Raw genomic sequence first — 54,576 nt, 5'->3', positions numbered from 1 at the left:
AGCACCGAGGTCGCGAAAGCCCCCGTGTCGACATTGATGCGATTGGGCTGAATATCCGGCTCGGAGACCGGCGTGTGGCCGTGGACGATCATTTTTTCCCAGCGGCCTTCGAAGCTCAAAAACGCCTCGCGGATCCAGAGCAGATCCTCCGCCTTCTGCTGGGCGAGCGGGACCCCGGGCTTCACGCCCGCATGGCAGAAGAAATAATCGCCGAAGCTCGCCGTCAGCCTCGTCTCCTGCAGGAATTGCAGATGGTGATCCGGCAGCCGGGACGTCAGCGCGCGGCGCGCCTCCTCGTAATTGCGGCCGCGCATGACGGCGGAGACGTCCACCCCATAGGAATGCAGCGTCTCCACGCCGCCGAACTTGCGCCAGTTCTCGAGCACGGACTCGTCCTCGAGGAAGCGCATGAAAATCTCCTCGTGATTGCCGCGCAGCGCGATGAAGGGCGTCGGAAAATCGCGCCGGCTCAGCCATTCGACCACGGTCGAGGATTGCAGCCCGCGGTCGATGTAATCGCCGAGGAAGATGGTCAGCGTCTCCGTCGGCGCGGCGTCGAGCTCCGCCTCGATCCGCCGCGCGAGCGTGTCGAGAAGATCGGCGCGTCCGTGAATGTCGCCGACGGCGTAAATGCGCAGATTGGGAGGAAGGACAGTCGGAAGCCCGGTCTCCAAAGCCAAAAATTGCGTCAATCTCGAAATCGTCATCTCACCGGCCCGGTCCTCGCCGCGCTGGGAATCCCGCCGCGACGGGCCGCAAGTCTAGAGCATATCGTCCGTCGACGAAATCGCGACGGGCCGCGTTTCGTCGCGCTTTTCTGCATGCGCTGACGCAGGCGTGGAAGCGCCGCCGCCCCATTGTTGACATATTATCTCGGCTATGCTCAAGATCGAGCGCCCACTTTTGGCCGCAACTATCTGTTTGCGCTGGGAATATTTTCAATATGAGGGTAGCGTCGCCGGCATCGAGGGATGGGACTGCCTTTCGCCTCCGGCTGGCCGACATCGGCTGGGCTACGGCGGCGCCTTTCATCGCCCTCGCCCTGCGCGACCCTCAGCTGCTCGAGGCGGGCGATCTCACGCGCGACATTCCCGCGCCTTTTCGCTACGCCTTTCTCTCCATCGCCTGCACGCTGCTGGTCATGTGGGGCTTCCGTCTCGGCGACCGCATGGGGCAGTTTTTCTCGCTGCGCGACGCTATCGACATTTGCGTCGCCTCCGCCTGCGCCGTCGCCGCGAGCAGCGTGGTTCTCTTCACGCTCACGCGCCTCGAGGGCGTGCCGCGCTCCACGCCGCTGATCTATGTCCTCGTGCTCGCCGCCGGCCTCGTCGCGATCCGGGGGGTGAGCCGGCTGCATCACCGGGAGGTCTGGCGCAGGGAGCTCGAGACCAGCGTCGCCGATCCGTCCACGGCCTTGCGTCGTGTGATCCTGATCGGCGTCGATCGCTTCGCCTCGGCGGCGATCGAGCTCATCGACTATCAGCTGCCGCGGACGACGCAGATCGTCGCCGCTCTGGACGCGCGGTCTTCCTTCGTGGGGCGCAAGGTCGGCGGCGTCTCGATCGTCGCCCTGCCGCAGGACATCGGCGCGGTGCTGGACGAATATGCCGAGCATGGCGTCGAGATCGACGAGGTGTGGCTCGCCGACGACAAGGAGGCCTTGCCGGCCGAGCTGCTGAAGGACGTCGCCGCGCAATGCGACGCGCGCGGCCGCGATTGCATCCCTATTGCGGAGGCGCTCAATCTCGCCCCGCGGCAGGCGCGGCCGGAGACGCGGCTCGGAGGGCCGCCGGACGGGCGTTTCGACATGCCGGGTTATTTCGGCTCCAAGCGCGTGATCGATCTTCTGGCGACGAGCCTGCTGCTCGTCTTCGCCGCGCCGATGGCGCTGATCGTCGCTTGCGCCATCCTCATCGACGTCGGCGCGCCCATCGTCTTCTGGCAGCAGCGGGTGGGGCGCAATGGCGAGCGCTTCTTCGTCTATAAGTTCCGCACTTTTCGGCCGCCCTTCGACCGCCGTGGCCGCCGCGTGCCCAAGGAGCGGCGCCTGTCGAGGATCGGCCGCGCCATCCGCGCCGCTCGGCTGGACGAGATTCCGCAGCTCTACAATGTGATTATCGGCCATATGTCGCTGATCGGCCCGCGCCCTCTGCTGCCTGTCGATCAGCCGGCCGATCCGCGGCGGCGGCTCAGCGTGCGGCCGGGCGTCACCGGCTGGGCGCAGATCAAGGGCGGAACGCTGGTCACGCCCGAGGAGAAAAACGCGCTCGACGTCTGGTATATTCGCCACGCCTCCTGGCGGCTCGATCTGGCCATCGCCTTCGGCACGCTCGCCATCGCCTTCACCGGGGAAAGGCTGAATCGCGCCGCGGTCGAGCACGCGACCGGCTGGTATCGGCGGGAGTTCGAAGGCGCGCGCGGCAGGGCCGAGACGGTCGGCCTGCGTGCGCAGGGACGCGCGAAATCGCCCGCGCTCGCGCCGGGACGATCGATCTGAGGGGCGGCTAGCGGACTTGCTCGCGCTCGGCGGCCTGTTGCGGCGCCGGCGCGGTCTTGGTCGGCGGGGTCATCCGCTTCTCCAGCGCCATCAAGGCGAGGATCGACTCCGCGACGAGCCGCTGCAGCGCGTAATAGAGGCCGGCGCGGCCGTCGAGAAACAGGCCCTTGGCGAAATAGGCGTAGAGGAAGACGACGATCGGCGCCAGCGGCGGAACGCTGCGCAGACGGCGGATCAGCGCGGGCGGCTCGTCCGCGTCCAGCCGCTCGACCTCGCGCGCCATATAGCGAATTTGCGAGGCGACGAAGCGCGCCGTGGATTTGCGATCGTCATGGGTGATCTTGCCCGCGAGCGTCTCGACCGGGCCGTCGACGCGCCAGCCCTCGGCATGGCCGCGATCATAGACGGAAAAGCGTCCTCGGCGCAGCAGCACGGCTTTCGGCGGATAGAGCGAGCCGCTCAGCGGTCGGCCGAAAATCTCATAATCGAAGCCGATCTCATAGGCCGCGACATCCGGCCCCGGCCGCAGCGCGCGCAATTCTTCGATGAGCGCGTCGCCGAGCCGATAATCGGCGTCGAGGCGCAAGATCCATTCGGTGGCGACGCCGGTCTGCGTCATGGCGAAGCGCCATTGGCTCGCGTGATTGTCGAAAGGCCGCGAGAAGACGCGCACCCGTGGATCGGCGCGCAGGATCGCCAGCGTTCGATCGGCGCTGCCGCTGTCGACGACGACGATGGACCTCGCCCAGCGCAGCCGCGACAAAATGCGGGCGATGTTCGGCTCCTCGTCATAGGTGAGGAGAACCGGGGTGATCCGATCCAGCAGGGAAGGGCGGGTCATTACGGGACGCCTCGCAGGGAAGATTGCTTTAGCACATCTTCGTACTGCGCGACCATTTCCGCGGCGACGGCGGTCCAGCTCCATCGTAACTCGACAGCGGCGCGTCCGCGCGCGCCCATCTCCTCCGCGGCGCGGGCGTCTGCTGCGATGATCGCGAGCCCGCGCGCGATAGAGCCGGCGTCCGGCGCGACGACGACGCCCGCGCGCGCGGACGCGACCGCCTCGGCGGCGCCGGTCGTGCGGGAAACGACGACCGGCCGGCCATGCGACATGGCCTCGAGCGCGACATTGCCGAAATTCTCATTGAGCGAGACGAGCGCGAGACAGGCGCAGGCGCGATAGAGCGCCGAGCGGTCCGGCTCGCCGATTTGCCGCGCGACGATGGTCATGCGCCCGCTGACGCCGATCCGCGCCGCGATCCGCGCCAGCTCCCCCGCCTGGCCATGCTCCTCATTGCCGGCGATGACACAGCGCAGATCGGGCGTCAGAGCGACGGCCTCGATCAGAGCGGCGAGATTTTTCTTCCAGTCGATGCGTCCGAAGGCGAGGACGAAAGGGCCGCCGGCGATGGCCGCGGCGATATCGCCGCCGATCGTCTGCTCTGTGCGCAATTCGGCGGCGTCGACGCCGTGGCCGATGACGGCCAGAGGCGGCAGATCGAAGCGAAAGGCGCGCAAATCCTCGGCCTCGCGCCGTGAGGCGAGATGGAGCGCCGCCGCCTCGCGAATGGTGCGGCGCTCGAACAGAGCGATCCAGGCGGATTTGATGAGCGCGCTCTTGGCGCGCACCAGCGAGGCGACCAGCATTCCATGCGGCGAGAGCACATAGGGCGCGCCGCGGCGCGTCGCGATGCGCGCCGCCGCCAATGTCGGCCACAGAAAGACGGAATGGAGATGCAGAATATCGAAATCCACCGCATGGCGCCGCAGCGCCTCGCCCATTGCGGGGGATCGGTAGAGGCGCCGTCCCGGCCCGGTCGCGAAATAGGTGACGCCGACGCCGTCGAGATCGACGCGCGCGCCGAGCGGCGTCGGCGAGACGCCGGGACCATCGACATTTGTCGTATAGACCTCGACCGCATGACCGAGCGCCGCTTGCGCCTTGGCGAGCCCATGCAGGGCATGGATCGTGCCGCCATAGCGGACCGCCGGCAGATAGGTGGGCGTGACATGGAGGATGCGCAATTTCGTGCCTCCCTCAGAGCGCCTCGGCGAGGCAGCCGAGCATCGCCTCGACCAGCCGCTCGCAGCCGACCTCGACGCGATAGTCCAGGCTCTGCGCGCGGCCATTCGCGCCCATGGCGCGCAGCCGCGCGATCGGCGTGCGCGCGATCTCACGCAGCGTCCACTCGAGCGCGGCGCCGTCGCCGGCCGGAATCAGCCATCCATTTTCCGCGGTGACGCGCTCGACCGCGGCGCCGGTCCGATCGCTTCCCAGCACGGGCATGCCGGCGGCCATGCCCTCGATGACGACGAGCCCCCAGCCGTCGTGCCGCGAGGGCGCGATCAGCGCATCGGCGCGGGCGTAGATCTGCGGCAACGCCTCCATTTGAGCGAAGCCGACGCGCTCGATGTGATCTGGAAAGCGATGCGCCAGCCGCTCCACATCCGCGCGCAGCGGTCCGTCGCCGACGAAGATCGCCTCGAGCGCGACGCCATCGGCGAGCATTCGCTCGAGAGCGGCGAGAAGGAGATCGACGCCTTTGCGCGCGATCAGCGCGCCGGAGAATAGGAGGCGCGGCGCGCGCGGCGCGGCGTCGCCGCGCTCGATCGCCAGAAAGCCCGAGAGATCGGATGTATAGGGCAAGTTTCGATAGCGCCGGCGCGGGCCGAACTCGCGCCGATAGGAGGCGACGGCCATCTCGCCCATGCCCCACATTTCGGCGGCGCTCGCGTGAAAGGCGCGCATGGCCCAGCGCCGATAGAGCGCGCCGAGAAGGGGCGGCGCCTGATAGCCGAAGCGCTCCCCCCAGAATGCGAAAGGACGGCCGGAGGAAACGCGCAGCTTCAGCAGCCGCCGCGTGAAAGGATTGCGATAGGCGCCGAAAACGCAGAGATCGCTGTCGCGCATCCATTGCGCGAGGCGCTCGAAAGGCGTCTCGCCGCAGCAGGCGTGCTCATGCGCCAGCGTCGGCGCGCGCCATTCGCGGTCCGGCGCGCGCATGCGCTCATAGATAACCCGCAGCGCGATCCGCCCATCCGCGGCGAGGAGATCGAACAGGCGCGCCTGATAGGGCGAGGGCATGTTGGTCACGATGACGATGGTTCGCATTTCTGGTCGCTATCGTCTCGTTCAGACGGCGCCGTTGCGCCGGATCGGGCGCTGGATCTCTTGGAGGTGACGAGGCTGACGACCGTCCATGCGAGCACGGCGTAGGTCATCAGAATGATTTCCTGCATCGAGCGCATGCCGACGAAGAACACCATCAGGCCGAGGCAGTAGAGAACGCGGGCGTTCTCGCTGCGCTCGCGCAGCAGCGCCGTCCAGGAGGCCGCCGCCCAGCCGAGCAGCAGCGCGCCGAGCACGACGGCGGCGATTCCATAGGAGGCGTAGAGCTCGCCGATGATCGAGCTGGAGAGAGAGACGTCGGATTTGCCGACCAGCCCCGGCAGGCTGAAGCCGGCGTCGATCGGCTTGTCGGGCCAGAGCGCGCGCGGAATGGGGCGCACCAGCACGTAATAAATCTGCTTCCAGCCGACATATTCGACGACATCGGGAAAGTAATGGATGATCTGCGCGAGCCGCAGGAAATTGTCGTCGACATGAAACTGGCCGGCGAACTCGAAATCCTCGAGGCCGACGTCGCCGCTCAGAAAGCCGTCGAGCCCGACATTGCGGATGAGCAGAATGAATTGCAGCAGGCTCAGCACGCCGACCGCGCCGCCGGCGACGACCGCGGCCCGCACGATGGAAAAGCGCTCCTTCAATATCATCCACAGCAGCAGGCCGGAGCCCAGCATCATGCCGATGATCCGGCGGCCGCCGCTCTGCGCGATGAAGGCGCAGACGATGGCGGTGAGCATTACGGAAATCCAGACGCGCGGATCGGCCCAGCGCGCCTTGGCGCGCGTCGCCACCAGCACCGTCGCCGCCGGCAGCACATAGCCGAAATAGGCGAGATGATCGATGAAGGCGTCCCAGCCGCCGAGATCGCCGCGCGACCAGGGCGCAGCGAAGCGCGGCTGAAACAGCCCGTCGATCATCCGCGCCGGATCGAATCTCGCCGGTATTCCATAGGAGGAGATGCACAGGGCGAAGCAGAGGCAGACCGCGATGAAGGCGTTTTGCACGGGCAGATCGGCTCGCGCGGCGCGCGCGATCGGCCTCGGCGCGCCGATCGCTGGGATGAGCCGTCCGAGCGGGATGAAGAGGGCGAAGACGGCGATCGTCTCCAGCGCGGCGATCACATCGTCGCGGCCGAGCTCGTCCAGCGGATAGGCGCCCTGCAGCAGATCGAGCAGGATCCAGTAGATGATCGCGACGAGGAGAAGATTCTCCGCATGCAGCAGGCCGTGCAGCCCCTCGACCAGAGCGCGCATGAGCGGGATGGCGAGAAGGCTCGTCGCCAGAACCGCCGCCGGCAGGAACATGGCGCCCTGCGGCGCGTAGTCGATTGGCGTCAGCGCGACGGCGAGGACGCCCCCGGCGCCGATGATGGCCGAGCCGGCGAGCGCGACGCCGGCGTCGCCGGGAAGCGGCCGCATGTCCGCTAGGCTCCCGCGGCCGCGTCGCGCCGGCGCAGCGCTTCCCGCCCGATCTCGCGCAGCTGCGCGATCACCGCCTCGGGCGTAAAATCGGCGGCGCGGGAGATCGCGCGGGCCGACATTGCGGCGAGGCGCTGCGGATGACGTAACGCCCAGAGCAGGGCGTCGCGGAGCGATGCGGCGCTCTGATCCGGCAGCAGCAGGCCGCTCGCGCCGTCGAGCACGACGTCGCCGCAGCGCCGCGAGACGATCGCCGGCAGCCCATGCGCTTGCGCCTCGAGCTGGGTGAGCGCGAAGCCGTCGGAATGCGTCGGCAGGACGAACACATGCGCCTTTCGATAGAAGCCCGAGGTCTCGTCGCGCGGAACCTCGCCGAGGAAGCGAATATCGGCATAATCCTTTTGCGCGGCGGCGCCCAGCTCATCGCGTCCGACGACGAGAAAGCGGATCGGCTCGCCGCGCAGCATGGCGGCCGCCTCCAGCAGCGTCCGCGCGCCTTTGCGCAGCGAGAAGGCCCCCAGAAAAAGCACGATCAGCGGTTGATCCGCATCGAAACGCTCCGGGTATCGCAGCGCCGCGCTCGGCGTCTCGGCGCGATACATCAGCGGCGCGACGGCGAGCTTCTCGCGCGGGACGCCCTCGGCGGCGAGACAATCGCGCGCCCAGGCGGAATTGACGAGGATCATATCCGCCGTCTCGCATTCCTCGCGCCAGCGGCGCCAATAGGCCTCCGGCGGCGCATCCGCTCGCGCGCCATCACTTCGCGCCAGCGCCGAGATCAGCGCCGCCTCCTGTGGGCCGCCGTCGATCTGATTCAGTATGGCGGCGAAGCCGCGGCTCCGCGCTGCGCGCAAGCTCTGCGCGGCGGCGTAGCTGTAGCAGAGCGCGACGCCGCCCGTTGGCGCGCGCATGCTCTGCAGCCGCGCCGCGGCGAAACGATCGAAACGCAGATTATCGGCGTGGAGGCCGGACCAGTTCGCGCCCGGCGTCAGCCGCGCGACGCCCCGCGAGGAGATGGAGGGGAGCGTGTCGGCGAGGACGCGCGCGCTTTCGAGCCGCGCCGAATAGCGCGCGGCGAGACGGGGGCTCGCGGCGCGCAGCGCGCGGCTCCATGGACGATCGGGCGGCAGCCATATATCGGTGAGGAACGCGCGCAGCAGGCCGCGCTCGTGCAGAGCGGCGGGCAGGGCGTAATGCTCGCGCGCGCCGATCTGGCAGACGATCCAATCCGTGGGGTCATGCGCGTCAGAAATCGCTCCAGCCTCCTTTGCGCAAGGCGAGCTTGGCGGCGACCGCGGCCTTCGACACGAGGCGCCTGTGCGCGCGCATTCGCCAAAGATGATGCGGGATCATCGCCAGCCCGGCGAGAACGCCGCGCCTGCGTCCCATCCGCAGGCAGAAGAAGACACGATTGGCGATCTGCAGCGCCGCCAGCGGATAGAAGCGCGGCGGATAGCGCAGAAAGGCGAGCAGCGCGATATTGGCGATGCTCGCCGCATTGACGCCCGGCTCGGCGTGATGCGCGAGATCGGAATTGTGAAACACGCGCAGATAGGGCGTGAAGACGAGCCGGCGCCCGCGCTCGATGAGGCGCAGCGCCATATCTTCCTCCTCGACGCCATAGGCGAGCGGCAATGGCAGATAGCCGCCCGCCTCGAGAAGATGGCTGCGCCGAAACACAACGCCGCCGCCATTGAAGCCGCAGGTCTCGCGCAGCGCGCGCCGATCCGGCGCCGGCGCCTCGCCGGGATGGACGATCTGCGACGTCGCCAGAGAGAGGTCGGGGAAGCGCGCGAAAATCTCGCCGGCGCGGGCGAAGAAATCCGCGTCCATAGGATAGGAATCATCGTCGAAAGCGGCGACGAACTCGTGGCGCGCGGCCGCTGTCATCCGGCTGCGTCCGCCGCCCGGTCCGACGCGCGTCTCGCTGACCATGACGCGCGCCGCCGGAAAAGCCGCGCGCACCGCACCGGCGCAATCATGCCGCGCGGCGTCGACGTGAACGATGATCTCGGCCGGCGGCGGACGGCAGGCCTCGAGCCGCCGCAGCGTGTCGAGCGTCTGCGCGACGCGCGCGAAGGCCGCTACGGTCGCGGTGATCTGCGGCGGCTCGCTCATCGTTCCGCCCATCCGGCGACGATGCGGGCGAGGCCTTTCGTGCGCCCGCGCAAAATCTCGCGCGAGAGCGGCCCCGCGGCGCCGAGCAGCCGCATCGTCGAGCCGAGAGATTCGAGAAATGCGTAAGCGACGATGAGCGAGAGCGCATGCGCGCGTGAGCGCCCGAGCGTGCGACGCAGGATCATATAGCGATTGAATATGTCGTCCTCGGCGGCGATCCGCGGCGAGACGCGCCCGCCCGGCGCGTGAAAATGCGCCATGCGCGCGCGCGGCGCGAAATAGAGCGCGCCGAAGCGGCGCAGCTTCAAGGAGAGATCGACATCCTCGCTCATCGTGCAGCGATGCAGGAAGAAATCGGAAAAGCCGCCGGCGGCCACATAGGCCGAACGTCGGATCATCGCCGCGGCGCCGCCGATCCATTCGATCTCGGCGATATCCGGCGGAGCCGGCGAGAAGCCGTAGCGCAGCAGCGGGCCGATGACGCGCCCCTGCCATTCGCCTTCGCGAAAGCCGAGCAGGCGGCGCAGCACGAAGCGCCAGACGCGCGTCGGCGGCGGCCAGCCGTCATTGCTCATATTCGCCATCACGCCGACGCTGTCGGCCCGCGATGCGAGCGCCTGGGCCAGCTCTTCGACGCAATCTTTCTCGAGCGCGACATCATCGTCGAGCAGCAGCAGCAGCGCTCCCCGCGACGCCTCGATCGCGGCGCGGCGTTGCCGCACGGCATTGGGCGGCGAGACGGCGAGGAGGCGGATGGCGAGGCCGCGCGCGCGCCAGATCGGGTCCTCGGCGACGGCGCGTGTCTCCGCATCGCCGCCGCCATCGGCGATGACGATCTCGCAAACGCCGAGCGTCTGCGTCGCGAGGGTTTCGAGAAGCCGTCGCAGCGATTGTGCGCGGCCATAGGTCGGCACGATCGCGCTGATCGTCGGCGCGGCGTCGCTGGCCTCTAGCATCGCGCCTCTCCGAGGCCGAGCGCCGCAGCGAATTTCGCCTGCGCGCTTCGATAGGAGAAATCGCGGTCGCCCGCATCGCCGGCCGTCTCGCCGAGGCGTCGGCGCAGCGGAGGATCGCGCGCCAATTCGGCGAGCGCCGCGGCGAGCGTCGTCACGTCCGGCGTCTCGACATGCAGCAGCGCGTCGCCATTGGCGCGCGACCATTCCGCCGCCGTGCAGTCGGGCGGGCCATAGAGAAGGATCGGCAGGCGCGTGAGCGTGTAATCGACGAGCTTGCTCGGAAAGGAGAGGCGCATGGCGCGCCGCTCGTTTTCGAAAAAGGAGACGGGAAGAAACAGAGCGTCGGCGCGCGCCGTCAGCTCGGCGAGAAAATCTTGCCCCGCGACCATGCCGCCGATGATGGTCGAGGCGTCGCAAAGACCGATGGATCGCGCCGCCGCTGCGCTGAGCGGTCCGAAGATCAGCAGGCGCCCGCCGATGGCGGCCATGGCCGCGGCGGCATCGCGCAGCGCCGCCGCGAGGCCCGGCCAATGAACGCTGCCCGCGAAAACGAGCGTGAAGGGACGCTCCGGCCGCGCCTGCGGCGCAGGCGGCGTCGCCTCGCGCGCGCGGAACGGCGGCAGCACATCGCCCGGCGCGCCATAGCGGACGGCGTAGTCCTCCGCCATTCGCGCGGAGATGCAGAGCCGTGACGCAGCGTTGCGATAGGCCTCGCCGAAATAGCGATCGCGCGCGCGCTCATGCGCCGCGTCGCGCAGAGCGGTGCGCGGCCAATCGTCATGCATGATGACATGCAGCGGCAGGCCGCGCCGCGCCGCAAAGGCCGCCGCCGCACGCCAGGAATGATGCTGTCCCACAGTGACGACGGCGTCCACGCGCCAATCGCCGACGCGCCGCTGCACGCGCGGCGCGTCATAGGGGGCGAAGCGCTCGACCGCCGCCTCGAAATAGGGCGCGAAGCGTGTGAATTGCAGGCGCGGCGGCTTGCGCGTCAAGCCCGCATAGCGCACGCCCGGCAGGCGGCGAGCCGGGTCGGAGGGACCGAGATAGCCCTCGACGATCTGCAGATTTTCGGCCGGCCACGACTCGAGCAGCCGATACAGAAACAGCGAGCCGTGACAGGAGCGCTCGACCGGCGCGCAGCCGCAATAGAGGAGATTCATGCGCGCCTCTCGCCGAGCCGCGCGAGCTTGGGCGGCGTCGTCGAGGGCAGGGCGACGAAGCCGAAGCCGAAGGATTGCCTGAAGTCCCAGCTGCCGCCGCCGACATTGGAGAAGGGCGTCTCGAAGGCGATCGCCTCATGGACCTGGTGGTCCCAATTCACCATCGTCACCGCCGTGGCGACATCGATGTAATATTGTCCCGAGGCGAGGTGGATCGGCGCCGCCTCTATCGTCAGCTCATAGCAGCCGGGCTCTGCGGGCAGCGACATGGCGTCGAAGTGGCTCAACGACCAGAGCGCGATGCGCGCGCGCTGCGCATTGGCGAGAAACACATCGACGGAGAGGCCCGGGGTTCCGTCCGTGTCGAGAATGATGCGCAGCCGCAGCGGCGTCCCCGGCAGATAGACGCGCGTCGGGCCGTCGTCGCCGATCAGCTCGACCGAGCGTATGCGCGTATGCGCGCCGGCGCCCCAGTCGCGCTCGGCCTCGTCGACGCCGCCGTCCTGCTGCAGCCTGCCATAGGCGGCGATGGCCTCGTCCACGCCGCCCTGCAGCACGAGCCGTCCGCGGTCGAAGACGAGGCCGCTCGTCGCGAGACTCTTCACCGCCGCGAGATTATGGCTGACGAGCAGAACCGTGCGGCCGCCTTTGCGCGAGACCTCGTCGATCTTGCCGAGGCATTTTTGCTGAAAGCGCGCGTCGCCGACGGCGAGCACCTCGTCGACGACGAGAATGTCCGGCTCGAGATGCGCGGCCACGGCGAAGGCGAGGCGCACATACATTCCGCTCGAATAATGCTTCACCGGCGTGTCGATGAAGCGTTCGATCTCGGCGAAATCGACGATGGCGTCGAAGCGCTTCGCAATGTCGGCGCGGCGCATTCCGAGAATGGCGCCGTTGAGAAAAATGTTTTCGCGGCCGGTCAGCTCGGGATGAAATCCCGTGCCGATCTCCAGCAGGCTGGCGACGCGGCCTGCGAGGGTCACGCGGCCTTGCGTCGGATCGGTGATGCGCGAGAGTATCTTCAGCAGAGTGGATTTGCCGGCGCCATTGCGACCGACGACGCCGACGATCTCGCCCTCGGCGATCTCGAAGGAGACGTCGCGCAACGCCCAGAAGCGCGTGTCGGCCTCGCTAGCGCGCGCGCGGCCGCGCAGCCGCGCGAATGGCGCGGCGGCGGCCTCCATCAGCGCCTCGCGCAGCGTGCGATAGGCGCGCGCCGGCGCGCCGATGCGATAGAGCTTGGACACGCCCTCGGCGCGGATCGCAATTCCGCCGCGCATCACACGATATCCGCGAAGCTGCGCTCGACGCGCGCGAAATAGGCGATGCCGAGGCAGAAGATCACGAGCGCCGAGGCTCCTGAAACGACGACGCCGAAGGCGTCCGGTGGCGATCCGATGAGCGCGTGGCGAAAGCCGTCGATCATGCCGGCCATGGGATTGAGGAAATAGAGCCAGCGCCATTCCGCCGGAACGAGGGAGACGGGATAGGCGACTGGCGAGGCGAACATCCAGAATTGGATGAGAAAGGGCACGATATGGCGAAAATCGCGATAGGCGACGGTGAGCGCCGACAGCAGCACGCCGACGCCGAGCGCCGCGATGACGACGCCGAGCACGAAGAAGGGCGCCGCGAGCTGGCTCCAGAACAGGCCGACTCCGTTCCATGCCATGACGGCGAAGAGCAGCAGCGAGGAGATGGCGAGATCGACGAGCGGCGCGCCCGCCGTGGACAGCGGGATCAGCAGGCGCGGGAAATAGACCTTGGTGACGATGTTGGACGAGGCGATGAGCGAGGCGCCCGCCGTCGGCGCGACATTGGCGAAGAAGGTCCAGGGCAATAGGCCGGCCAGCGCGAAGACGGGGTAGGGCGCGCCATCGGACGGAAGCCCGGCGAGACGTCCGAAGACGATGGAGAGCACGATCATCATCGTCAGCGGCTGCAGCAGCGCCCAGGCGGCGCCGAGCGCGGTCTGCTTGTAGCGCAATTTGAGATCGCGCATGGCCAGCACATAGAGCAGCTCGCGATAGGCGAAAGCCTCACGAAAATCATAGAGGCGCCAGCCGGGGCGCGCCTCTATGATGGCGATGGGCCTGCGCGCATCGTCGCGCATCGAGGCCGTCGCGCGCTCGTCCATCGGGCTCATCTTTCCCTCGCCGCGGGCGTGAGGCCGATTTCGGCGATGATCGTCTCGCCCGCGGCGCCGGCGCGCAGCAGCGCCTCGCGTATCTCGGTCTTCGTCTGGTCCGGCGAGAGATAGACGATGGCGACGAGCGCCTCGCGATCGGCGCCGGTCGCCCCCGCCCATCCGCCGAGCAGATCGTCGACGATGCTGTGGTGCGCGGCGGCGGAGAGCTGCGGCCAGAGCGGAATGCCGAAAGCGGCGCGCCGCGCCATCAGCCAGCCCTCATTGCGGCCGACGAGGGCGGACATGAGAAGCGCGCGCTCGACCTTCGCCATCGGCTCGTCGGTGTCGAATCCGGCCTGCGCATAAGTGAGCCAGGCGCCGCCGGAGAGCGGGGCGCGCATCAGCAGATTGCGCGCGCGCTCGCGCCGCTCTTCGTCGCTCGCGCCGGCGTCGAGCTCGAGCAGCCGCGCGCGCGCCAATGTTCCGACCATCGGATCCTCGAGGAAAGGCGCGAGAGTCTTTCGCGCTGTTCTCGCCTCGGCGGAAAGATCGGCGAGGCCGAAGGAGAGGACTCGCGCGGCCGCCGCCATGGCGGCCATGCAGAGCGCGATGACGACGACGGCGGTCGCGATGCGGCTCATTCGGCGTAGTATTTCTTGTAGTAGCGGCCGCCATAATAATAGGAATAGGCGTGCTTGCCGTATTTCTGCGCCTTGGAATCGATCACCTGATTGAACACCACTCCGGCGACCTTCTTGTGGCCGGAGAGCCGCTCGACCGAATGCGCCACCATCTCGCGCGCCGTCGACGACCAGCGCACGATGAAGATCACCTTGTCGACGAGATTGGAGATGATGAGCGGATCGACGACCGGACCCATGGGCGGCGTGTCGATCACGACGAGATCGAATTGCTCGCGCAGGCTCGCGACCAGCGTCCGCAGCCGCTCGGACAAGAGCAGATCGGGCGGGTTCTGCGTCTTGCCGCCGGCGGGCAGAAACCAGAGTTTCAATGTCTCATTGTAGACCAGCGCCGAATGCAGCTCCGCCGCGCCGGTGAGGCAATCGACGAGGCCGAGCTTCTTATCGGCGCCGAAATAGCGCGAGGCCGAGGGACGGCGCAGATCGCCGTCGATGACGAGCACTTTTTGTCCCGATTGCGCCGCCGAGCCGGCGAGCGCTATGGCCAGCGTGGATTTGCCCTCTCCGGGAATGGTCGAGGTGAATTGCAAGATCTTCGGCGGATTGTCCACGTCGCTCATCTGAATGGCGCTGCGCAATGAGCGCAGCGCCTCGCTGAGGCGCGACAGCGGCTTGGCCAGCGGATATTCGGGAATGGAGACGACGGCGCCGTTCACCGACAGCTCGCGGTGGTCCATGCGCGAGATGGAGGCGAGCAGCGGCAGAGCGAGAAAATCCTCGATCTCGCGCGGCGTCGCGAAGCCGGCGTTGAGCATCTCCAGCGCATAGGCGCCGAGCGTGCCCGCCATAAGGCCGAGGACGAGAGCGACGAGCAGGGATTGAAGCGGCTTGGGCGAGGTCGGCGTCACCGGCGCCAGAGCCGGCGTGATGATGCGGGCGTCGCGCGCCTCGAAGGTCGATTGCTCCTGCGTCACGCGCTCGCGCTGCAGAAAATCCTCGAACAGGCTCTTGTTGACGGCGGCGGTGCGCTCCAGCTCGCGCAGCGTTATGGCCTTCGTATTGTCGAGATCATTGGCGCCGGTCACTTCCCGCAGCGTTTTCTCGATCGCCTCCTGCCGCGCCTTCGCCAGCTCGTGCTCATTGCGAATACTGGCGGCGAGGCGCTGCGACTCGGCGGCGATGGCGCGGTGAACGTCGGCGATCTGCGCGCGCAGATTGACGACGGAGGGATGGCTCGGATTATAGCGCGCGAGCAGCTCCGCCTCCTGGCGCGAGAGATCGCTCGCCTGTCGGCGCAGCTCCGCGCTGGCGCCGCTGGAGACGTCCGGCAGCTGCCCTATGCCGCCGCCGCGCGCCTCGAGCTTTTGCAGCATGTCGAGCCGCGCCTTCTTCTCGGCGGTCTCCGCCCGCGCCTGCACGAGACGGCCGTTGAGCTGGGCGAGCTGATCCTGATTGAGCGTCGCGCCGGGCGTCGCGCCGGTGAGATTGTTCTCCGCGCGAAAGCGCGCCACGGCCTCCTCGGATTCGCGCAGCTGCTGGCGCAGCTCGACGAGGCGATCGGACAGCCAGGCGGAGGCGCGCCGCGCCGCCTCGAAACGCGCGTCCAGCTTGTCGACCACATAGGCGTCGGCGATCGCATTGGCGAGATTGGCGGCCTTCTCTCTGTCCGCGGAGGTGAAGGAGACGTTGATCACATAGGCCTGGCCGGCGCGCGCCACGGCCACCGCCTGCTTGACGTTCTCGACGGTGGCGACCGTCTCGGGAGAGCCGCCGAGCGCGGAGGCGATCGTTTTGGCGGGCGCCTGCTGCGGCGAATTGCGGGAGAGCAGCTCGCGCAGGCGGTCGAGGAGGCCGCCGCCGCCGTCGCGGGTCCGCGCGCCGAATTCCGCGTCCTCGACGAGCCGCTCCTTCTCCACGACGCGGCGGAGCAGCGCGCTGGATTTGATGATGGCGATCTGGCTCTCGATCGTCGGCAGATCGAGAGCGGCGTCGGTCATGATCGCGTCCTGACCGCCGGCTTTTTCCTTATGCGGATCGAGCAGCAGCTGCGCCGAGGCGGTGTAGAGCGGCGTCGTGCGCGCCGTCTCGACGGCGGCGACGAGCAGGAAAAGCGCGGTCACGCCGGCGATCAGCTTCCACTGACGCCAGACGAAATTGACATAGCCATGGATGTCGAAGCCGGCTTCCGCTTCGGCCGGCGCGGGCGCCTCCCTTTGTGTCTCGAGACGTTTCAGCATCGAATGCGTGTTCCAGCGGGCTAGTCGGAGAGGGAGATGCGCGAGCTCTCGGCCTGCGCGACGCCGGCGCCGAGAATGGCCATGTAGGTGAGCGCCACGGCCTCTATCTGAACGCCGAAATCGACGAGAGAATGGACGCCGACGAGCAGCGAGCAGGCGGCGGCGGCCGCCGCCGGAGCCGAGGCCCGTCGCCGCGTCGCCGCGCCGATGACGCATTTCGCCGCGAGCCAGAAAAGCGCGCCGACGAGCGCCGCGCCGAAGACGAGACCGAGCCCCAAGAATGCCTCCAAATAGGCGTTATGCGCCTTGTCCCATATATCGGCGGTCGGAATCGAGCGGTCGCGATAGAGCGGAAACAGCGTGGCGAAGGCGCCGTATCCATAGCCCAGCAGCGGCGTGTCGAGAATGGCGCGAAGCGTGATGGAGAAGACGGCCAGGCGCCCACCATCGTCGAGACCGGCGTCGAGCGCGCGGCGGATGATGAGATCGCCGGAATAGAAAATCGTCGCGGCCAGCCCTGCGGCGACGAGGGCGACGGCTCCGGCGCTTTCTCCGCCGCGCCGGCCGCGCGAATAGGCGAGGGCGAGCAGGGCGCCGGCGGCGAGCATCGTCGCCAGAATGCCGCCGCGCGACACTGTGCCGAGCAGAGCGACGAAGATCACGAAAGCCGCCGCCAGCAGGAGCCAGCCGGCGAGGCCCGCCGCTTGCAGGCGCCGCGCCAGCCGAGCGGCGAGCGCGCCCGTTTCGCGTGGGGCGTCGCGATCGGCGAGCGGAATGAGGAGCGCGAGCGTCGTCGCCAGCCCTATGCCCGCATAGGTAGCGAAGTTGTTGCGGTTGACGAAGGTGGAGCGCACGAAAAGGCCTTGCGCAGGCGCGTCGAAGAAAGGAATGGCGGCCGAGAAGAAGGCCGACAGAAAGAGCCCATAGGCGGAATAGGCCGCCACGATGACGGTGATCGCCTGCAGCAGAAAATGCGCGCGATGCGAGCGGCGCGACAATTGGAGCGCCAGCCAGAAGACGCTGGCCGCCGTCACGAGGCGGAGCAGAAAGACGAGCGTCTGGCCGCGATCGACCGAGATCGCGCCGTCGATCGGACGCTCCAGCGCTTCGCTCGCCACGGCCCAGATCGGATGCGCGAGCGCTCCCGCGGCGAGCGGGAGGGCCTGAATGCAAATCCACAGCAGCGCCGCGCCAAAGAGCGCCGCCGGACCGGCGATGGCTGTAATCGATACGGCATGGCGGCGGCCGGCGAGGAGGACGCCGAGCTCGGAGAGAATGGCCAGCGCCGGAAAATACAGCCCGTTCACGCCCCAGGCCGGCAGGCGATTGCCGCCGAGCCAAAAGGGCGCGAAGGCCAATCCGAGCACGAGGCCGAGGAGAAGAAGCGCCTCGAAGCCGCCCTCCGCCCTGAGAGCGGCGAAAGCTCCGCGCCCCGGCTCATGGGCGTTTTCGGTCGGGAGCGAGGACTCCCGCGAAAAGGGCGCGTGCTTTTGCAAAAGGCGCTTGTCCATGCTGCCGCCGAGGGGTGAATGCGGCGTTTTCACCCCAAAGGCGCGGTTGCGGAGGGGAGATCATATCGCCACGAATGAGGGCGGGTCGAGGGCGGCGCATGCGCGGCCGGCTGCCGGGCGCGGCGCGCTCAATAGCGATAGGTCACGCCGGCCGACACGACATTCTGCGCAAATCCCCAGCTCGCCGTGGAATAGCCGATGGCGCCGAAGACGCCGCTGACGTTGGAGCTGGTCTTCTGGAGCTGATAGTCCAGCGAGATCGCGATATTGCGCCAGAATGTGTAGCTGACCCCGACGCCCGCCGCCCAGATCGTGTCGGCGCGCGGCGAGTTGGTCCAGCGCGTCTCGCCATAGCCGCCGCGCGCATAGGCGGTCCAGAAGGGGGAGATGGCGTAGTCGATCTGCAGCTTGGATTGCGTGTTGAGCGTCGCCGGCGACCATTGGCCGAGACGGCCCGCGAGCGCAGTCGGCGCGGCGGCGGCGGCGAGCATCTGGTCGACCGTCGCGGTCAATGTCAGATAGGGCGTCGGATAATAATGCAGCCTTGCGCCGAAGGCGGGCTTGGCGACCTCGCCGCCGGGAAAATTCTGCACGCTGGACTGGCTCTGATAGCCGCCATAGACCTCGCCGCGGAACAGGCTGATGAGTTCCGAGCCGAAACCGCCGACGATGCGATAGCCATTGGTGTCGGAGATCGAGCTCTCATAGCGGCGCAGATCGAGCGTCGGCTCGACGAAGCCGTAGAACATCGGCGAGAGCCACAGGCCGCCGCGCAGCGAGGCTCGATAGCTCAATCCGTTCTGCGCATCGCCGCTCGCGGCGAGCGAGGCGATGGGACGGCTGTCGTAGGACACATATTGCACGCCGGTCGTCGCGCGCACGAACCAATCGGCAATCTTCTTCTCGACGGCGATGGAGCCGGTGATCTGATTGGAGAATTGCTGCGAGGCCGACACTGTATAGCCGGTCGGAACAGTGACATTGGGCGCCGTGGCTCCGAAATTGGAGCCGAAGAGACCGCTCTGCCGCGTGTAATCGGCGGAAAGATACACGTTGAGGTCGCTGAAAGGCGACCAAATGTGATTGATCCCGGCGCGGCCGGCCACATTGGTGGGGTCGACATCGGTCGTCGGCGTCGGCGACAGCCGAAATTGTGAGCCGAGCCCCGGATAGAATTGCGCATCGGCGCTCACATAGGCGGTGGTCTTGTGCAGGCCATTGTCGAGGCCCGCCTGGACCGACGGCCGCACGCGCACGCCGACGGCCGAGCGCCGATCCGTGGCGGTGGAGTAGATATTGTCGTTGAAGACGGAGCCGATGAAGAGGGACGGATAGACGATCCAGCCGTCGATCGCGAGGCCTTCCTCGGGACTTGGACCCATGGCGGTGACGCCGGCCGGAATTTCCTCGCCGCGGGCGACGGAACCGCCGGAAATTATGAGCGCGATCCCCGCCGCGACGCCATTCGGCAGCAAATTGCTCTTCATAACGCCCTCTCGAAGGCGTTCAGCTTGTAAGTGAAACGCGCCCGCAGTCAAGCCTGCGCCCCTTAGTCTCTTGGGGCGCGGCGCGGGGCGGCGCCGTCAAAAATAGCGCTCCGGCACGCGCACGAGATCGCCCGGCAGCACGGGAATTGTGGGCGCCAGCGGATATTCCTTGAACCCCTGCTCGCCCACATGCTGGATGAGAATGGTCGATCGGCTGGCCCGATAGGTCGAGCCGCCGGCGAGCGCGATCGCGCTCATCACATTGAGTCCGCTCTTGAATGAATATTCGCCGGGCTTGCCGACCTCGCCCATGATGTAGAAGGGGCGAAAGCTCGCGACATCGACTGTCACCTTGGGATTGCGCAGATATTCGCCACGGAATTTTTTGGCCAATTCCTGCTCGAGCTGCGGCTTGCTGAAGCCGGCCGCCTTCACCGTGCCGGCCAGAGGCAGCGAAATAAAGCCTGCGGGGTCGATCTCATATTCGCCGGAGAGGCGGTCCTCGCCGAAGACGGTGACGCGGATTTTCTCGCCGGGCTGCAGATTCGGCGCAGTGGTCGCCGCATTGCGAATCAGCGCCTCGCGCTCCTCCGCCGAGACAGGACCGAGGTTGGAGCCGCCGTCGCACCCCATGAGCAGGAGAGAGAGCGAGAGGCAGAGGCCGGCGGAACGGAAAAACGACATCGATCTCGAATGTCCTCGTCCTGAGAGGGCGCGAAGCCGCAGTAGATAAGTGCCCCGTGCGCGGCGCGTCAATACGAAGGCTCATGGCGCTCGCTCTTCGGGTGCGAGCGCCGAGCGCGCGCCCGCCGCAGGCGCCGTAATAGCCGAGCTCTGGTAACTCTTTGTTTGTCGGCTCCGGTCATGCTGCGGCAGGGAGCGAGAATCGGCATGCGCAGCGAGGACATAGACGAAGGAGCGGCGAAGCCGCGCGCCCGTGGCGCGGGGCTGCTCGCCTGTCGTCGCGGCGCCGCGATCGTCGAATTCGCCTTCATCGCGGCTCCGCTGTTTGCGATTCTGATCGCGATCTGCCAGGTCGGCGTGGTGTTTCTCGCGCAGCAGGAACTCGAATCCGCCGTCGAGACATCGGCGCGCACGCTGCTCACGGGCGCGGTGCAGAAGGGCAAGCTCGACCAGACGCAATTCAAGAACACGGTCTGCGGCGGCCTCACCGCGCTCTTCACCTGCACACAGGTGATGGTCGATCTTCAATCCGCCGGCGCCTTCTCCTCCGTCGACACATCGGCGCCGACGCTCACTTACGATTCCAGCGGCAATGTCACCAATAGCTGGAAATTCCAGACCGGCGGCGTCGGCAGCATTCTCGTGCTGCGCGTCATCTATCAGTTCCCCGTCGTCGGCGGGCCGCTCGGATTCAATCTCGCCAATCTGCCCAATGGCAAGCGCTTGCTGATGGCGACAGCCGTCTTCCAGGTGGAGCCCTACTCGTAAGCATCGGAGTCGGCTTCTTGAGCATGCGTCGCCTTTGTCGCCCCCTCTCGATCTTCTTTCGTCCGGCGCGCGCGCTTCGGCGCGATGAGCGCGGCATGATCGCGGTCGAATTCGCATTGATGATTCCGATCGCCGTGCTGATCCTCGTCAGCGAGTTCACCCTCGGCGAGGCGATCACCATCAGCCGCAAGGTGGCGATCACCGGCCGCACGCTGACCGATCTCGTCGCGCGGCGCGCGAGCGTGTCCACGGCCGATCTCACGACGATCTTGAACGCGTCGACGCAGGTCATCGCGCCTTTTTCGACCGCCAATCTGACGATCATCCTCGCCGAGCTCACGACCGATGGAGATAGCAATACGACTGTCACGTGGAGCGAGCCCCTCAACACGACAGGTCTCGTCAAGGGCTCGACCTTCGTGCTTCCGACCGGCATGACGCAGGCGAACACGTCGCTGATCTACGCCTATGTGCGCTATGATTACACGCCGCCCTTCGGCGCCAAAATGATCCCGGTGGTGCCGATCCGCTACACATTCTACATCAACCCCCGCATCACCTCATCCGTGCCACGGGTGAATTGAACCAAAAGGCCGCGCGACGCATGACGATCTTTCGGGCCCTCGGCAGATTTTTCGCTCATCGCCGAGGCAATGTCGCGATCATATTCGCGCTGACGGCGATCCCGCTGATGATCGCCGCCGGCGGCGCGATCGATTATGCGACCGCCGGGCGCATCAAGACGCAGCTCTACGCCGCCGCCGACGCCGCCGCGCTCGCCGCGACGACGCCGCCGATGATGCTGAAGTCTTGGACCGTCGCCCAGGCGGCGGCGAGGACGATGTTCGCCGCTCAGATGACGCAGATCACGCGAGTGACCTATGACGCCGCTAGCCTCGAGGTCAACGGCGGCGACGATCCTGCGCCCGGCTCCATGACGCGCAGCGTGTCGGTCACCTATACGACGAAGGTGCAGAATTCCTTCGGCGCCTTCTACGGCTTGCGGACATCGAACATAACAGTGACCGCCTCGGCGAGCGCGACGACGGCGCGCAATATCGACTTCTATCTGCTGCTCGACAATTCGCCGTCTATGGAGCTGCCCGCCACGCTGGCGGGCGTGACGGCGATGAACGCCTTCGGATGCGCCTTCGCCTGCCATGAGAAGAATGTCAGCGACAATGAATATTCGACGCATTATCCCGGCTGGGGAACGGTCGACAGCTATTCCTACGCCGAGAACAACGGAATAAAGCTGCGCATCGACAATGTTCGGGACGCGGCGAAGAGCCTCGCCACGACCGCGCAATCGACGATGGCCTCCAATGGCGCGACCTATCGCTTGGCGGCCTATAGCTTCAATTACGGCGTGACGATGATGCAGAATCTCGTCCCGACGACGAGCGGCAATGTGAGCCTCATCCAGTCCAATATCGGAACGATGACGCCGCCGCTGATGGATTCGAACAATGTGCTCGCGGCCAATATGCCCTACACCTATCCGACCAGCGACTCGACATACGACACGGTCACGACGGGCGGCGCGTTGAACACCAATGATGCGATGACCGATCTCAATCAGGCGCTCACCAGATTGAACGCGATCATGCCTGCGCCCGGCAATGGCGCCCGCGTCGCCGGCGACAAGCCGCAGGAAGTGCTGATGCTGGTGACGGACGGCGTCATCGATGCGAGCTATTATTCCAGCGGAACCTGCACGACTTCGCTGAATTGGAATTATTCGAACGCCTATGGCTCGTTTTATCGTTGCTTGCAGCCGGTGGACACATCCTTCTGCACGACGATCAAGAACCGCGGAATTCGGATCGCGGTTCTCTATACGACCTATTATCCCGTGCCGAGCAATGGCTTCTATCAGGGAACCGTCGCCACCTTCGCCTCGCAGATCGCCGACAATATGAAGAGCTGCGCCTCTTCCCCCGATCTCTTCTTCGAGGTCAACACGGGCGGCGACATCAGCTCGGCGCTCTCGACCCTTTTCATGAACGCCGTTTCCTCCGCTTCTCATCTTACTAAGTAACGGCCGCGCTCGCGTTGATTTCCCGCGTCGCGGCCTTTACGTTGCGGCGCGGGGAATAGGCGAAGGACGAGAATGCGGGCGCTTCGGATCATCATCGGCCTCGGCGCGACATGCGCGGCGCTGGTCTTCGCGGAGGCCGCTGCGGCGCGCGGCGGCGATCATCATGATCCGACGCCGCAGAGCGACAATCCGCCGACCGTCGCGACGAGCCTTCCCGACACTCTGGCGCAGCCCGCGGCGGCGCGCGACGCGCTCGCGGCGCGCGGCTTCGAGTTCGGCCTCAAATATATCGGCGAGACTTTCTCGGACGTCTCCGGCGGCTTGCGGCGCGGAACGATCTATGACGGCAAGCTGCGCATCGCCTTGGACGCCGATCTCGACAAGGCTTTCGGCTTCACGGGCCTCGTCTTCCACGCCAACGCCTCGCAGCTGCATGGGCGCGGCATAGATCAGTTCTACACGGGCGCGCTGATGCCGGTCAGCAACATAGAGGCGACGCCGACGACCCGTCTCTTCGAGGCCTGGCTCGAGCAGAGCGTCGCCGAGGGCGGCTCCATTCGCCTCGGCCAGATGGGCGCGGATCAGGAATTCATGACGCGCGCATCGGCGAAGATTTTCGTCAACAACAGCTTCGGCTGGCCGGCGCTCGCGATCGCCGATCTGCCGGCCGGCGGCGCCGCTTTTCCGCTGTCCAATCTCGGCGCGCGCGCGAAATGGGAGACGGAGCGTTTCGCTCTTCTCGCCGCGGTCTTCGATGGCGATCCCGCCGGGCCGCAAGGGGCTTTCGAGTCTCCCGATCCGCAGCGACGCAATCCCGACGGCTTGCGCTTTCGTCTGAAGGACGCGCCGTTCGTCATCGGCGAGGGGCAGTGGAAATATGCGGTGGACGATCTGCCGGGCGTCGCCAAGATCGGCGGCTGGCGGCATTTCGGCGTCTTCGCCGATGAGCGTTTCGACGCCGACGGACTTTCGCTCGCCGATCCCGCGAGCGTCGGCGTTCCATTGCGCCGTCGCGGCAATTTCGGCCTCTATGCGCTGGTCGATCAGCAGATCTTCAAATCGGAGGCGGGCGGCGCCGGCGCTTTCGCGCGCGCCGAGGTCGCGCCCAATGATCGCAATCTGGTGAATTTCTACGCCGACGCCGGCGTCTCTTTCCGCGGCGCGCCGGCGCGGCCGGACGATCTCTTCGGCGTCGCCGTCGGCTATGCGCGCGTTTCCAATGGCGCGCGTGGGCTCGATCGCGATACGGCGGCTTTCGGCAATCAATTCGCGCCCATTCGCTCCGGCGAGGCGCTGGTCGAGGCGACCTATATCGCGAGCCTCGTTCCCGGCTGGACGCTGCAGCCGGATCTGCAATATATCCGCCGCCCCGGCGGCAATATCGCAGATCCGCGCGATCCGAATGGCGTCAGGAGCCTGCGCAACGCTCTGGTCGTCGGCCTGCGCACGCTCATTCGCTACTGAGACTTCAGACGGAGACCTTGCGGCATTCGTCCGCGCAGGCCTTGCAGGAGTCGCCGCAGGCCTTGCATTCCGAATATTGCGGGAAGCGATCGCATTCCTTCTTGCAGGCCATGCAAATATCGCCCACCGCCTTCGCCAGAGTCGGCGTGAAGGTCGAGTTCACCGCCGCCAGCGATTCGAGCGCGGCGCAGGCGGAGACGAGATCATAGGCGGCCTTGGTGCAGCCGGCCATGCTGGCGTCGTTCATCGACAACATGCCGAAGCAATGGCGCAGGCATTCATTGCCGGTGGAGACGCATTCGGCGCTGGTCTTCATCAGCGCCAGAAATTTCGGCCCGTGCATCATGTGCCCGGCATGCGGATCGGCGGCGCGATCCTCGGCGACCGCGTGCGTGGCGGAAAGGGCGGCGGCCGCGCCGACGGCGGCGGCGACGAATTCGCGACGTTCCATGGGAGCTTCCTTTCGCTTCGGCCCGAGTCCGGCGGGCGAGAAAAGTTTTGCTCTAACTGGCGTGGACCGCAGAAGCTTCAATCCTTTTCCCGCAGGCGGGCGCGACGTTTCATTGCGCGCCCGCGCGTCGCACGCCATTTCTGGCGAGAGGGCGGGAGCGACGAAAGGGGAGGAGGAGATGGAGCGGGATATCATGCTCACCCTGGCGCGCAGCGACGCCGAGGCGCTGGTCGGCAGCCTGCGCCGACGCTTCGAGCGGCTCTGCGACATTCGCAAGGAGATTTGCGAGCCCGACGAGTTCGATGAGCTGGAGCGCGAGGAGCGCGCCTATTTCGACGCGGAGAATGCGCTGGTCGAGCGCATCATCGGCGAGCTGACGCGCGCGCTCGAAGCGGAGCCGCGCGCCTGAATCGCCAGCTCGGGCTCAGGCGTTGTGGGGCGAAGGCGCCGTCGCGTCCCAGGCCAGCGGACGCGGCGCGCGCCGGCGTGTCTCCGGCCAGCGCGCCAGCAGCATGCTCAGCACGACCAGGAGATCGGCGGCCGCGCGCGATTGGCCGAGATCGACGAAGCCGCGAATATCCGCGATGAGAATATCGCGCACGGCGGCGGCTCCGCGATGGCTGTTGAGGAGATAGCTGGCCAGCGTCCGCTCATGCGCCTTCGAAGGCGCGACTCGGGCGAGCGGCAATGGATCGAGGCCGCTCGGCGCCAGCATTTCGGCGATCTGCATCATCGGTCGGCTCCACGACTCGTTTCTGCCGCAGAGCGCTAAACCGACGACGATGACCTTTTGTGACAGTTCCTATCGTGGAATCTACCTATTCGGCGCAGCCTCGGCGCGGTCCTTTTCGCTCAGCAGACGCTCGGCCGTCTCGGCGACGCGCAGCCAAACGCCATGGCCGTCGCTGTCGCCTGCCGTTTGCAGATCGGCGGCGCGCTCGCGTGCATTGGTGGGCGCGTCCCGCCGCAGCCGGCGGGTGAGCGCGCGCGCATGTATCTCGACGGCCTGTTCCAGAGAAATTTCCATGACGTCAACTCCTCTCGCAGGCGGGCCGAGCCCCGCTCCCGCCGTCGCGCCCTAATTGTGTCGCATATGGGGCGGTCCCAGGGCGCTGCGGCGGATCGTCGCGGGGTCAGGCGCTCGCGGCCAGACCCGCAGACGCTCCGCCCGCGGCGCGCCGCTGCTCCACTGCGGCGGCGAGCCGGCGCAGCGCGGCGAGCGAGGTCGCCCAGTCGATGCAGCCGTCGGTGACGCTCTGGCCATAGACCAGCGGCTTGCCGGCGACGATATCCTGCCGTCCAGCGACGAGATGGCTCTCGATCATCAGGCCGATGATGCGCTGCTCGCCGGCCTCGATCTGCCGCGCCACATCCTCGACGACGGCGGGCTGATTCTCGGGCTTCTTGCTGCTGTTGGCGTGCGAGGCGTCGATCATCAGATAGGGAGAGACGCGCGATTTCTCCGCCTCCTTGGCGGCGGCGTCGACGCTGGCGGCGTCGTAATTGGGCGTCTTTCCGCCGCGCAGAATAATGTGGCAGTCCTCATTGCCGCTGGTGGAGGCGATGGCGGAGCGGCCGTCCTTGGTGACGGCGAGGAAATGATGCGGCTGCGAGGCGGAGAGCACGGCGTCGAGCGCGATGCGCACATTGCCGTCGGTGCCGTTCTTGAAGCCGACCGGGCAGGAGAGGCCGGAGGCGAGCTCGCGATGCACCTGGCTCTCCGTGGTGCGCGCGCCGATCGCGCCCCAGCCGACGAGATCGGCGATATATTGCGGCGTCGTCATATCGAGGAACTCGCAGCCCGCCGGCAGGCCGAGCTCATTGACCTCGAGCAGCAGCCGCCGCGCGAGGCGCAGGCCGGCCTCTATGTCGAAGCTGCCGTCGAGACGCGGGTCGTTGATGAGGCCCTTCCAGCCCACCGTGGTGCGCGGCTTCTCGAAATAGACGCGCATGATGATCTCGAGCCGGTCGCCGAGCTCGCGCTCGGCCTCGGCGAGCAGGCGCGCGTATTCCAGCGCGGCGTCGGGGTCATGGACCGAGCAGGGGCCGATGACGACGGCGAGGCGATCGTCGCGCCCTCGCAAAATCTCGCGCAGGGCGGCGCGCGCGCCGAGCACGACGGCGCTAGCCTTCTCGCTGCGCGGAAGCTCGCGCATGATCTCGGCGGGCGGGCTCAATTCGGTGATCTTGACGATGCGAAGGTCGTCGGTCTCTGTCGGCACGGCGGGTTCCTTTTTTTATTTTGCGTCACGCCGGCGGAACAAAAAAGCCGCCAGCGGGACTGGCGGCTCTCGGGGTTTTCAGGCTTCGCGTCTTTTGCTCACACGCGCTCGCCTCCCGTCGCCGCCGGCGCAGGATAGCTAAAATACCAGTAGTAGCGCGCAGAGCGGACGAGGGTCATGGCGGCAGAGTTAAGCGGAGCGGGGCAGGGTGTCAACCGCGATGCGCCGGCGTTCTATTGGTCCGGTCGCGCCGCAGGCGGCGGCGTATCCCCCGAGCGTCGAGGAATCAAATGGATGTGCGCATGAAAGATTTTCTGCCCCGCGGCGATCCCGATATTCGAGCCGAAATTGAATCCGTCGACTTTTGGATCTTCGAGGCGGATCACTGCGCGGATTTCGGCGGCGAGCCGATGCAACGCTTCACGTTCGTCGGGCGTCGCTTCGAAAATATCGGAGACATGCCGCTTCGTGACGATCAGCGAATGGAGAGGGCGCACCGGGAACTTGTCGCGAATCGCAAAAGCGAGCCCATTCTCGCCGAGGAGCTCGAGCGAATGCCTCGAGCAGAAGGGACAGGAGACCATTGCTTTCTCTCACTCCTCGCGTCGCCGCGGTTCGCGGCGCGCCCTCTGACGGCCTCACGGCGCCGGCACGCAAAGTCCCGAATATCCGGTCATGCGCGTGTTCAGCGGCGTGCCGTTCTCCCTGCCTTCCGCGGCTATGCCGAGAGAAGCGCGCGGCTGCAGCTTGCGCGCGGCCTCGACGCATTTCTCCTCCGTGGCGTAGCCGGGAATGGCGTTGGTCGCCACTGCGCCGGCGGCCTGCGATGTGGTGACGACGAAGGTCGCGACGATGAGCGTGTAGGACATTGAAAATCTCCTCGCGAGCAATGAAAGCGAATGAAAAAGTGACGAAGACGCTCTTACGCGCCGAGACTCTATCGCGAAACGATTGCGAGACTATCGCCGGTCAGCGATAGATTTCGGCGATTTCCAGAAACTCCTTCGCAGTCAAAGAGGCGCCGCCGACGAGCGCGCCATCGACATTTTTCACGCGTAGCAGCTCGGCGGCGTTGGCGGGCTTCACCGAGCCGCCATAGAGAATGCGCGTCGCCTCTGCGCCGGCGCCGAAGAGGGCGGTGAGCCGGGCGCGGATGGCGGCGTGCATTTGCGCGACGTCGACAGGCGTCGGCGTGAGGCCGGTGCCGATCGCCCATACGGGCTCATAGGCGACGACGATATGATCCGGCGCGACGCTTTGCGGCAGCGAGCCGTCCAGCTGCGCTTCGACGATCGCCGATGCGCGGCCGGCGTCGCGCTCGGCGCGCGTCTCGCCGACGCAGACGATGGGCGTGAGCCCGGCGCGCAGAGCGGCCTGCGCCTTGGCGCGGATCAGCGCGTCGCCCTCGCCATGATCGGCGCGCCGCTCGCTATGGCCGACGATCACGTAAGACGCGCCGGCGTCGGCCAGCATTTCGGCGGAAATATCGCCCGTATGCGCGCCGCTCGGCTTTTCGTGGCAGTCCTGTCCGCCGAGCGCGATTGTCGCGCCGGCGAGAATGCGCGCCGCGCGCTCCAGCAGAGTGACGGGCGGGCAGATCGCCAGCTCGACCTTCTCGTGCAAAGCGGCGTCATAGCGCGCGGCGATGGTCTCGATCTCGCCGAGCGACGCCGAAAGCCCGTTCATTTTCCAATTACCGGCGACGAGCGGGCGCGGCGTGAAAGGCATGTCCGGGCGTTCCTCTCAAATAGAGCGATGAAGCGAGCAATTCTGGCCATATCAGCGCTCGCCGCCATGGGCAATTCGCCGCGGGGCCGCGCGGTTGCGGCCGAATGGAAAATTGTCGCCGTTCGCGCCGGGTTGCCGGGCGCCCGGCCGACGGCTATAAGCGCCGCGATCTTAAATCCCATCCTCGAACTCGACGAGACGACGCGCCCATGGCGATCGAACGCACATTCTCCATCATTAAGCCGGACGCCACCAAGCGTAATCTTACCGGCAAGATCAACGCCCTCATCGAGGACGCTGGGCTCCGCATCGTGGCGCAGAAGCGCATCCAGCTGACGCGCGCGCAGGCCGAGACCTTCTATGGCGTCCATAAGGAGCGCCCCTTCTTCGGCGAGCTGATCGAATCGATCACCTCCGGCCCGGTCGTCGTCCAGGTTCTGGAAGGCGAGGGCGCCATCGCCAAATATCGTGCCGTCATGGGCGCGACCAATCCGGCGAGCGCCGATCCGGGCACGATCCGCAAGGAATTCGCCGTCTCCATCGGCGAGAATTCCGTGCATGGCTCCGACGCGCCGGAGACGGCGGCGATCGAGATCCCGCAGTTCTTCTCCGGCAATGAGATCGTCGGCTGAGTCAGCCGGCGGCATAGCTCGGAAAATAGGCGGCGAGCAGCCGGTCGCGATAAGCGACGAGATTTGGCTTGCTCGCCACCGCATCGCGGAGCGGCGACACGAGCTCGGAAACCAGCGTCTGCGCCACCATGGCGAAAGCGGCGGCGTCCACCGCGCTCGGCGCCGAGCCGAAGAGATAGGGCTTGTCGCCGAGCAGGGTGGAGAGCGCGTCCATGTCGCGCCGCCCGAGCTCGGCGAGCTGCTCATTCGTATGACGGCCGAGGCCCTGCGCCGTGAGCGTGCGGGCGATCTTCTTGCGGATCAGCGCTTTGGCCAGCGGTCGCAAGATCGCCGGCGCGCGCGAGAAGAATTGCGCCGGCCCGCGCGCGAAATTGCCGTCGTCGATCCAGCGCGCCTGCGCCAGCAGCCAGTAATAGTGCTCCTCCAGCATTTTCTCGATCGCCCAGCCGGCGGCGCGCTGCTCGGGCGTGAGGCCGGCGTCGAAATCTATGCCATAGGTTTTTTCGAGATAGAGGCGGATGAAGGTGGAATCGGCGACGATCGTCCCCTCGTCGTCGATGAAGGGCAGCTTGCCCTTGGGCGCGCGGCCGAAGCCCGAATGATCCTCGACATAGCGAAGTCCGGCGAATTTCAGCAGCGCCATGGTCTTGAGCACAAAGGGGCTTGCATCCGGGAGGCCGAAATAAGGGCCGAACGAGTATAATTTTATCATTGTCGAAACCTCTCTGCGGAAGCCGCTTCGAGAATATGATCGAGAAACTTCAAAGATCATATTCGTAACCGACAAAGATTAGTAAGTCTCGTATCTTTGCGTTAACATTGGGGCTGATCCGCATGACGGCGGCAAGGGCGATCTGATGGCGAAACGCTGGGTCTATTGGGGGGCGAGGGCGGCAGGCCTGCTGGCGCTCACGATTCTGCTCGTAGCGACGCCCTTCGACGGCGCGCTCGGCCTCGCAAAGCTTTTGGCTATCGGCGTCTATCTCTGCTGGTTCGCGCTGCCGAGCCCCTGCAAGGGCGGCGCGGCCTATCCCTTCGGCCATGGCTTTCGCCCGGGCGCCGGATGTTCGCGGCAGGATCAGCCGGAGGAGGGGACGGCGAGCGCCGGCGCTGGCGACGCGCTCGCGCCGACGACGCGATTGCCCTCCACCCTGACGGCGCCAGAGGCGACGAGCCGCAAGGCGCGCGGATAGAGCAGATGCTCCTGCTCGAGCACGCGCGCCGCGAGACTGTCGGGCGTGTCGGAATCGAGCACGGCGACGGCGGATTGGGCGACGATCGGCCCTTCGTCCATTTCTGGAACCACGAAATGCACGGTGCAGCCATGGATTTTCACGCCATCGGCGAGCGCCCGCTCATGCGTGTGCAGGCCGCGAAATGACGGCAGCAGCGCTGGATGAATATTGAGCATTTGCCCACGCCATTGGCCGATGAACCAGGGCGTCAGCAGCCGCATGAAGCCGGCGAGGCAGAGAAATTCGATTCTGTGCGTCTCCAGCACGATCTGCAGCGAGCGCTCGAACTCCTCGCGGCCGGCGTAGATTTTGTGATCGACCGCGGCGACGGCGATTCCCGCCGCCTTGGCCTTGGCGAGGCCGGCGGCCTCCGGGCGATTGGAGACGACCAGCGCGATCTCGGCCGGAAAATCCGGCGCGCGGGCCGCCTCGATCAGCGCGTCCATATTGGAGCCGCGCCCGGAAATGAGGATCGCCGTGCGCAGCCGCCGGCTCATAGCGGCAGCGTCCCGCGCGTGACGACGCGCGGCCCGTCGCCCGCCGATGTGATTTCGCCGATGGCGATCGGCGTCTCGCCGGCCTCGCGCAGCGCCGCCACGGCCTCCTCCGCGCCGTCCTCGGCCACGACCACGACCATGCCGATTCCGCAGTTGAAGGTGCGCAGCATTTCGGCTTCCGCGACGCCGCCCGTCAGCGCGAGCCAGGAGAAGACCGGCGGCGGTCGAAATGCGCCGAGATCGAGCGCGGCTCCAAGGCCCTTGGGCAGCACGCGTGGCAGATTGTCGGGAAAGCCGCCGCCGGTAATATGGGCGAGGGCGAGGATTTTCTCGCTGCGCTTCAGCGCCGCCAGCAGCGGCCTCACATAGATGCGCGTCGGCGTGAGCAGCGCCTCGGCCAGCGTCCGCCCGGCGGCGAAGGGCGCGGGGGCGTCCCAGGTGAGGCCCGACTCGGCGACGATGCGGCGAATGAGCGAAAAGCCGTTGGAATGGGCGCCGGAGGAGGGCAGGCCGAACAAGAGATCGCCTTCCCTCACCTCCGCGCGCGGCAGCAGGCGGGAGCGCTCGGCGGCGCCGACGGCGAAGCCGGCGAGATCATAGTCGCCCTTGGAGTAAAGACCCGGCATTTCCGCCGTCTCGCCGCCGAGCAGCGCGCAGCCGGCCTCGACGCAGCCGGCGGCGATCCCCGAGACGACGGAGGCCGCCGCATCCGGCTCGAGCTTGCCGCTCGCATAATAGTCGAGGAAGAACAGAGGCTCGGCGCCCTGCACGACGAGATCATTGACGCACATTGCGACGAGATCGACGCCGATCGTGCCATGGAGGCCGGATTCGATCGCGATCTTGATCTTGGTGCCGACGCCGTCATTGGCGGCGACCAGCACTGGATCGGAAAAGCCAGCCGCCTTGAGGTCGAAGAGGCCGCCGAAGCCGCCGATCTCGCCGTCCGCTCCCGGCCGGCGCGTGGAGCGCACGGCGGGACGGATGAGGTCCACCAGCCGATTTCCGGCGTCTATGTCGACGCCGGCCTGGGCGTAAGTGAGACCTTTTTGTCCTGCCGCCATTGCGATATCCCGCGCTCGATTTCGAGCCTGCGGCCTAGCGCCTTACGCGGCCCGGCGCAATCCGTTTTGCGGACCGACCGGCCGATAGAGCGAGCCTGAAGGCTCACGGTCCAGGGCGCACATTGGACCGCGAGCCTTCAGGCTCGCATCTTATTCCCGGGCTCAGCCGGCCACATGCTTCTCCGCGACGCTCGGATCGACCGGGTTGAGCTCCACGCTCTCGCCGCAGCCGCAGGCCGAGGTCTGGTTCGGGTTCTGGAACACGAAGCTCGACGAGAACTGCTGCACGTCGAGATCCATGCGCGTGCCGAGCAGATAGATGACCGCCTGGCCGGCGACGATGACGCGCGCGCCTTTTTCCTCGATCACCTCGTCGCCGGGCGCGGGCTCGGCCAGCTCCATCTTATAGGCCATGCCGGCGCAGCCGCTCTTCTCCACCCAGATGCGCAGGCCGATATTGGGGTTCTCGGCGCCGGCGAGCAGGCCGCGCACGCGCTCCGCCGCGGAGTCGCTGAGGCTCATGACGTTCATCTGTTCGCTCCCTACATCCCTTCGTCCGCCGCGTGGATGCGCGGCTCGACGTCGCGATCAATAATTCTTCCATATGCCCGGCGTCGCCAGCTCGACGAGATTGTCGTCTGGATCGCGGAAATAGAGGCTCCGCCCGCCGCGCGGCCACTGCATCCGCGCCTCGATCGGCACATTCTTTTCTGCGAGCCGCCGCTCCCACAGGCCGAGATCCTGGGGCCGGATCGCGAGCGCGAAATGCAAGCGCCCGCGGCCTTCATGCGGCGGTATCTCGCCCCCCGGCAGAACCACCGCCTCGCCCATCGCTTCCCGCGCGAACAGTAGAAGCACGCTGCGCGGTCCGCAATCATAGGCGATCAGCCGCGGATCGGAGAACATGGGCTCGAGGCCGAGCGCATCCTCATAGAAACGCGAGGCGCGCGCCAAATCCTCGACATAGAGAGCCGTCTCGAGACACCCGTCGATTTTCGGCGCGGGCGCTTCCATCGGCTCTCCTCATTCTCACCACATGTCGAGCGTCATGCGGGCTTCGTCCGACATGCGGCTCTGATCCCATGGCGGCTCGAAGACGAGCTTGACGATCACAGCCATCACGCCCGGCACCAGGCTCACCGAGCTCTGCACCTGCTCGACGATCGTGCCGGCGACGGGGCAGCCCGGCGCGGTCAAGGTCATGTCGATATAGACGACGTCCTCGGGCGTGATGTCGATATTGTAGATGAGGCCGAGCTCGAAAATATCGGCAGGAATCTCGGGGTCCTGCACGGTCTTCAGCGCGGCGATGATGCCTTGCGTCAGCCGCTCGACATCTTCCTTGGACCGGCCCGCGGGCAGGGGCTGCTGCTCCTCCCGCGTCAGCTCCCGACCGGTCACGACTTCCTGCGGCTCCACCGCGTCATCGGTCTTGGTCACGATTCTGTCTCCTTATCAAGAAAACAGCGCCTTCGCTTTCAGCAGCGCTTCCGCCAGGCGATCGACCTCGTCGCGCGTATTATACATTGCGAAAGAGGCGCGGCAGGTGGAGGTGACGTTGAAGCGCTGCAACAGCGGCATGGCGCAATGGGTTCCGGCGCGCACAGCGACGCCCGAGCGGTCGATAACGGTCGCTATGTCGTGGGCATGGGCCTCCGGCATGTCGAAAGCGACGATCGGTCCCTTGTCCTTGGCGTGACCGAAGATTCGAAGCCCCGGTATAACCGAGAGGCGCTCATGCGCATAGGCGGTGAGATCGGCCTCATGGGCGCGGATCGCCGGGCGGCCGATCTTCTGCATATATTCGAGCGCCGCGCCGAGCCCCGCCGCTTGCACGATCGGCGGCGTGCCGGCCTCGAAGCGATGCGGCGGCGTGTTGTAGGTCACATAGTCGCGCGTGACCGTCTCGATCATCTCGCCGCCGCCGGCGAAGGGCGGCAGCTTCTCCAGCCACTCGCGCTTGCCATAGAGCGCGCCGATGCCGGTCGGCCCATAGAGCTTATGGCCGGTGATGATGTAGAAATCGACGTCCAGCGCGCGTACGTCGACATCGAGATGCACCGCGCCTTGCGAGCCGTCGACGAGCACCGGCACGCCATGAGAATGGGCGATGCGCACGATATCGGCGATCGGCGTCGGCGCCGCCAGCACATTGGACATATGCGTCAGCGCGACGATCTTCGTCCGCGGCGTGATGAGCTTCTCGAAATCCTCGAGCGAGAAGACGCCGTCATCGTCGGTCTCGATCCATTTCAGCACCGCGCCCTTGCGCTCGCGCAGGAAATGCCAGGGCACGATGTTGGAGTGATGCTCCATGATCGAGAGGATGATCTCGTCGCCCTCGCCGATATTGGCGAGGCCGAAAGAGGAGGCGACGAGATTGATCGCCTCCGTCGCGCCGCGCGTGAAGATGATCTCCTCGCGATCGCCGGCGTTGAGGAAGCGGCGCAAGGTCTCGCGCGCGCCCTCATAGGCGTCGGTCGCCGCATTGGCGAGATAATGCAGGCCGCGATGCACATTGGCGTATTCGTGCTCGTAGACCTGGGAGATGCGCTCGATCACCTGCCGCGGCTTCTGCGCCGAGGCGGCGTTGTCGAGATAGACGAGATCCTTGCCATAGGGCTTTTCGGCCAGGATCGGAAAGTCGCGGCGGATCGCCTCGACGTCATAGGCGGGCGTGGCCTCGGCCAAGAGCGGCTGGTTCACTTCGCTCCCCCTCGCTTGCCGAGCCAGCTGCGGATGCGCTCGAAATAGACGTCGCGCACCGCTTCCTCGCCGAGCGCCTCGACGATCTCGCCGGCGAAGCCTTCGATCAGCAGCGCCTCGGCCTCATGCTTGGGCAGGCCGCGCGCCACCAGATAGAAGAGCTGGTCGGCGTCGAGACGTCCGCAAGTGGCGCCATGGCCGCAAACGACGTCGTCGGCGAAAATCTCCAGCTCCGGCTTATTGTTCATCGTGGCGTTCTCGCTGAGCAGCAGAGCCCGCGACTGCATGGAGCCGTCGGTCTTCTGCGCGCCCGGGCGCACCACCACCTTGCCTTGAAACACGCCGGTCGACTGGCCGTCGAGCACGCTGCGGAAACGCTCACGGCTCTGACAATGGGCCGCGGCGTGCTCGACGACGAGCGTCGTATCCGCATGGTCCTTGCCGCCGAGCAGGGAAATTCCGTCGAGCGCGACGCTCGCCTCCTCGCCGGCGAGCCGCGCGAAGATTTGCCGGCGCACGAGACCGCCGCCTTCGACGAAGCCGAGCGATTTGAACGACGCCTTCGCTTGCGCGGTGACGAGCAGGCTGAACAGCCGTATCGCCGCTTCCGACTGCGGGCCGATGTCGGCGATATGCTCGACCTCGGCGCCGGCGCCGATCGCGAAAGCGAGAACGTGATTCTCCTGCGCGCCGGAGGGCGCGAGGGCGAGCGACGTCTCGACGATCTTCGCCTTGGCGCCGTCGCCGACGACGACCAGCGAACGCGTGAAGGAGGAGCGCGCCTCGTCGCCGGTGGAGACCAGCAATATTTCGATCGTCTTGGCCACTTCCGTCGCCGGAGCGACGCGCAGAACCACGCCGTCCTGCATCAGCGCCGCATTGAGCGCGACCACCGCGTCGGCGCCGGCGTTCTCCGGCAGGCCCAGCGCCGTGAGGACGGATGCGTCCTCCTTGGCGAGGACGTCGGCGAGCGAGGCGAGCTCGACGCCGGCCGGCAGAGACGCGACATCGGACAGATCGGGACGGAAGGCGCCGTCGGCGACGACGAGACGCACGCGGTCGAGGCTCGCCGGCGGCAGAGTGACGGCGCCGGGCGCGCCGAGCGGCGCGACTATGCGCAGCGAGGCGCGCAGATCGGTATAGTGCCACGCCTCGACGCGACGCGTCGGCAACCCTTTGCGCGTGAAGAACTCCCAGGAGGCCTGGCGCAACGCGGGCGCGCCCTTGCCCTTCATCGCCTCGAAGGCGCCGGCGAAGGCCGTCTCGGCCTCGCTCTTCTTGTCGATCGCCTGCACGGTCATGATCTCACCCTCACGCCGCTTCGCCGACATAATCGCGATAGCCGCTCTTCTCGAGCTCGAGCGCGAGCTCCGGCCCGCCGGTTTTCTGAATCTTGCCCTTGGCCATCACATGCACAGTGTCCGGCTTGATGTAGTCGAGCAGGCGCTGATAATGGGTGATCACGAGGAAGCCGCGGTTCGGCGAGCGTAGCGCGTTCACGCCCTCGGAGACGATGCGCAGAGCGTCGATGTCGAGGCCGGAGTCGGTCTCGTCGAGAATGCCGAACTTGGGCTGCAGCAGGCTCATCTGCAGAATGTCCATGCGCTTCTTCTCGCCGCCGGAAAAGCCGACGTTCAGCGCGCGCTTCAGCATGTCCATGTTGATGCCGAGCTTGGCGGACGCCTCGCGGATCAGCTTCATGAAGTCCGGCGTCTGCAGCTCTTCCTCGCCGCGCGAGCGGCGCTGCGCGTTCACGGCGGCCTTGAGGAAGGTCATCGTCGCGACGCCCGGAATCTCGACCGGATATTGGAAGGCGAGGAACACGCCCTTGGCGGCGCGCTCATGCGGCTCGAGGCCCAGAATATTCTCGCCGTCGAGCAGCACCTCGCCCTCGGTGACGTCATAGCCCTCGCGGCCGGAGATGACATAGGAGAGCGTGGATTTGCCGGTGCCGTTCGGCCCCATGATGGCCGCCACCTCGCCGTCCTTCACCGTGAGGTTCAGCCCGTCGAGAATTTTGCGCTCGCCGATGGAGACGTGGAGATTCTTGATTTCGATCATGGTCTCGTCCTGTTGGCTGTTCGCTGTCTTGCGAGGGACGTTGCAATTCGGGGGCCGCTCTTTGTGGGCCGTTTCGTCGCTCGCCTGCCTCGTAAAGAGGCGCTCAAAAAACGCAGAGCGCCTCTTTGCTCATCGATACGTCAACCGACGCTGCCTTCGAGGCTAACTGCGATCAGTTTCTGCGCTTCCACTGCGAATTCCATGGGCAGCTTCTGCAGAACGTCGCGCACGAAACCATTGACGATGAGCGCCGTCGCCTCTTCTTCGGAAAGGCCGCGCTGCATGCAGTAGAACAGCTGATCATCGGAGATCTTCGACGTCGTCGCCTCATGCTCGAACACGGCGGAAGCGTTCTTCGACTCGAGATAGGGCACCGTATGCGCGCCGCATTTGTCGCCGATGAGCAGGCTGTCGCAATTTGTGAAATTGCGCGCGCCTTCCGCCTTGCGATGCGCCGACACCTGACCACGATAGGTGTTCTGCGAATTGCCGGCGGAGATGCCCTTGGAGATGATGCGGCTCTTGGTGTTCTTGCCGAGGTGGATCATCTTCGTGCCGCTGTCGACCTGCTGATAGCCGTTCGACACTGCGATCGAATAGAACTCGCCTTGCGAATTGTCGCCGCGCAGAATGCAGGACGGATATTTCCACGTCACCGCGGAGCCCGTCTCCACCTGCGTCCAGGAGATATGCGAGTTCTTGCCACGGCAATCGCCACGCTTGGTGACGAAGTTGTAGATGCCGCCCTTGCCCTCGCTGTCGCCCGGATACCAGTTCTGCACCGTCGAATATTTGATCTCGGCGTCGTCGAGAGCGACGAGCTCGACCACGGCGGCGTGCAGCTGGTTCTCGTCGCGCTTGGGCGCCGTGCAGCCTTCGAGATAGCTGACATAGGAGCCGGCGTCGGCGATGATGAGCGTGCGCTCGAACTGTCCCGTGTTCTTCTCATTGATGCGGAAATAGGTCGACAGCTCCATCGGGCAGCGCACGCCCGGCGGGATGTAGACGAAGGACCCGTCCGAGAAGACGGCGGAGTTCAGCGTGGCGTAGAAATTATCCGTCACCGGCACGACCGAGCCGAGATATTTGCGCACCAGCTCGGGATGCTCGCGCACCGCTTCCGAGATCGGGCAGAAGATCACGCCGGCCTTGGACAGCTCCTCGCGGAAGGTCGTCGCCACCGAGACCGAGTCGAACACCGCGTCCACGGCGACCTTGCGCTGCTCGACGCCGGCGAGCGCCTCTTGCTCGCGCAGCGGAATGCCGAGCTTCTCATAGGTGCGCAGCAGCTCGGGATCGACCTCGTCCAGCGACTTCGGCCCGGGCGTCGATTTCGGCGCCGAATAGTAATAGAGATCCTGATAGTCGATCGCGGGATAGTCGACGCGAGCCCATTTGGGCTCCTCCATCGTCAGCCAGCGCCGATAGGCCTCGAGCCGCCACTCGGTCAGCCATTCGGGCTCGTTCTTCTTCGCCGAAATGAAGCGGACGATATCCTCGCTGAGGCCCTTCGGGGCCTTTTCGGATTCGATATCGGTGGTGAAGCCGTATTTATATGCGTCGACGTCGATTTCTTCGACGCGCGCCACCGTCTCCTGGCGAGCCGCCATGTGTCCTCTCCTCGTCTCGACGGGTTCAAGGCCCGCCGGCCGAAATTAGAGCCGCCGAAGCCGCCCTTCAGGCGGCCGTCCGCCGCGCCCTGATCCTCTTCGCGACCCCTGCAAAAGCGATACCAAACAAATCTACATGCTCCTCGGTCGAACTCCAACCCAAGCTCGCCCTGAGCGCGGCTTTGTCCTCGAGCCCCATGGCGGCGAGCACATGGGAGGCTTTCACCTTGCCCGAGGAGCAGGCCGAGCCGGAGGAGAGGGCGACCCCTTCGACGTCCAGCGCGATCAGCAAGGTCTGCGCCTTCTGCCCTGGGGTCAGAAAGGCCGAGGTATTGGCGAGCCTCGGGCCTTTTGCGCCGAGAAACAGGGCTTCTGGCCAGATTTCCGCGACTTTCGCCTCCAGCCGGTCGCGCAGCGCGCCGAGCCTTTCGGCCTCCTCCGCCCTGCTGTCTTTCGCGACTGCGAAAGCCGCGGCGAAGCCGGCGATAGCGGCCACATTCTCGGTGCCGGCGCGGCGTCCGCCCTCCTGGCCGCCGCCGCGCAGCAGCGCCTCTCTGATATGGAGGCGGTCCTCCGCGAGCGCCAGAGCGCCGGCGCCCATGGGGCCCCCGATCTTATGTGAGGAAAAGAACAATGCATCGGCCCGCAGGGCCGCGAATGTGGTCTCCAGCCGCCCGACCGCCTGTGTGGCGTCGCAGACGAGAAGCCCGCCGGCCGCATGGACGAGATCGGCCGCGGCGGCGACCGGCTGAATGGCCCCGGTCTCATTGTTGGCGGCCTGCAGGGCGAGCAGAATTCGCCTGCCTTTGTTGCGCTGCAGCGTATCGGCCAGCGCGTCGAGCGACAGCGCGCCATCCGGGTCGAACCCTATGGTCTCGGCGCGCGCGGCGGGGAAGCGATGGCCGGCCAGAACGGCCGGATGCTCGCCGGCGCCGAGGAGCAGCAGATCGATCTCCGCCGTAGTTTGGTCTCGTTGTAAGAAAGGCGTCAAAATCAGATTGGCGGCCTCGGTCGAGCCGGACGTGAAGACGACATTGCGCGATTTCGTCCCAAGTCCCGCGGCGATTTGCCCGCGCGCGGCCTCGATCAGCGCCCGTGCGGCACGGCCTTCGGCATGGATGGAGGAGGGATTGCCGAGCGTCTCCAGCGCCGCGAGCATGGCGTCGCGCGCCTGCGGTCGCAGCGGCGTGGTGGCGTTATGGTCGAGATAGGCGCGCGGGGCGGACATGATGTGAAGCTAATCGTTCCGCGCGCGGAATGGGAGAGCCGGCAGGCGTCCCCATAGCAGCTCGCCGCCCGGAAGGCGGCGGGAGAGGGCGACGAGCGCCGCCGTCCCGGCCACAGTGATCGCGGTCGCCGCCGCCGCGTCGAGATAGCCGGCGGCGAATTCCGGCGGCAGCGAGGTCGCGCGAAACGCCACTGTCTGCGCCAGATAGATTTCCAGCGTCATTCCGCCGATGGCGATCACGATCCGCGCCGCCGCCGATGGCGCGATCCTGTCGTGCAGGGCGACCGCCCCGCGCAGAAAGGCCAGCGTCGCTGCGACTGAGACCGGCAGCATCAGGGCCAATTGGCCGGCGACGCCCGGCCGCCAATAGGCGAAGCCATTGTTGTAGATGTAAGTGTCCGGCGTCCAGAACAGCCATCCGACCGTGGCCGCCGCCCCGGCCGCTACGGCGAAGTGGGGCGGGATGCCGCGGATCGTCACGCCGGCGCGCCCGGCGAGAAAGGCGATGAGATAGAAGGCGGCCGTGTAGCGAATGACCGAGCGTGGAAAATCAGGCAGCGGCGCCAGCAGCAGCGCGGCCGTGATCAGCAGCAGCGCCGCTCGCTCATAGGCGCCGAAGCGCGTCGCGGCGAAGGCTCCGGCGGAGCCGACGACGACAGCCCATAAGAACCAAAAGGAGTCGCGAAAATCCCTCCACACATCCGAACGGAAATGGGTCTCGAGGCCGAGGAATGCGCGCTCGAGGTTCGGCCAGGCCAAAATTCCCGCCCAGACCGCCATTGCGAGGAGCAGAGGCAGCGTGCGGCGAAAGAGGAATTGCTCGAGGCGCGTCGCGGCGTCGATCCGGCGCGCGGCGAGATAGCCGGAGACGGCGATGAAGGCCGGCATATGAAAGAGATAGATGGCCCGAAACAGCCCGTCGTCCCAATAGTCTTCCGTTCCCGCATGGACGATCCATTGGATCGAATGGCCGAAGACGACGAGGAGGATCAAAATCCCTTTGATGAAGTCGAGGCCCGGATCGCGGCTTTTGGCCGTCCTCGCCAGCGAAGCCTCGATCTCGAGCGGAGCGGGACAAGGAACGATATCGACCAAGAATTCTCGACCCTTCGCGAAACGCCGCATGCAGCCGAGCTATGGATCGGTGGGGCGAGAATGCGCCGCGACCCTTCAAAACTCTTGCAATGAGCGCCGTCACACATGCTAGAAGGCCCGCTCGGCCGAAAACGAGCCGCGGGTTCGGTGCGCGCCGGACGCGTGGACGCCCGGCAAGGGGCGCTCCGGCTGGAGCATAACGCATTTTCGGCGCCGGCGAAAACCGCCCGACGAAAAAAGCGCGTTTTTCGCGCGGGGGAGACGAGGAACTTCATGCCCGAGGTCATTTTCACCGGCCCCGCCGGCCGGCTCGAAGGCCGCTTTCATCAATCGGCGCAGCGCGGCGCGCCGATCGCCATCGTGCTGCATCCGCATCCGCAGTTCGGCGGCACGATGAACAATCAGATCGTCTACAACCTCTATTACGCTTTCGCCGAGCGCGGCTTTTCCGTCCTGCGCTTCAATTTCCGCGGCGTCGGCCGCAGCCAGGGCTCTTTCGATCATGGCGCGGGCGAGCTCTCCGACGCGGCCGCGGCGCTCGATTGGGCGCAGGCCGTCAATCCCGAGGCGCGCGCCTGCTGGATCGCCGGCGTCTCCTTCGGCTCCTGGATCGGGATGCAATTGCTGATGCGCCGGCCGGAGATCGAGGGCTTCGTCTCGGTCGCGCCGCCGGCCAATCGTTTCGATTTCTCGTTTCTCGCGCCGTGCCCGTCATCGGGCCTCTTCATTCACGGCGACATCGATCGCGTCGCGCCGCTGAAGGAAGTGACCGGGCTCATCGAGAAGCTGAAGACTCAGAAGGGCATCGTCATCGAGCATGCGGTGGTGCAGGGCGCCAACCACTTCTTCGAGAACCGCATCGAGCCGCTGATCGCCCATGTCGACGCCTATCTCGACAAGCGTCTCGGCAATCCGCCCCGCATCGCCATTCCCGCGCGGGGCGATTGATCGCGGGAAATATCTGCGACGGCGGAGCGCGGCGCTTGGCGCCGCGCTTTTTTTTATGCTCAGAATTTGGCGACGATCGGCGCCGGCTTGAGCCAGTCGAAATGATAGTTTAGCCCGGCGCGGGCGATATGGCCGTCGAAGCGCGTCGAGGATTGCGCGCCCGAGATCTGCGAGCCGAGCGCCGATGTGTAGGCGTAGACGGCGCTGGGTGTCGAGGCGGTTCCGAGATCGTAATAGAGATATTCGACCTTGGCGCTCCATCGCGGCGCGAACAGCCATTCGAGGCCGCCGCCGACCGCATAGCCGATGCGAAGATCGGAATAGGAATCGGAGGCGACGATGGTCGGCGCGCCGAGATAGCTCGCGGAGAGATTGGTCTGGCCATAGGCGAGACCGCCCGTCGCATAGGCGAGCAGAGTCGGCGTGACGAGATAGCCGAGCCGCCCGCGCGCCGTGCCGATATAATCGATCCCGCGCGAGAGCGTGGTGTAGGCCGAGGCGCCGGTGAGCGCTGCCGTGGAGCCGCTGGTGGCGACGCCCTGAATGTCGGCCTCCACGCCCCAGAGGAATTTGTCCGAGACCTGGGAATTATAGCCGATCTGGCCGCCGCCGATGAAGCCGGAGACATTGGCGTTGATCGAGCCGGGAAAATTGCCGATGAGCGCATTGGCGCCGAGGCCGGCCGCGTCTGTGTCCCAATAGCTCTGGGCGACAGTATCGCTGTTGGACCATGTATAGCCGGCGTTGAGACCGACGTAGAAGCCGGTCCAGAGCGGCGGCGGCGCGAGCGGCGGAATGAAGGCGGGCGCCGCTTTGGTGGAGGGAAGGTCGGCGGCGATAGCCGGAGCGACAGCGCAGGCGAGCGCGAGCGCGCTCGCCACGACGATGGATTTCGTCATGGGACAGGACCTCGGTTTCGATAGCGCTCCCGCCGTCCCCACGATCCGCTGAGACGGGGCCGGGGCGGGCCGGAAGGCGGGGGCGGTTCTCGAAAAACACGAGCCGCATGCCGGCGGGAGCGAGCGGAGGCTCTGCTCTATGCGGCCCGATCTCAAGTTAATTTTTGGCAATATTGTAGAAGAGTCGAAAATCTACTTGTTAACAAAATTTAATATTATGAAATTTCGGCAATGTGCTCAGAGCCTTCGCTCGCCGCGCGCGCCTCAGGCGTTTTTCGCCAGCGCCGGCAAAATTCGCGTCGTGATCGCGCTCTCGTCTATCGGGCCGAGAATGGCGACGTCGATTTTGGGGCCGGGCGCCACCACGAAGCTCGCCGGAACGCCGCGCGCGCCCAGCGCCCGCTGCAAAAAGGCGCGCTGATCCTGACCGACGGCGACGAAAGGATTGCCATGCTCGGCGAGAAAGCTGCGGGCGTGGGCCGGATCGTCCTTCACATCGGCGCCGTAGATGACGACGCCTTTTTGCGCCAACGCCATCAAGAGGTGATGCTCGGCGCGGCAGCTCGGACAATAAGAGGCCCAGAGATAGAGGAGCGAGCGCTTGCTCGCGAGATCGGCGGCGCCGAAGCCCGGCATGGGTCGCCCGTCCGCGAAGGTCAGCCCCGGCGTCGGCGGCAGATCGAAGGCCTCGATCGACATTGTGTTGAAGAAGCGGGCCGAGAGGTCCTTGCGCTTCCAGACCTGCTCGGCGACCGCGGCCCCGACGCCGGCGGAGACGGCCCCGAGCGCTCCGAGAAGAAGATTGCGCCGGCTCGGCCAGGCGGCGGCGTCCTCGTCTCGCTGAATCGTCTCGGTCATGCTTCGCTCCTTCTCCCATCGCGCATTTGAAGATCAGACCCTCAATGCGGAATGAAAGAGGCGGCTAAAGCCAGAGCTATCTGCTCCCTCGGCCGATGGCGCGGCGGCCGCGCTGCGCGGCGGCGATCTCGCCGCCCTTGGTCGGCGTGGGCGCCCCGGTGGTTCCAGGGAAGGTCAGCGGCAGGCCTTTCAGCACACGCACAGCGAGAAAAGCGAAAGCCTGCGCCTCGATCGCATCGCCCTTCCAGCCGACCTCCGCCGCCGTGGCGATCGGGCAGGGCAGGCGGTCGACGAGCGCGCGCATCAGCGTCGGATTATGCGCGCCGCCGCCGCAGACGATCGCCCGCTGCGGCGCCGAGGGCGTCTGCGAGAAGGCGCGGGCGAGGGACGCCGCGGTGAAGGCGGTGAGCGTCGCGGCCGCGTCGCAAAGCGAGAGCTCGTCTGTCGCACGAAATGAAAAATCGTTTCTATCTAGAGACTTTGGCGGAAGTTTCTGAAAATATGGATGAAGCAGCATGGATTGCAGAATCGCCTCGTCGACGCGGCCCTCGGCGGCGGTTGCGCCGTCGCGGTCGACCGGCGAGCCGGTGCGGGCGAGCATCAGATCGTCGATCAGCGCATTGCCGGGACCGGTGTCGAAGGCGAGGGGCTCCGCGTCGCCATCGACGAAAGTGACATTGCCGACCCCGCCTATATTGATGACGGCGACCGGCCCCTCGATCCCGCTGGATGCAACCAGAGCGCGATGATAGGCCGGCACGAGCGGCGCGCCCTCGCCGCCGGCGGCGACATCGGCGGCGCGAAAATCATAGGCGACATCGACGCCGAGCCGCTCGGCGAGCGCCGGCGCGTCGCCGATCTGGATCGTGAGCCGGCTCTGGGGCCGATGCAGAACCGTCTGACCGTGAAACCCCAGAATATCGACGCTCGCCGGATCGAGGCTCTCCGCGCGCAAAAAGGCTTCGACCGCCTCCGCATGACGCTCCGTGACGAGGCGCTCCGCCGCGCCGACCGCGCCGGGGCGGGCGGCGCGGTCGGTGAGGCGGGCCGCCTCGGCGAGGGCGGCGCGAAGCAGCTCGCGATCCTGCTCGGAATAGGGAAGGAAGCCGGTCGGGCCGAAGTCGAGCCGCTTTTCGCCATCCGTGTCCAGCAGGGCCACGTCCACGCCGTCCATGGAGGTGCCCGACATGAGGCCGATGGCGCGAAAGAGAGTCATTTGTGTCTCCTGCCTACGCATATTCGGCGGCTCGCGCGCAGAGCCGGATTTTCTTGCCAGAGCAATGCAAATCGCTCAAGTGTGGCGCGTTCTTCTCATCTTGGGCGGCGCTCGCCATGAAACAGCATCCGCATCACGCCGCGCCTTCGACTCTGCGTCGCTTCCTCGCCAGCGAGGCGGCGGGCGGCGTCGTGCTGATGGCGAGCGCCGCTGTGGCGCTCGCGCTGGCCAACTCGCCTTTCGCCGAATCCTATCACAGCCTGCTGGCGACGCCGATCGCCGGCCATTCGCTGCTGCATTGGATCAACGACGGGCTGATGGCGGTTTTCTTCCTGCTCGTCGGCCTCGAGATCAAGCGCGAGCTGCTCGACGGCCATTTGCGCCATTGGTCCGCGCGCGTGCTGCCCGGCGTCGGCGCGCTCGGCGGAATGGCCGCGCCGGCGCTGATCTACGCCTATTTCAACGCCGATTCGTCGGCGGCGCGCGGCTGGGCGATTCCCTCGGCGACCGACATCGCATTTGCGCTCGGCGTGCTGGCGCTGCTGGGGGACCGCGTGCCGGGCGCGCTGAAAGTGTTTCTCACCGCGCTCGCCATTCTCGACGATCTCGGCGCCATCGTCATCATAGCGGTGTTCTACGCCGGCGATCCGGCGGCTCCGCCCATGCTAGGGGCGGGCGTGACCCTGTTTCTGCTGCTCGGCCTCAATCTCTTCGAGGTCACGATCCTCGCGCCCTATCTCCTGCTCGGCGTGGCGCTCTGGCGTTTCGTGCAGCTCAGCGGCGTCCATGCGACGCTCGCCGGCGTGCTGCTGGCGGCCATGATTCCGCTGCGCCTCTCCGGGCCGGACCCGGAGGAGCATACGCCGTTGCACCGGCTCGAGAATGCGCTCGGGCCATTCGTCGCCTTTATCGTGCTGCCGCTGTTCGGCTTCGCCAATGCGGGCGTGGCGCTCGGCGGCGGCGATCTCGCGACGACCGGCGCGCCCATTCTGCTCGGCGTCGGGCTCGGCCTTTTTCTCGGCAAGCAGCTCGGAGTCTTCACGGCGATCGCTCTGGCCCTGGCGACGCGAATCGCCTCGCGGCCGCCCAAGACCGGCTGGATCCAGCTCTATGGCGTCTCCGTGCTCTGCGGCGTCGGCTTCACCATGAGCCTGTTCATCGGCCAGATCGCTTTCGAGGCGGATGAGGCGGCCATGCGCGCCACCAAGATCGGCGTGCTGGCGGGCTCCGCCGCCTCCATTCTGCTCGGCTCGCTGGTGCTGTGGATCGCATCGCGGCGGCGCGCCGAGCCGCTCACGCATCCGCTGACCGATTCGTGAAAAAGGGCTAAGCTCGGCCTTCGTTTCTTTTTCACGAGGCTCCGCTTCTCATGGCCAATTTCAAGCTCCCGCTGTCGGGCGACGTCGCTCAGACCATCAACCCCTGGACCGCCGTCTTCAGCCCCTATGGCGGTCAATTCGGCCTCATCAACATCAATCTCGGCCGCTCGAGCGCGCCGCAGGTGGAGGAGGACGTGCTCGCCGACGTCGGCAGCTATGGCAAGCAGCTCGGCCGCATCGGCGACGCAATGGCCGTTCTGCTGGCGCATTTTCATCCGCAATGCGAGCTCACCGCGCAGGAACGCGAGGCGATCGACGCGCTGAAGGCGATGCTGAAGGAGATCGATGCGATCAAGCGCCGCCATCATCGGCCGGTCACCGCGCCGTGACGCGCGTGCGCCGGCAAAAACGCAACCTTGACAAGCGTTCCGAACCGGGTTGAACTCGAAATTATTGAATTCAAGAGAGTAGGATTTCCTATGGATCAACTTTTCCGAGCATCCAGCAGCCCCGAGGTCATAGAGCTCTATCGACTGATGCGCGAGCTGCTCGCGTTGCGCGACATGTTCGACGGCGCTTATGAGCGGGCGGTCTTGTCGATGTTGCCGGAGACGACCCGCGCGCGTTTCGACCGCCTCGCGCAATCGGTCGACGATCACGCCAGCATCGCGCTGGCGCGGCCGATTCAGGACGACTCCTATGACGCGCTGGAATTGGTGTTCGACGAATATAAGCATGAGGTTGCGGAGAGCCTGCTGGCGGCCGCTCTCGCCGATACGGTCGCCGATCTGCCGGAGAAGCTCGGCGCTCTCGAGAAATCGCTGATCGTCGAGCGTCTCTGAGGCTTATCCGCTCTTGCCGGAGCGGCCCGAAGAGACGTCTTACCGGCCGAAAAGAGCGAGGGTGGGGCTGGAGGCCTCGGAGGGACTTCGCCAAGCTCTATTTTTCAAACACCTAGAGCGCCGAGGAGGGATTTTTTCTCGCCGCTTTAGGTCAAAGAATAGCCGCTTGGCTCCCTCACTTTTCCAACGATCCGGGCCGCTCAATTAGCGGTTCTACGGGCGGCCGCAATGCGGGATAGAGAGCGCCGCAGGGATGGCTCATATCTCTGGCGCGGTCACAGGCGGCGAGGCGGCGGAGCAGATCGGGCAGAGCGATATCGGCGCCGAATCGCTTGATGAGCCCGGCGCGGCCGTAGCGGCCGGCCCGACCGCAGCGCTCGCATACGATCTCTACAGGGTTGAACGGATATGTCCGCAGAGTGAGCGCGTCGGCCATGGCGCAGTCTCATCCGGCCGTTTGCAAAACGCAAAGCCGGCCAAGTAGCTGTTCTCGTTTTTGCGCCCTAACTTAGGGACAAATTTGGACGTGGGCTATTCGCCGAAGGCTACCATGCCAACTTGAAGTCACCTGGGCCAGAGGAATAAGGTGCCAACGTCGATTAGTCACCGGATGCGTACGAAGGCGTCGCCGTGGCTTCGAGACTAAGAACGTCGAATCAAATATGATGATGATGCTCCCATGGAGGGGAATGTGAACAATTGTCCCGTAAGAGGACAAGTGAACGAGGATAGGAATTCAATATGGCGAACCATCACCTCAACCGAGTCGCCCGAGATTTGGCCGTGGAGCAAAGCCTTGATGCAGCTATTGAGTTGAATGAGGTCCTCCACCAGAAGCGTAAAGATGCTCCGGCGCTGTTAAAATTGGCGACCTCCTTGATAGGCACTCAGCCTGATGCTGCCCTCTCAAAGAGAGAGCTTCTGAACAACTCGCAGCTTGCGAGCCTTTCTTTTCGTGCTGAGTTGTCTACGGGAAAGCAACCTTCCTCTACGCATGATCTTAGTCCGATTCTTGATTTGCTTGTACAAGTTGCCCAGGCTGGGCTAACTAATTTTTCGCAGGATGATCTTGAGTGTATTCGGGATTTTTGTCTTGGGCTCAATCGCGAATTGGTCTCTGAAGTAGCCAACCGCATACCGGAGCCGGTGGTCGTCCGTGCTTCGAGAATGAGGTCGATGGCACTATGACCATTGGACTTCACGCTCACACAATTGAGAAGCTAAGGGCAGTCGTAAATCAGATAGATGGTCTTCTTCTATCTGATTTTCCTCACAGTTCCGCGAAAGACGCGCTTATTCTATTCAAAGACTTTTTTAATGATCAAATTTTTAGAGTCGATCGGGCTAGTGTAGACAGAGATTTGCTTGTATCTGCGTGCACTACTGCAAACAGCAGAATTTCTTCATACCTTCCTTTGCTTGGGTTTTTATTGAGATCAACAAATGTTCGTAACAACTTTGAATGTTATGATTCGCTTCTGCAGTTAGCCCAGCGATTAATCGGTCCAGAGGCAAGAATCGTAATTTCCTCTGAATGGGATATGTCGCCGCTGACCTACGCCCTCAGTGTTCCTGTCCTTCCCGGATATGTACTATTGGGAATGCCTGCTACCGAATCGTCCAATGCATTAATACTACCTCTGACCGGACATGAGCTTGGACACTCGATTTGGACGGCCGAAGGTTTGGAAAGCGATTGGGCACCAAAGGTTCAGCAAAAAATCCGCGACTATATAATTCAAGAACAAATAGCATTCAAAGCAGTGTTTACGACATTTGCTAAAATTAGGATCGACTACGCTGAGCTTTCGTCTAATATGTTTCTAACCTTAATTGTCGATGATATCAGCCGCCTGACGCTCGGGCAAATGGAAGAAACGTACTGTGATGCTATCGGCCTCAAAATTTTTGGGCAAAGTTTTGTTTACTCATTTCACTATCTTCTCGCTCCCGGTCTTGGAGGCGATCGCTCTTTATATTACCCTCCATTACGCTCGCGCGCTCAATTTATGGCAGATCATAGCGGGCTCGACTTTGACAGTTTAGGTTTTTCTAACTTTCCATTGGAGTTTCAAGAAAGGCAACCGAGACTTAGCTTAGATCAAAGTTTTATTTCTCGAGCTGCCGACGAGATCGCAAGTTCTCTAGCAAAGGAACTGTATTCGGAAGCTTCGAGCAAGGTCCTCAAAGCGGCGCATGACTTGCTTCCGGAACCGAGCGCAGCAGGAGACATACTTACTTTGTTCAAGCGCGGAATTCCTTCCCGCCGCCCCCGCTCTCTTCCTGATATCCTGAATGCCGGATGGCAGTTTGTACGTGCGGAGGGGGAGGCTCACGATACCCAGGAAAGAGCACTATTCGAGTGGACATCTGAACTGGTGCTTAAAAGCATAGAAGTGCTAGAATTTCGGAGGCGGCTCGATGCTTGATTGCGTAGCTCTGGCGAAGCGCATTGAATCCGGGAACAATGGTGAGCCAAACGGTCTCTCTATCATTCCTGAACCTGAAATTGGAGAGGTGGAAACTAGTGGCGACGCTTCTGTCACGTTGCGCCTAGGCCGCTGGTTTATTACATTAAGACAATCAAGCCACCCCTATTTCGACGTTATGGCCACGAAAAGCGAGGCCCTTTCTGAGGCACGTTCTGCGAAGCGATATTTCGTGCCCTTCGGTCAGGAGTTTGTTTTGCATCCCGGAAGGTTCGTATTGGCGAGTACGCTAGAATGGTTGAGCTTCCCAGCGAGTCTCGGAGGGTATGTCGGCGGCAAATCGACCTGGGCGCGAAGGGGTTTGATTATCGAAACCGCTGCAGGAATACACCCCGGCTTCAACGGGTGTTTGACACTCGAACTCGCAAATGTCGGGGAGGTCCCGATCAAGATTAGGCCGGGAATGAAAATTGCCCAAGTTTTTGTTCACGAACTAAGCGCAGCCGAACATCTTTCAAAAGGCCAATTAAGGGGTCGTAGGCGTCCTTATCTGGGAACGATTCAGAGCGACAAAATTCTTGAGAAGCTTTCGAATTGCTGACGATAAATAGACCGAGTGACGATGTTCCTCGTCGAGGCTTCGGTTCTACCAAACCGTATCCCGCGCGGCAGCGAGCGCGACCTGTTGCCGCGCGATGCGCTCAGCGTTGGCCCGATAGCAGTCGTCGAGCGTGAAGGGGCCACCCCACATTGTGGGCGATGGCGGTCGGCCCGGCCGATTTTCGGCGGCGCTATCGGCCGATATGCTTGCTGATATCGGGCCAGAAAACTCCGAGCGCGGTCGTTCCGAGCAGCGCGACCGCCCACCAGAATATTTTCTCGCCGCCCTTGCGCGCGCCGGCGCGGAGCGCCCGCACGAATTTTCGATCCTCGGCGATCTCATCGCCCTCTCGCAGATCCTCGAGCCGAGCGTAGCGCAGAAACTCCATATCCTTTCGCGTTTCCACCCTTTCTTCAGGCGAGCGGCAATCAATGCCGAGCGTCATCTCGAATTTTTCGGCGATCACCTCGCCCACCGCCGCCTTCCCATCCTCTTTCGTCAGCTCGCTCATCTCGCTTCCCCGGCCAGCCCCAAATCCCGACGCTCACGCCACTGAACATTCGCGGCGTGCCGATCGCCGCACGTCGTCAGGGCCACGCGATCCCGCCCCCAGAGGCGCTCGACCTCGCCGGCGGCGAGCGCGAGCGGCGGCAGCTTGGCCGGGCGCTCGCAAGGCTTGTCGAGATCGCCCGGCGCCATGGAGTGCGCGAGCTCGCGCACGGGCTCGGTCCGGCTGCTATCGGGCGCGCCGGTCGAGGCGCATGACGCTGTCGCGAGGGAGACAAGGGCTGCGATCAAGAGCGGCGGACGCATCGGCGGCTTCCTTCATTCGGATTTCGAGACCGAGATTTTTGCGGGCGAGCGCTTCCGATTCGGCGCGGCCGGCGGCGTCGGCCGCGCCGATCGCGGATTCACGCCGCGCATGCTCGGCGTCGGCCGCGCGTTGGAGCTCGAGGCGCAGCGCCTCAGCGCGCGCCGAGCATGCGGCGCGCTCATTGTGGCCGACGACGAGCCAGGTGAGGCCGGCGGCGACGGCCGCCGCGCCGATCGGCGTGCGCACCGCCGCCGAGAGCGCGTCGAGCGCGCCTTTGAGCAGCATGGGGAGAAGGGCGAGGATCGGCATGGCGCGCCCTCAGCCGATCGACTTGCGGCGAATGGCGAGCCAGACGACATAGAGCAGCGGGCCGCCTATGCCGATGGCGAGGCTGATCGCAACCGATTCTCCGACGATCTCAGCCGCGGTTTTGACGATTTCGAACATGGCGCTCACCTACCGATGTTGAGGCCGGAGGCGGCGTCGTCGACGCGCGCGGCCTTGACCAGCGATGCGCCGCGCCAGGCGCGCCAGACGAAATAGGCGGCGGCGGCGGAGAGGCCGACGACGGCGAGCAGCGGCCAATAATCGCGCAGCGTCTCGAGCGCGGAGACGCCGCTCCGCACGGCCGTCGCAGCTTCCTGCGCCTGGTCGGCGACATCCCTGATCTGCGATAGTGCGGCCGAGGCGCCGGCGACGGAAACCATCGCGCCGGCGACGCCCTGTTGCGCCTGGTCGGCGCCCTTGATCGTCCGTGACCCGGCGGCGCGCAGTTCGCCCACCGAGGGCGGCGTCTCCGTCGGCTCGGCGTCATCCTGCGGCGCCTCGACGCGCGCCTTCGCCGTTTCTCGAGAAAGCGCGCGCATCGCCCGCGCATAGGCCGCCTGACGCTCCGCGAGGCCGTTCTTGCCGCCATTGATGCGCTTCGTCTGCGCAACGACGTCTCCACTGTCCGCCACGGGAAGAGCGCCGAGCAGAACGAACAGCGAGCAGGCGCATTCGAGCGCATGATCGGGATGGATCAACCACGCGCCCGCGACGTCGGCCGAGACGCCGAGCTTTTTACCGAGCAGCGCGCCCTTATCGCGGCCAGTCGCCTGCAACATCCCCTTGCCGCGGAAAATCCAGCCGTCATCGGTTCCGGGGAGATTTCCCATTCGGCCGCCGTAGACGTTGTTCGCCAGCGCCTTCGGATTATGCGCGAAGGGGAGAGCGCTCTCGACGGTCGGAAAGCGTTTCTTCCACACCTCCGTCAGTCGCTCGGCCGAGTAGTTGAGGCTTTCCTCGAGCGCCGTGAAATTCGCGGTCTCGACGCAAATATGCGCGAGCAGCGCGGCTTGCCGACGGATCGTCGTGAAGCCCCACGTCGGGAATTGATCGTCCGCATGATCCGCGATCATGGCGATGATCTTCGGGTCGGGCGTCTTGCCGCGCGAGTCTGCGGTCGCGCGAATTACCGCGTTCCAATCGGTCATGTTTCACCTTTGGGGAGAGAGCGCGCATATGCGCGCGAAGGCGCTCGCGCGTATGGCGAGCGCAATGCTGGAAATAACGCAATCTCCTCGCGCACGCGGGCATTCCGCAGAGCCAGCGGATTGCGATTGGCGCCTCGAATGCGATCGAGCGACTGCACGAGGAGTTCAACAGACCAATCAAGGCGTTGAGCGTGCTACAGAACGCCGACGCCGCCGACATGTTGTTCTGGACGCTGTCGGCGTCGGTTCAGATTGTCATGCGAAAGGTCACCGGTTTGGCAGAGCTTCGCTGAGCGGTCCTCCGATCAGAACATTGACCTCGCCGTCCGATCGGATAAGTTCCTTCGACTAGGAGTTGCTCCGGCCAATTTCAACACGATTTGCGACGGCACGAAGTGTTGTCTATTTCCTTACTTAGATGATTGGCGGAGCTTCCTAATTCCTGATGGAGGCGACGTGATGATGGAAACGCCAGATATCGATATAACTAGCTACTCGGGGGCCCTTGGCCTGCTCGCGCAGGCGCGAGTTCGTCCAATTGATGTGGGTTTGATTGGCGATAGCAACGCATTTATGGACAACACTGGGCTCGATCATGGGGTCGCTAAGGCGCTGGCCTCGCTTTTCGGTCTTTATGCGACCCCGCTGTACTCGCAGGAGATCGCTGGTGACTCTTACGCCGCCGCCGGATTCTGCTCGGCAAATATCGTGAACGTCATCAACAGCGCGACGACAGGAGCGCCAACGGCATTCGATGATTATCGTCTGCCGAACCAGCAATATTGCTACCAAGCAGGCGGCGATATGGGGCAGTTCAACGGTATCTACCTCAGCAAAGCGACACCAGGTCTCGACGTCACCGCGAATCTGAGAGCGCACTACTGCTACGGAATTTTCGCGAGCGGTGGCGGGTCGTTCGTCCCGGCTGCGCGCATCGAAACGCCACCCTACACGACGCTTTTGACCGGGGTGCCGGTCTCATGCGCTGGCGACAGCGACACGATCGGTTATGCGACGCTCGATCTTCCGGCCGGCCCTCGCACGACCGATATCTCGTTCAAATGGCGTCTCGGGGCGGGGGCCGCCAACGTGGCGAAGACATGCCAACTCTGGCAGCGCGTCGAGAATGTCGATCGTACCGCAGGCATTGGGTTCCACACTGTCTATGGAGTTGGGGGCCAATCTCTCTATGACATGGCGGCGGCGGTGCTAGGGCTCACGGATGCGCGGCTCCAGAACTACTTTAAATCGGTCACACGCCTACAGCGTCTTCGTGGACTCCCGCCGATGTATGTCCAGATGCTCGACTCCGGCTTCAACGACCGCAACGAGACGAGCACCCCATCGCTCGGCCCGCTCGCGACCGGAGGACCGACAGGGCCGTTAGCCTACATAGACAATGCAGAAGCCATCCGCATCAAGATGGATGCGAATTGGTTGGCATGCGGATACGACATCTACAATTTCCGATATTGTATCGTCCCGAGCCATCCGATTTCGACTCCGGATGATGCGCAAGTCGTCGAGTATCGGCGGATCGTCTCCCGCTACGTCGCGGGTCAGCGTCGCATGTCGATGGTCGACCTTTCGACGTTGACCGACTATGCCTCAATGCTCGCGGCCGGCTGGTATCGCAACCCGCCTTCGGAGCTGGTCCACCTATCTCTCACCGGCTATGAGGGCGTCGGCGCGCTGATAGCCGGTCAGGTGCCGTAGCCCCGTTATGCGAAGCGTCCGCTGTTGAGCGCATAGCTGTTCGCCGCCACGGCGGCGGCTGCATTGCCAGAAGCCGTCAAGTCCTCTTCATAGGCACGATAGATCGTCCCCTTGAACGCGCCATTGATGTAGGGCGTGGCGGCTCCGCCCGATTTGACCGTGTTGATCTGCGCACTCGAGGCGGAGCCGATCAGCACGCCATTCACGAACATCGATATCGTGCCCGGCGCCCAAGCGAGCCCCAACTGTGTGACGGCGCCGAGCATTACGCCGGAGGAGCCGGTCACTGTGATGGCGCCCGCGCCGCCCGTCGTCGTTGCGACCGAGCCGCGCGGCGACTTGCCGTCCGAGCCCATGTCGAAGATCCATTGGGCGTCATTGTTCGTCCCGGTCGTGTAGCCGAACAGCGTATGATAGGCGGTCGCATTGTAGCCTGACGCGACTTCCTTGGCCCAAATCTCGACGTAGAATGAGTGGCCGGAACCGGAGAGATCATAGTCCGTCGCCGCGAGCGCTACGCCATTGGATTGGCTCCCAGACGTGAACGACAGGCCGGCCTTGCCAGTAAGATTGGCGATGCTGCCGGCGACATGCGCAGCCGCGCCGCCGGTGACGAGATTTAAAAAGCTCGCTCCGCCGATCGCGCCGTCCGCGTTCGGGTTGCAGTAGGGATCGAGGAAATCGAAC

General features: G+C 65.3%; 60 protein-coding genes (1 of these 60 only partly in view). 15 read left to right on the top strand and 45 right to left on the bottom strand.

The genetic code is table 11. The annotated features are described in order from the left end of the window. Positions 1–692, bottom strand: partial view of a metallophosphoesterase family protein gene (locus tag ACT53T_RS17300; protein WP_476162173.1) — the 5' portion only. 58 nt of this gene lie to the left of the window's left edge; the window shows 692 of its 750 coding nt (coding positions 1–692); its start codon is at positions 690–692; its stop codon lies beyond the left edge, outside the window. 251 nt (positions 693–943) lie between these two features. Between ACT53T_RS17300 and ACT53T_RS17295 the strand changes: the two genes are divergently transcribed. Continuing rightward, positions 944–2,497 carry a sugar transferase gene (locus ACT53T_RS17295; protein WP_476162172.1) on the top strand — a complete coding sequence of 518 codons (1,554 nt, stop codon included), beginning with the start codon at positions 944–946 and terminating at the stop codon, positions 2,495–2,497. 7 nt (positions 2,498–2,504) lie between these two features. On the opposite strand, the gene ACT53T_RS17290 is transcribed toward ACT53T_RS17295, so the two are convergent. From ACT53T_RS17290 to ACT53T_RS17220, 15 genes are all read right to left on the bottom strand, one after another. Then, on the bottom strand, positions 2,505–3,338 hold the full coding sequence (locus ACT53T_RS17290; protein ID WP_476162171.1) for a glycosyltransferase family 2 protein: 834 nt from the start codon (positions 3,336–3,338) through the stop codon (positions 2,505–2,507). Continuing rightward, entirely contained in the window at positions 3,338–4,522 is a 1,185-nt protein-coding gene (locus tag ACT53T_RS17285; RefSeq protein WP_476162170.1) for a glycosyltransferase, read from the bottom strand. The genes ACT53T_RS17290 and ACT53T_RS17285 overlap by 1 nt, the downstream gene beginning before the upstream one ends. Positions 4,523–4,535: 13 nt before the next feature. After that, positions 4,536–5,609, bottom strand: coding sequence for a glycosyltransferase family 4 protein (locus ACT53T_RS17280; RefSeq protein ID WP_476162169.1), 1,074 nt, complete (start codon positions 5,607–5,609; stop codon positions 4,536–4,538). After that, a complete protein-coding gene (locus ACT53T_RS17275; protein WP_476162168.1) occupies positions 5,588–7,042 on the bottom strand; it encodes an O-antigen polymerase in 1,455 nt (484 codons plus the stop codon). The genes ACT53T_RS17280 and ACT53T_RS17275 overlap by 22 nt, the downstream gene beginning before the upstream one ends. Before the next feature lie 5 nt (positions 7,043–7,047). Beyond that, positions 7,048–7,953, bottom strand: coding sequence for a glycosyltransferase family 4 protein (locus tag ACT53T_RS17270; RefSeq protein WP_476162167.1), 906 nt, complete (start codon positions 7,951–7,953; stop codon positions 7,048–7,050). 334 nt (positions 7,954–8,287) lie between these two features. Then, positions 8,288–9,160 (bottom strand): glycosyltransferase family 2 protein, encoded by an 873-nt coding sequence (locus ACT53T_RS17265; protein ID WP_476162166.1) that lies wholly within the window; start codon positions 9,158–9,160, stop codon positions 8,288–8,290. Then, a complete protein-coding gene (locus ACT53T_RS17260) occupies positions 9,157–10,116 on the bottom strand; it encodes a glycosyltransferase family 2 protein (protein ID WP_476162165.1) in 960 nt (319 codons plus the stop codon). Before ACT53T_RS17260 ends, ACT53T_RS17265 begins: the two co-directional genes overlap by 4 nt. Next, a complete protein-coding gene (locus ACT53T_RS17255; RefSeq protein WP_476162164.1) occupies positions 10,110–11,279 on the bottom strand; it encodes a glycosyltransferase in 1,170 nt (389 codons plus the stop codon). The genes ACT53T_RS17260 and ACT53T_RS17255 overlap by 7 nt, the downstream gene beginning before the upstream one ends. After that, a complete protein-coding gene (locus ACT53T_RS17250) occupies positions 11,276–12,562 on the bottom strand; it encodes an ABC transporter ATP-binding protein (RefSeq protein WP_476162163.1) in 1,287 nt (428 codons plus the stop codon). The genes ACT53T_RS17255 and ACT53T_RS17250 overlap by 4 nt, the downstream gene beginning before the upstream one ends. Beyond that, positions 12,562–13,428: an ABC transporter permease gene (locus tag ACT53T_RS17245; protein WP_476162162.1), complete on the bottom strand. Its 867-nt coding sequence runs from the start codon at positions 13,426–13,428 to the stop codon at positions 12,562–12,564. The genes ACT53T_RS17250 and ACT53T_RS17245 overlap by 1 nt, the downstream gene beginning before the upstream one ends. Continuing rightward, entirely contained in the window at positions 13,425–14,051 is a 627-nt protein-coding gene (locus ACT53T_RS17240) for a hypothetical protein (protein ID WP_476162161.1), read from the bottom strand. Before ACT53T_RS17240 ends, ACT53T_RS17245 begins: the two co-directional genes overlap by 4 nt. Then, positions 14,048–16,288, bottom strand: a complete 2,241-nt coding sequence (locus tag ACT53T_RS17235) for a GumC family protein (RefSeq protein ID WP_476162160.1) — start codon at positions 16,286–16,288, stop codon at positions 14,048–14,050. The genes ACT53T_RS17240 and ACT53T_RS17235 overlap by 4 nt, the downstream gene beginning before the upstream one ends. A gap of 20 nt (positions 16,289–16,308) precedes the next feature. Then, complete coding sequence (locus ACT53T_RS17230) at positions 16,309–17,799, bottom strand: O-antigen ligase family protein (RefSeq protein WP_476162159.1); 1,491 nt, start codon at positions 17,797–17,799, stop codon at positions 16,309–16,311. 128 nt (positions 17,800–17,927) lie between these two features. Further along, entirely contained in the window at positions 17,928–19,286 is a 1,359-nt protein-coding gene (locus ACT53T_RS17225) for an outer membrane beta-barrel protein (protein ID WP_476162158.1), read from the bottom strand. A 96-nt stretch (positions 19,287–19,382) separates the two neighbouring features. Beyond that, positions 19,383–19,970: a polysaccharide biosynthesis/export family protein gene (locus ACT53T_RS17220; RefSeq protein WP_476162157.1), complete on the bottom strand. Its 588-nt coding sequence runs from the start codon at positions 19,968–19,970 to the stop codon at positions 19,383–19,385. Positions 19,971–20,177: 207 nt separating this feature from the next. Here ACT53T_RS17220 and ACT53T_RS17215 point away from each other — a divergent pair, with 207 nt between their 5' ends. The 4 genes from ACT53T_RS17215 (at position 20,178) to ACT53T_RS17200 (ending at position 24,243) form a co-directional block, all read left to right on the top strand. Then, positions 20,178–20,738, top strand: a complete 561-nt coding sequence (locus ACT53T_RS17215) for a TadE/TadG family type IV pilus assembly protein (RefSeq protein WP_476162156.1) — start codon at positions 20,178–20,180, stop codon at positions 20,736–20,738. A gap of 95 nt (positions 20,739–20,833) precedes the next feature. Beyond that, a complete protein-coding gene (locus tag ACT53T_RS17210) occupies positions 20,834–21,322 on the top strand; it encodes a pilus assembly protein (RefSeq protein WP_476162155.1) in 489 nt (162 codons plus the stop codon). Between the two features lie 20 nt (positions 21,323–21,342). After that, entirely contained in the window at positions 21,343–22,779 is a 1,437-nt protein-coding gene (locus ACT53T_RS17205) for a TadE/TadG family type IV pilus assembly protein (RefSeq protein WP_476162154.1), read from the top strand. A gap of 72 nt (positions 22,780–22,851) precedes the next feature. Next, positions 22,852–24,243, top strand: coding sequence for a carbohydrate porin (locus ACT53T_RS17200; protein WP_476162153.1), 1,392 nt, complete (start codon positions 22,852–22,854; stop codon positions 24,241–24,243). Positions 24,244–24,247: 4 nt separating this feature from the next. Here the strand turns inward: ACT53T_RS17200 and ACT53T_RS17195 are convergent, their stop codons facing one another. Next, the gene (locus ACT53T_RS17195; protein WP_476162152.1) at positions 24,248–24,694 is read right to left on the bottom strand and encodes a four-helix bundle copper-binding protein; all 447 of its coding nucleotides are present in this window, start codon (positions 24,692–24,694) and stop codon (positions 24,248–24,250) included. A gap of 178 nt (positions 24,695–24,872) precedes the next feature. Between ACT53T_RS17195 and ACT53T_RS17190 the strand changes: the two genes are divergently transcribed. Then, complete coding sequence (locus tag ACT53T_RS17190) at positions 24,873–25,103, top strand: hypothetical protein (protein ID WP_018265260.1); 231 nt, start codon at positions 24,873–24,875, stop codon at positions 25,101–25,103. Positions 25,104–25,118: 15 nt separating this feature from the next. Here ACT53T_RS17190 and ACT53T_RS17185 read toward each other — a convergent pair whose 3' ends face one another. The 6 genes from ACT53T_RS17185 to tpiA form a co-directional block, all read right to left on the bottom strand. After that, positions 25,119–25,427 carry a hypothetical protein gene (locus tag ACT53T_RS17185; RefSeq protein WP_476162151.1) on the bottom strand — a complete coding sequence of 103 codons (309 nt, stop codon included), beginning with the start codon at positions 25,425–25,427 and terminating at the stop codon, positions 25,119–25,121. Positions 25,428–25,508: 81 nt separating this feature from the next. Next, positions 25,509–25,721: a hypothetical protein gene (locus ACT53T_RS17180; protein ID WP_476162150.1), complete on the bottom strand. Its 213-nt coding sequence runs from the start codon at positions 25,719–25,721 to the stop codon at positions 25,509–25,511. A gap of 106 nt (positions 25,722–25,827) precedes the next feature. After that, positions 25,828–26,916, bottom strand: a complete 1,089-nt coding sequence (locus ACT53T_RS17175) for a 3-deoxy-7-phosphoheptulonate synthase (RefSeq protein WP_476162149.1) — start codon at positions 26,914–26,916, stop codon at positions 25,828–25,830. Positions 26,917–27,149: 233 nt separating this feature from the next. Further along, positions 27,150–27,500, bottom strand: a complete 351-nt coding sequence (locus tag ACT53T_RS17170) for an HIT family protein (protein ID WP_476162148.1) — start codon at positions 27,498–27,500, stop codon at positions 27,150–27,152. Positions 27,501–27,554: 54 nt separating this feature from the next. Next, the gene (locus ACT53T_RS17165; protein ID WP_400767659.1) at positions 27,555–27,785 is read right to left on the bottom strand and encodes a hypothetical protein; all 231 of its coding nucleotides are present in this window, start codon (positions 27,783–27,785) and stop codon (positions 27,555–27,557) included. Between the two features lie 100 nt (positions 27,786–27,885). Further along, on the bottom strand, positions 27,886–28,644 hold the full coding sequence (gene tpiA, locus ACT53T_RS17160; RefSeq protein WP_476162147.1) for a triose-phosphate isomerase: 759 nt from the start codon (positions 28,642–28,644) through the stop codon (positions 27,886–27,888). A 209-nt stretch (positions 28,645–28,853) separates the two neighbouring features. On the opposite strand from tpiA, the gene ndk reads away from it, so the two are divergent. After that, positions 28,854–29,276 carry a nucleoside-diphosphate kinase gene (gene ndk, locus ACT53T_RS17155; protein WP_018265267.1) on the top strand — a complete coding sequence of 141 codons (423 nt, stop codon included), beginning with the start codon at positions 28,854–28,856 and terminating at the stop codon, positions 29,274–29,276. Between the two features lies 1 nt (position 29,277). Here the strand turns inward: ndk and ACT53T_RS17150 are convergent, their stop codons facing one another. The 12 genes from ACT53T_RS17150 to ACT53T_RS17095 form a co-directional block, all read right to left on the bottom strand. Next, entirely contained in the window at positions 29,278–29,988 is a 711-nt protein-coding gene (locus ACT53T_RS17150; RefSeq protein ID WP_476162146.1) for a glutathione S-transferase family protein, read from the bottom strand. Between the two features lie 366 nt (positions 29,989–30,354). Then, positions 30,355–31,008, bottom strand: coding sequence for a phosphoribosylglycinamide formyltransferase (gene purN, locus ACT53T_RS17145; protein WP_476162145.1), 654 nt, complete (start codon positions 31,006–31,008; stop codon positions 30,355–30,357). Further along, positions 31,005–32,072: a phosphoribosylformylglycinamidine cyclo-ligase gene (gene purM / locus ACT53T_RS17140; protein WP_476162144.1), complete on the bottom strand. Its 1,068-nt coding sequence runs from the start codon at positions 32,070–32,072 to the stop codon at positions 31,005–31,007. The genes purN and purM overlap by 4 nt, the downstream gene beginning before the upstream one ends. Before the next feature lie 162 nt (positions 32,073–32,234). Beyond that, positions 32,235–32,603 (bottom strand): HesB/IscA family protein, encoded by a 369-nt coding sequence (locus ACT53T_RS17135; protein WP_018265271.1) that lies wholly within the window; start codon positions 32,601–32,603, stop codon positions 32,235–32,237. Between the two features lie 57 nt (positions 32,604–32,660). Further along, positions 32,661–33,086: a VOC family protein gene (locus tag ACT53T_RS17130; protein WP_400767671.1), complete on the bottom strand. Its 426-nt coding sequence runs from the start codon at positions 33,084–33,086 to the stop codon at positions 32,661–32,663. A 15-nt stretch (positions 33,087–33,101) separates the two neighbouring features. Further along, entirely contained in the window at positions 33,102–33,512 is a 411-nt protein-coding gene (locus ACT53T_RS17125) for an iron-sulfur cluster assembly protein (RefSeq protein WP_174242402.1), read from the bottom strand. 15 nt (positions 33,513–33,527) lie between these two features. Next, positions 33,528–34,778, bottom strand: coding sequence for a cysteine desulfurase (locus ACT53T_RS17120; protein ID WP_476162143.1), 1,251 nt, complete (start codon positions 34,776–34,778; stop codon positions 33,528–33,530). Further along, positions 34,775–36,109: a Fe-S cluster assembly protein SufD gene (gene sufD / locus ACT53T_RS17115; RefSeq protein WP_476162142.1), complete on the bottom strand. Its 1,335-nt coding sequence runs from the start codon at positions 36,107–36,109 to the stop codon at positions 34,775–34,777. The genes ACT53T_RS17120 and sufD overlap by 4 nt, the downstream gene beginning before the upstream one ends. Continuing rightward, on the bottom strand, positions 36,090–36,839 hold the full coding sequence (sufC, locus tag ACT53T_RS17110; RefSeq protein WP_476162141.1) for a Fe-S cluster assembly ATPase SufC: 750 nt from the start codon (positions 36,837–36,839) through the stop codon (positions 36,090–36,092). The genes sufD and sufC overlap by 20 nt, the downstream gene beginning before the upstream one ends. Positions 36,840–36,979: 140 nt before the next feature. After that, positions 36,980–38,449 (bottom strand): Fe-S cluster assembly protein SufB, encoded by a 1,470-nt coding sequence (gene sufB / locus ACT53T_RS17105; protein ID WP_018265277.1) that lies wholly within the window; start codon positions 38,447–38,449, stop codon positions 36,980–36,982. A gap of 67 nt (positions 38,450–38,516) precedes the next feature. Continuing rightward, the gene (locus ACT53T_RS17100; RefSeq protein WP_476162140.1) at positions 38,517–39,677 is read right to left on the bottom strand and encodes a cysteine desulfurase family protein; all 1,161 of its coding nucleotides are present in this window, start codon (positions 39,675–39,677) and stop codon (positions 38,517–38,519) included. Between the two features lie 9 nt (positions 39,678–39,686). Further along, a complete protein-coding gene (locus tag ACT53T_RS17095) occupies positions 39,687–40,772 on the bottom strand; it encodes an acyltransferase family protein (protein WP_476162139.1) in 1,086 nt (361 codons plus the stop codon). Positions 40,773–41,045: 273 nt separating this feature from the next. On the opposite strand from ACT53T_RS17095, the gene ACT53T_RS17090 reads away from it, so the two are divergent. After that, entirely contained in the window at positions 41,046–41,720 is a 675-nt protein-coding gene (locus ACT53T_RS17090; protein ID WP_024880053.1) for an alpha/beta hydrolase, read from the top strand. Between the two features lie 59 nt (positions 41,721–41,779). Here the strand turns inward: ACT53T_RS17090 and ACT53T_RS17085 are convergent, their stop codons facing one another. The 3 genes from ACT53T_RS17085 to ACT53T_RS17075 form a co-directional block, all read right to left on the bottom strand. Beyond that, complete coding sequence (locus tag ACT53T_RS17085) at positions 41,780–42,619, bottom strand: outer membrane protein (RefSeq protein WP_476162138.1); 840 nt, start codon at positions 42,617–42,619, stop codon at positions 41,780–41,782. A 264-nt stretch (positions 42,620–42,883) separates the two neighbouring features. After that, positions 42,884–43,477: a redoxin family protein gene (locus ACT53T_RS17080; protein WP_476162137.1), complete on the bottom strand. Its 594-nt coding sequence runs from the start codon at positions 43,475–43,477 to the stop codon at positions 42,884–42,886. Between the two features lie 76 nt (positions 43,478–43,553). Then, positions 43,554–44,693 carry an anhydro-N-acetylmuramic acid kinase gene (locus ACT53T_RS17075; RefSeq protein ID WP_476162136.1) on the bottom strand — a complete coding sequence of 380 codons (1,140 nt, stop codon included), beginning with the start codon at positions 44,691–44,693 and terminating at the stop codon, positions 43,554–43,556. A 116-nt stretch (positions 44,694–44,809) separates the two neighbouring features. Between ACT53T_RS17075 and nhaA the strand changes: the two genes are divergently transcribed. The 3 genes from nhaA (at position 44,810) to ACT53T_RS17060 (ending at position 46,854) form a co-directional block, all read left to right on the top strand. Then, positions 44,810–46,012 carry a Na+/H+ antiporter NhaA gene (nhaA, locus tag ACT53T_RS17070; protein WP_476162135.1) on the top strand — a complete coding sequence of 401 codons (1,203 nt, stop codon included), beginning with the start codon at positions 44,810–44,812 and terminating at the stop codon, positions 46,010–46,012. A gap of 50 nt (positions 46,013–46,062) precedes the next feature. Continuing rightward, positions 46,063–46,401, top strand: coding sequence for a hypothetical protein (locus ACT53T_RS17065; protein ID WP_018265285.1), 339 nt, complete (start codon positions 46,063–46,065; stop codon positions 46,399–46,401). 90 nt (positions 46,402–46,491) lie between these two features. After that, complete coding sequence (locus tag ACT53T_RS17060) at positions 46,492–46,854, top strand: hypothetical protein (RefSeq protein WP_476162134.1); 363 nt, start codon at positions 46,492–46,494, stop codon at positions 46,852–46,854. 175 nt (positions 46,855–47,029) lie between these two features. Here ACT53T_RS17060 and ACT53T_RS17055 read toward each other — a convergent pair whose 3' ends face one another. Next, positions 47,030–47,290: a hypothetical protein gene (locus ACT53T_RS17055; RefSeq protein WP_476162133.1), complete on the bottom strand. Its 261-nt coding sequence runs from the start codon at positions 47,288–47,290 to the stop codon at positions 47,030–47,032. A gap of 305 nt (positions 47,291–47,595) precedes the next feature. On the opposite strand from ACT53T_RS17055, the gene ACT53T_RS17050 reads away from it, so the two are divergent. From ACT53T_RS17050 to dcd, 3 genes are read left to right on the top strand one after another with little or no spacing between them, the layout of a single operon-like run. Then, positions 47,596–48,042, top strand: coding sequence for a hypothetical protein (locus ACT53T_RS17050; RefSeq protein WP_476162132.1), 447 nt, complete (start codon positions 47,596–47,598; stop codon positions 48,040–48,042). Beyond that, the gene (locus tag ACT53T_RS17045; protein WP_476162131.1) at positions 48,039–49,283 is read left to right on the top strand and encodes a hypothetical protein; all 1,245 of its coding nucleotides are present in this window, start codon (positions 48,039–48,041) and stop codon (positions 49,281–49,283) included. Before ACT53T_RS17050 ends, ACT53T_RS17045 begins: the two co-directional genes overlap by 4 nt. Then, on the top strand, positions 49,276–49,884 hold the full coding sequence (gene dcd, locus ACT53T_RS17040; protein ID WP_476162130.1) for a dCTP deaminase: 609 nt from the start codon (positions 49,276–49,278) through the stop codon (positions 49,882–49,884). The genes ACT53T_RS17045 and dcd overlap by 8 nt, the downstream gene beginning before the upstream one ends. A gap of 190 nt (positions 49,885–50,074) precedes the next feature. On the opposite strand, the gene ACT53T_RS17035 is transcribed toward dcd, so the two are convergent. Genes ACT53T_RS17035 through ACT53T_RS17015 form a run of 5 tightly spaced genes read right to left on the bottom strand, consistent with a single transcriptional unit; the run spans position 50,075 to position 52,173 of the window. Then, positions 50,075–50,395 carry a hypothetical protein gene (locus ACT53T_RS17035; RefSeq protein ID WP_476162129.1) on the bottom strand — a complete coding sequence of 107 codons (321 nt, stop codon included), beginning with the start codon at positions 50,393–50,395 and terminating at the stop codon, positions 50,075–50,077. Continuing rightward, positions 50,392–50,604 (bottom strand): hypothetical protein, encoded by a 213-nt coding sequence (locus tag ACT53T_RS17030; RefSeq protein ID WP_476162128.1) that lies wholly within the window; start codon positions 50,602–50,604, stop codon positions 50,392–50,394. Before ACT53T_RS17030 ends, ACT53T_RS17035 begins: the two co-directional genes overlap by 4 nt. Positions 50,605–50,620: 16 nt before the next feature. Then, complete coding sequence (locus ACT53T_RS17025) at positions 50,621–51,007, bottom strand: hypothetical protein (RefSeq protein WP_476162127.1); 387 nt, start codon at positions 51,005–51,007, stop codon at positions 50,621–50,623. Between the two features lie 9 nt (positions 51,008–51,016). Next, a complete protein-coding gene (locus tag ACT53T_RS17020) occupies positions 51,017–51,145 on the bottom strand; it encodes a hypothetical protein (protein ID WP_476162126.1) in 129 nt (42 codons plus the stop codon). A gap of 5 nt (positions 51,146–51,150) precedes the next feature. Then, positions 51,151–52,173 (bottom strand): glycoside hydrolase family 19 protein, encoded by a 1,023-nt coding sequence (locus ACT53T_RS17015; RefSeq protein WP_476162125.1) that lies wholly within the window; start codon positions 52,171–52,173, stop codon positions 51,151–51,153. Positions 52,174–52,632: 459 nt separating this feature from the next. Here ACT53T_RS17015 and ACT53T_RS17010 point away from each other — a divergent pair, with 459 nt between their 5' ends. Then, positions 52,633–53,889, top strand: a complete 1,257-nt coding sequence (locus tag ACT53T_RS17010) for a hypothetical protein (protein ID WP_476162124.1) — start codon at positions 52,633–52,635, stop codon at positions 53,887–53,889. Positions 53,890–53,894: 5 nt separating this feature from the next. On the opposite strand, the gene ACT53T_RS17005 is transcribed toward ACT53T_RS17010, so the two are convergent. Beyond that, positions 53,895–54,576, bottom strand: a 682-nt coding sequence (locus tag ACT53T_RS17005) for a hypothetical protein (RefSeq protein WP_476162123.1), incomplete at its 5' end; no start/stop codon positions are given.

The sequence above is a fragment of the Methylosinus sp. DMC45 genome (assembly GCF_056313885.1).
The sequence above is the reverse complement of the archived record's forward strand: the minus strand, read 5'-3'. Positions and strand labels throughout refer to the sequence as shown.

Excerpts from the sequence above, each read along its gene's own strand:
- ACT53T_RS17295 (WP_476162172.1), top strand. The coding sequence starts at position 944 with ATGAGGGTAGCGTCGCCGGCATCGAGGGATGGGACTGCCTTTCGCCTC.
- ACT53T_RS17290 (WP_476162171.1), bottom strand. The coding sequence starts at position 3,338 with ATGACCCGCCCTTCCCTGCTGGATCGGATCACCCCGGTTCTCCTCACC.
- ACT53T_RS17280 (WP_476162169.1), bottom strand. The coding sequence starts at position 5,609 with ATGCGAACCATCGTCATCGTGACCAACATGCCCTCGCCCTATCAGGCG.
- ACT53T_RS17275 (WP_476162168.1), bottom strand. The coding sequence starts at position 7,042 with ATGCGGCCGCTTCCCGGCGACGCCGGCGTCGCGCTCGCCGGCTCGGCC.
- ACT53T_RS17270 (WP_476162167.1), bottom strand. The coding sequence starts at position 7,953 with ATGCGCGCGCCAACGGGCGGCGTCGCGCTCTGCTACAGCTACGCCGCC.
- ACT53T_RS17265 (WP_476162166.1), bottom strand. The coding sequence starts at position 9,160 with ATGAGCGAGCCGCCGCAGATCACCGCGACCGTAGCGGCCTTCGCGCGC.
- ACT53T_RS17260 (WP_476162165.1), bottom strand. The coding sequence starts at position 10,116 with ATGCTAGAGGCCAGCGACGCCGCGCCGACGATCAGCGCGATCGTGCCG.
- ACT53T_RS17255 (WP_476162164.1), bottom strand. The coding sequence starts at position 11,279 with ATGAATCTCCTCTATTGCGGCTGCGCGCCGGTCGAGCGCTCCTGTCAC.
- ACT53T_RS17250 (WP_476162163.1), bottom strand. The coding sequence starts at position 12,562 with ATGCGCGGCGGAATTGCGATCCGCGCCGAGGGCGTGTCCAAGCTCTAT.
- ACT53T_RS17245 (WP_476162162.1), bottom strand. The coding sequence starts at position 13,428 with ATGAGCCCGATGGACGAGCGCGCGACGGCCTCGATGCGCGACGATGCG.
- ACT53T_RS17240 (WP_476162161.1), bottom strand. The coding sequence starts at position 14,051 with ATGAGCCGCATCGCGACCGCCGTCGTCGTCATCGCGCTCTGCATGGCC.
- ACT53T_RS17235 (WP_476162160.1), bottom strand. The coding sequence starts at position 16,288 with ATGCTGAAACGTCTCGAGACACAAAGGGAGGCGCCCGCGCCGGCCGAA.
- ACT53T_RS17230 (WP_476162159.1), bottom strand. The coding sequence starts at position 17,799 with ATGGACAAGCGCCTTTTGCAAAAGCACGCGCCCTTTTCGCGGGAGTCC.
- ACT53T_RS17225 (WP_476162158.1), bottom strand. The coding sequence starts at position 19,286 with ATGAAGAGCAATTTGCTGCCGAATGGCGTCGCGGCGGGGATCGCGCTC.
- ACT53T_RS17220 (WP_476162157.1), bottom strand. The coding sequence starts at position 19,970 with ATGTCGTTTTTCCGTTCCGCCGGCCTCTGCCTCTCGCTCTCTCTCCTG.
- ACT53T_RS17215 (WP_476162156.1), top strand. The coding sequence starts at position 20,178 with ATGCGCAGCGAGGACATAGACGAAGGAGCGGCGAAGCCGCGCGCCCGT.
- ACT53T_RS17210 (WP_476162155.1), top strand. The coding sequence starts at position 20,834 with ATGATCGCGGTCGAATTCGCATTGATGATTCCGATCGCCGTGCTGATC.
- ACT53T_RS17205 (WP_476162154.1), top strand. The coding sequence starts at position 21,343 with ATGACGATCTTTCGGGCCCTCGGCAGATTTTTCGCTCATCGCCGAGGC.
- ACT53T_RS17200 (WP_476162153.1), top strand. The coding sequence starts at position 22,852 with ATGCGGGCGCTTCGGATCATCATCGGCCTCGGCGCGACATGCGCGGCG.
- ACT53T_RS17195 (WP_476162152.1), bottom strand. The coding sequence starts at position 24,694 with ATGGAACGTCGCGAATTCGTCGCCGCCGCCGTCGGCGCGGCCGCCGCC.
- ACT53T_RS17190 (WP_018265260.1), top strand. The coding sequence starts at position 24,873 with ATGGAGCGGGATATCATGCTCACCCTGGCGCGCAGCGACGCCGAGGCG.
- ACT53T_RS17185 (WP_476162151.1), bottom strand. The coding sequence starts at position 25,427 with ATGATGCAGATCGCCGAAATGCTGGCGCCGAGCGGCCTCGATCCATTG.
- ACT53T_RS17180 (WP_476162150.1), bottom strand. The coding sequence starts at position 25,721 with ATGGAAATTTCTCTGGAACAGGCCGTCGAGATACATGCGCGCGCGCTC.
- ACT53T_RS17170 (WP_476162148.1), bottom strand. The coding sequence starts at position 27,500 with ATGGTCTCCTGTCCCTTCTGCTCGAGGCATTCGCTCGAGCTCCTCGGC.
- ACT53T_RS17165 (WP_400767659.1), bottom strand. The coding sequence starts at position 27,785 with ATGTCCTACACGCTCATCGTCGCGACCTTCGTCGTCACCACATCGCAG.
- tpiA (WP_476162147.1), bottom strand. The coding sequence starts at position 28,644 with ATGCCTTTCACGCCGCGCCCGCTCGTCGCCGGTAATTGGAAAATGAAC.
- ndk (WP_018265267.1), top strand. The coding sequence starts at position 28,854 with ATGGCGATCGAACGCACATTCTCCATCATTAAGCCGGACGCCACCAAG.
- ACT53T_RS17150 (WP_476162146.1), bottom strand. The coding sequence starts at position 29,988 with ATGATAAAATTATACTCGTTCGGCCCTTATTTCGGCCTCCCGGATGCA.
- purN (WP_476162145.1), bottom strand. The coding sequence starts at position 31,008 with ATGAGCCGGCGGCTGCGCACGGCGATCCTCATTTCCGGGCGCGGCTCC.
- purM (WP_476162144.1), bottom strand. The coding sequence starts at position 32,072 with ATGGCGGCAGGACAAAAAGGTCTCACTTACGCCCAGGCCGGCGTCGAC.
- ACT53T_RS17135 (WP_018265271.1), bottom strand. The coding sequence starts at position 32,603 with ATGAACGTCATGAGCCTCAGCGACTCCGCGGCGGAGCGCGTGCGCGGC.
- ACT53T_RS17130 (WP_400767671.1), bottom strand. The coding sequence starts at position 33,086 with ATGGAAGCGCCCGCGCCGAAAATCGACGGGTGTCTCGAGACGGCTCTC.
- sufD (WP_476162142.1), bottom strand. The coding sequence starts at position 36,109 with ATGTCGGCGAAGCGGCGTGAGGGTGAGATCATGACCGTGCAGGCGATC.
- sufC (WP_476162141.1), bottom strand. The coding sequence starts at position 36,839 with ATGATCGAAATCAAGAATCTCCACGTCTCCATCGGCGAGCGCAAAATT.
- sufB (WP_018265277.1), bottom strand. The coding sequence starts at position 38,449 with ATGGCGGCTCGCCAGGAGACGGTGGCGCGCGTCGAAGAAATCGACGTC.
- ACT53T_RS17100 (WP_476162140.1), bottom strand. The coding sequence starts at position 39,677 with ATGTCCGCCCCGCGCGCCTATCTCGACCATAACGCCACCACGCCGCTG.
- ACT53T_RS17090 (WP_024880053.1), top strand. The coding sequence starts at position 41,046 with ATGCCCGAGGTCATTTTCACCGGCCCCGCCGGCCGGCTCGAAGGCCGC.
- ACT53T_RS17085 (WP_476162138.1), bottom strand. The coding sequence starts at position 42,619 with ATGACGAAATCCATCGTCGTGGCGAGCGCGCTCGCGCTCGCCTGCGCT.
- ACT53T_RS17080 (WP_476162137.1), bottom strand. The coding sequence starts at position 43,477 with ATGACCGAGACGATTCAGCGAGACGAGGACGCCGCCGCCTGGCCGAGC.
- ACT53T_RS17075 (WP_476162136.1), bottom strand. The coding sequence starts at position 44,693 with ATGACTCTCTTTCGCGCCATCGGCCTCATGTCGGGCACCTCCATGGAC.
- nhaA (WP_476162135.1), top strand. The coding sequence starts at position 44,810 with ATGAAACAGCATCCGCATCACGCCGCGCCTTCGACTCTGCGTCGCTTC.
- ACT53T_RS17065 (WP_018265285.1), top strand. The coding sequence starts at position 46,063 with ATGGCCAATTTCAAGCTCCCGCTGTCGGGCGACGTCGCTCAGACCATC.
- ACT53T_RS17060 (WP_476162134.1), top strand. The coding sequence starts at position 46,492 with ATGGATCAACTTTTCCGAGCATCCAGCAGCCCCGAGGTCATAGAGCTC.
- ACT53T_RS17055 (WP_476162133.1), bottom strand. The coding sequence starts at position 47,290 with ATGGCCGACGCGCTCACTCTGCGGACATATCCGTTCAACCCTGTAGAG.
- ACT53T_RS17050 (WP_476162132.1), top strand. The coding sequence starts at position 47,596 with ATGGCGAACCATCACCTCAACCGAGTCGCCCGAGATTTGGCCGTGGAG.
- ACT53T_RS17045 (WP_476162131.1), top strand. The coding sequence starts at position 48,039 with ATGACCATTGGACTTCACGCTCACACAATTGAGAAGCTAAGGGCAGTC.
- dcd (WP_476162130.1), top strand. The coding sequence starts at position 49,276 with ATGCTTGATTGCGTAGCTCTGGCGAAGCGCATTGAATCCGGGAACAAT.
- ACT53T_RS17035 (WP_476162129.1), bottom strand. The coding sequence starts at position 50,395 with ATGAGCGAGCTGACGAAAGAGGATGGGAAGGCGGCGGTGGGCGAGGTG.
- ACT53T_RS17025 (WP_476162127.1), bottom strand. The coding sequence starts at position 51,007 with ATGCCGATCCTCGCCCTTCTCCCCATGCTGCTCAAAGGCGCGCTCGAC.
- ACT53T_RS17020 (WP_476162126.1), bottom strand. The coding sequence starts at position 51,145 with ATGTTCGAAATCGTCAAAACCGCGGCTGAGATCGTCGGAGAATCGGTT.
- ACT53T_RS17015 (WP_476162125.1), bottom strand. The coding sequence starts at position 52,173 with ATGACCGATTGGAACGCGGTAATTCGCGCGACCGCAGACTCGCGCGGC.
- ACT53T_RS17010 (WP_476162124.1), top strand. The coding sequence starts at position 52,633 with ATGATGGAAACGCCAGATATCGATATAACTAGCTACTCGGGGGCCCTT.